This window comes from Aestuarium zhoushanense (assembly GCF_056431045.1).
In genome coordinates, this window is the sequence record NZ_JBWKMA010000023.1 from 698,772 (window position 1) to 754,424 (window position 55,653).

Consider the following 55,653-nt stretch of genomic DNA (forward strand, 5'->3'; position numbering starts at 1 on the left):
TACCAGTATCCACGCCAGTGTATTCAGGGATGATCGAATAGCGGAAAGTCCCCGACAACCTCGGCAAAATCTGAAAAGTGATAGACACGCGGGCTTGATCTTCGAAGGCCGATATCTGGCTCGACAGGTCAGCATCCTGCGCGGACAAAGCGGATGGCATTTCAATGATGCCGATCGTCCCATACATCGAATACTCAGGACGCCAATCCTGCGCCATTGCTGTGGTTGACCCAACAACCGAGGCCATCAGTGCGAGAAATCCGCGCAAAACAGTCATTAAAACTCTCCTAAATTCAGAGTTCTTCTACCTTTCGAAACCTAAAATACAAACATCGCATGAAGTCTTGATGCGAGTAATCTCTTATGGTTGCGAAACTGCATCCATCTTGGGCTTTTCTCGTGAACGAAAATTGCTGGTCCCAAGCCACCTCAAACAGGTCGGCTAGTGCCCGCCCACGTCGAGCTGCGCTGCATAATCAATCGCCGCCAGCGCAGCATGCCGGCCCGTCGCCAGGCATCCTGTGATCAAATACCCGCCCGTTGGGGCTTCCCAATCGAGCATTTCGCCAACACAAAACACGCCCGCGCGGTCCCGCATCATCAAACCATTGTCCATAGCGTCGAACCTCAGCCCACCCGCTACAGAAATTGCTTCATCCATGGGGCGGGGACCATCGTGCCGAATGGGGAGGTTTTTAATCAAAGTCGCCAGATCATCAGGGAATGGACGACCAAATTCATTCAAGAGGGCAATTTTCACTGGATCAAGGCGAAACGTTTTACGTAGGACATTTGAGAGTGACTCTTTGCCTCTCCGAAAGAGCTTTTTTCGTATGCCCTCAACGGTCAGCGATGGCAACAAGTCGATAGTCAATGGTGCGCCATCACGTACCGCAGCCGAGAGCATATAAATCCCACCGCCTTCGATCCCACGAGACGAGATCACGAATTCTCCGCTGGATCTGTGGGCGCCTGCTATAAGCGTACACCCCTTAACAGGCGCCCCGAAATGGGCCGTCATGTGGTCCGACCATGAAACGATAAACCCCATGTTGGCGGGTTTAAACGGCGCGATACTGCCATGGAATTGTTCAGCCCATCGCCCATCAGACCCAAGCCGCGCCCAACTCGCCCCACCAAAGGCGAGGATCACGATGTCTGCCGAAACCGACTGAGAGCCATCGGGCGTATCGAATAACCAATCGTCACCGTCCCAACCTGTCCATCGCCACCGTGTTTGCAACTTAACCTGCTGCGCATCCAATCGCTTTAGCCACGCCCGCAGCAACGGTGACGCCTTCATCACCACCGGAAAGACGCGCCCAGTCGAGCCTATGAATACCTCTTGGCCAAGCCCATTTGCCCACTCAATCACTTGGTCAGGGCCGAAGGCAGACAAAGCTGCAACCATCGAGGCCGGAATGTCACCGTAGGCTTCTAGGAACCCAGCCCCAACTTTGGTCAAGTTCAAACCTGATTTACCCGCCATCAGGAATTTGCGCGCGGGAGACGGCATCGCATCAGCGATCAACACGGAATGCCCAGCAGCCGACAGAACATCTGCCGCCATCAAGCCCGCAGGACCCGCGCCGATCACCAGTGCCTTTGCCAAATGTCTGCTCCGTCCGAAAACACTTAACCGACGGGTAACATGGGGCAGGTCAGGTTCCAACTACTGGTGATTAACCGACAAGACCTTTGATGCCCGCAATATGGCTTGGCTTGGCGGCCAATGCATCTGTAGCGATCTCGCAGACCATGGGCATCAAATCTTCAACCTCGACCAAACGATCGACCAGACCAAAGGACAACGCCTCGTCAGAAGTGATCTTTTGACCGCCCATTAGGATCAGTTTCGCGCGGCTTGGACCGACTAGTGCCGCCATCCGTTTCGGGTCAGACGGCTGCGGCAAAAAACCAAGCTTCATGACAGGATAAAAGAACTTTGCCGTCGGAACCGAAATCCGCAGATCACACGCCAGAGCCATCCCAAAGGCACCGCCAGCCAAAGTGCCGTTGAGCGCGGCAATCGTCATGCACGGCAGTGCGGCAATCGCACCTGAAAGGCGTTCCCAAACAGGACTAGTGGCCAATCCTGCGCGGGCCTCATCCAAGTCGGCACCTGCGCTGAATACCTTGCCTGCGCCCGTGATAACGAACACCTTGGCAGCAGAGGCAGATTCCGCAAATTCCGCCAGTTGGGTCAGCATCTCCTCGGTCAGAGAATTCGCTTTCTCTTGGCGATCAATCGTGGCGATCCAAAGATCACCCTCTTGGTCAAAACGGATCATGCCACACCTATAGCCTTGCGTATTTCAGGATCTCTTAGTTTCACATCCTGCCCGAGATAAACATCGGCCTCTTCGCCGCACATCCAAACCAAAGCCTTGGCCGGCCATTCGGGTGGAATATGGTCGGACCATTCTAGTTCCGCTACGGGACCCAAACCAGACGATTTGATATCACGCTGCATTTGGGTCGCCACTGTACCAGGCGACAAGCCCAACGCGCGGATACCTGCGGCCCGATATTCAAGGTCGATGTGGCGGGTCAACATGTAGGCTCCGGCCTTAGACGCACAGTAGGCTGACCAAACTTCGTACGGGTTATGCGCAGCGCCCGAAGAGATGTTCAAAATGGTCCCGCACCCTTTTGAGATCATGCTGGGCAATACGGCGCGTGCACCATGAAATACGCCTTTGAGGTTCACATCGACAGCAAGGCCCCATTGATCCACGTCGGCCTCGGCAAGCGGTGCCATAGGCGCAATGACGCCCGCATTATTGACCAGAACGTCGATGCTGCCGAACTGCGAAAGCGTGCGATCAATGGCAGACTTCACGGCCTCGAATGACGTAACATCGCAAAGAATGGCCAACGCGGTCTCCCCGATCTCTGTGGCGATCGCTGCAATCCGATCCCCATCGCGCGCCAAGAGAACAACATTCGCGCCTTTTTCCGCAAATTCTTTTGCTGCTGCCTCACCAATGCCTCGGCTGGCACCTGTAATAACGACCGTTTTGCCTGTCATCTTCATGTTTTCTTTCTCCGTCATCTTTATCGCAGCCGACTGAATGGTTACTTTTAGACATAAGTGATCACTGCCATGACACTTTAATGGCAAAATATTTTTCAAGAGTTGTCTGGGAAAGGATACCCACCATGAATACTAGCAAATTTGGCGCAAGCGTTTGCCTTGCCGCACTGTTCACCGCTCCCGCAGCTTTTGCAGATGTTACCGCCCAAGAGGTTTGGGACAATTGGAAGTCCCAAATGGCGATGTACGGCACCGATATGATCACATTCGGTGCGGAAACGATGTCGGGCAACACGCTGACGATCGAAAGCACCACATACGATGCTGATCAGGACGGCATTACGATCAAAGCGGAGATGGGGCCGATTAGCCTGACCGAAAACGGCGATGGCACTGTTTCGGTCATGATTCCTGAACAATACCAGATGTCGATGGGCAACTCCGAAAACTTCGCCGAAAACCACGGGACCATTTCCATCACTGTTGCCAACTTTGATATGGTCGCCAGCGGAACCGCGGACGCGATCAATTACGATGTCTCGGCGGATTCTTATTTGCTTGAACTGGCAGAAGCGTTCGACGGCGGAAAACCAGTGCCGGTTGAGGCAAGCCTCAAGCTCAACGGATTGTCGGGCGTCTATTCCGTCCTCACAGGCGATCTACAGACTGTCGGCTATGATTTGTCGGCGTCCTCTATGGACGTATATTTTGACCAGGACGAAGAGTTCGAAAAGATAAACGTCTCGGGCCAAACGACGGGCATGTCCCTCGCCTCTAGCATGATCATGCCAACTGATTTTGAACAGAAATCGCCTGAGACAATGTTTATCGACGGTGCAGAGATGTCGTTCGATTACACCGCAGGCCCGTCGACATACATCATCAGCGTCACGGATGGTTCTGGCACGCTCAACATGGCAAGCGCGACCGAGTCTGGCCACCTCAGTTTTGGTTTGGATAAGGACGCGATGTCGTTCGCTGCGCTCTCAACAGGTTTGAAATTCCAAGCCATGGGTGGGCAGGTTCCGCTGCCGCTAGATATCACCGCGGACGAGTACGGTGTGAGCTTTGAAATGCCTCTGGCTAAGACCGAAGAACCTGCTCCGTTTGCGGCAGGGATCACCCTTACGGACCTTGGCCTCAACGACATGCTTTGGATGATGGCAGACCCGCAGGGCATCCTGCCCCACGACCCGATCACCTTCCAAGTCGCTGTGACAGGCGCGGCAAAGCTGTTCTTTGACGTAATGGACCCGAAACAAGCCGCCGCGCTTGAGCAAACCGATGTTCCTGGCGAACTACACGCTCTGACCCTTCAGAACCTGAAACTCGCCATTGCTGGCGCAGAGATCACAGGGACGGGTGATTTCACCTTTGATAACACCGATCTGCAAACCTATGACGGCTTCCCACGCCCCGAAGGCAGTCTGTCTTTGGTCGGCAAAGGCATCAATGGGCTCTTGGATAAAGTGGAACAAATGGGTCTGCCCGTCGGTGATCAGATCATGACCGCACGGATGATGTTGGGCATGTTTACTCAGTCCACTGGCGACGATCAGATCGAAACAACCATCGATATGAATGCCCAAGGCAACGTGATGCTGAACGGTCAACGTATCAAGTAAATCAACAGCCCGTCCCAGTGACTTTGGGGCGGGCACACCATGCCGGACTTGCAGGGACAGGCCCTGCGGTCTAGGTCATGGGTGACCAAAGGTGTGCCCATGACAAAATCGCTTTCTGACCTGACCAGCCTACTTCTCGATCTCGCCCGTAAAAGCGGTGCCGATAGCGCCGATGCGTTGGCCGTTGATGGAACCTCGGTTCACATCGACGTACGTGGTGGCGCGTTGGAATCCGCCGAACGATCTGAAGGCGTCGATGTTGGTTTGCGCGTGTTGGTCGGCCAACGGCAGGCCTGCGTATCGACCTCTGACACACGTCCCGATGCGCTTCGCGAATTGGCAGAGCGCGCAGTTGCGATGGCCTGCGTGGCCCCCGAAGATCGATATGCTGGGTTGGCCGATGTCGATCAACTTGCCACGGATATCGATAGCAGCAGACTAGAGCTGTTCGACCCAACGCCTGAGCCTGATCCCGCCATGCTACAGGACGATGCAGCCCGCGCCGAAGCGGCAGCACTGGCCGTCAGCGGCGTAGAGCAAGTGATCGGCGCATCCGCAGGCTACAGCCATCGCCGCGTTCACATCGCTGCAACGAACGGCTTCGCGGCAGGATATGAGCGTTCAGACCGTGGCATTTCCTGTGGCGCACTCGCTGGAACTGGCAGCGGGATGGAACGTGATTACGATCATGACAGCCGCATTTTCCAGTCCGATATGCGCGACGCGGCGGACATTGGCCGCACCGCAGGGGAACGCGCGATTGAGCGCCTCAACCCACGCCGCCCCAAAACAGGCAGCTATCCAATCCTATTGGACGAACGCATCTCTTCATCACTGATCACCCACCTCTTGCAGGCGGTAAACGGCAGCATGATTGCACGTGGTTCGTCATGGGCACGTGAATTGAAAGGGACACAAGTCCTCCCCGAAGGTCTGTCGCTGATCGAGGACCCGCACTGCCCGCGTGCGAGCGCCTCGCGTCTCTTCGACGCCGAAGGACTGCCGACAGCCCGTCGTGCGATTGTAGAGAATGGTATCCTAACCGAATGGACGCTCGACCTCGCCACGGCACGGCAACTCGGACTGGCCAGCAACGCACATGCGGCACGCGGCACATCCTCAACGCCCAGCCCCTCTGTGACGAACGTTGCCTTGACCCAAGGCGACAAGTCTCGCGCCGACCTCATCCGCGATATGGGCACTGGACTGTTGGTGACCTCGTTCATCGGTTCGACGATCAACCCGAACACGGGCGACTATTCCCGCGGGGCAGCTGGTTTCTGGATCGAAAACGGTGAGATCACCTACCCCGTCAATGAGATCACAATCGCGGGCAACCTGATCGATATGCTCAAACGGATCACCCCAGCCAATGATGCTCGCCAACACCTAAGCCGTGTTGTGCCATCGCTCTTGGTCGAAGGGCTGACGCTTGCCGGTGACTGATCTCGACCTCCTGATAGACGCGGCCCGCAAAGCAGGGGAAATCGCAGCGGACTTTTTCAAGTCTGCGCCAAAGGTATGGGACAAACCCGCTGGCCAAGGCCCCGTGACCGAAGCGGACCTAGCTGTCGATACCATGCTGCGGGAATCGTTGACCGCAGCGCGGCCCGATTATGGTTGGCTGTCCGAAGAGACCGATGACACCTCGGATCGCCTATCAACAACCCGCCAGTTTATCGTCGATCCAATCGACGGCACACGAGCGTTTATCGACGGCTCCAAGGACTGGGCTCATTCGCTCGCCATTGTCGAAAACGGACTGGTTTTAGCGGGCGTCGTTTATCTACCGATGAAAGACCAGATGTTTGCTGCGGGGCGTGGCGAGGGCGCAACGCTGAACGGTGAAACCCTGCATGCCGGTGAAACCGCAACGCCGCCAACGATCCTCACGAACACGCCGACGATGGATGTGACCAATTGGAAAGACGCGCAGCCCCCCAAGGTTGACCGCCATTTCAGATCATCACTTGCCTACCGCATGTGCCTCGTCGCCGAGGGTCGTTTCGACGGCATGATTACCCTCCGCCCAAGCTGGGAATGGGACATCGCTGCGGGGGCTTTGATCCTGACCGAGGCAGGCGGCACCGTGACCGACAAAAAAGGCATCCCGCTTCGATTTAACAATCCCCATCCGCAGGTGAACGGAGTGATCGGCGCAGTGCCGACCTTCCACCGAACCCTCGCAGATCAACTGCTCTAACCAAATTCCGCGTTGTCGTCTGCGACTGCCTTTAGCATGTCCGTCAGGATCGCAGGATCGGCAGCGTTTACGCGGCTCCAATTCGGGATGAACGGTGTTTCCATCGGGTTGTCTAGGAACACGCTCCCCGCCTGCATGATATTCGCAGCGAACAGCTCAACCGCAGTCTCTTCGGCGTGCCGATCAAGGTCGAGACCGTTCATTCTCGCGTCGTTGTAGTAGGTATCGATGAGGTCGAGCGCCATTCGGTAATAGGTCGCTTTAATCGACCGAAACACCTCCTCACTCAGCACCGTACCGTCGGCAGCAAGCTTTCGGTATAGGGCTTTGCAAATGTCGACCGACATCCGGCTGAGCCCTTTGTTTGCATCATCAAGGGAAAGATCCTGATGTTTATGGTCATATCGATCGCTGATCTCGACCTGACAAACGGCCTGCGGCGATAGGTTCCGCCAAGCCTCGGACAAGAGGCCGATCTCTAACCCCCAATCCGATGGAATGCGCATGTCTGGCAAGATCGCGGTCCGCATCGCGAACTCTCCTGCCAGCGGGTAACGAAACGACGATAGGAAATCGAGGTAGTCTCGCTGTCCCAAGACCTTCTTGAGCGCCTGCAAAAGAGGCGTAACCAGCAAACGACTGACCCGTCCATTTAACTTTCGATCCGCCACTCGCGGATAGAACCCTTTGGACATTTGATAAGGAAATGCAGGGTTGGCGACGGGATACACAAGCCGCGCCAACATATCTGCCGAATAGGTCACGACATCACAGTCATGGACCGCAACGACTGCAGCCTCTGCTTGGGCCAAAGTGTAACCAATGCAGAACCAAACATTCCGCCCCTTCCCTGGTTCGTTCGGCGACAAGGCCAGCTTTTTCAAACGCTCATCAATCGCCTGCAAACGCGGGCCATCGTTCCAAAGGATGTCGTGGTTCACCTTGAGACACGAAAAGAACTGCCGTGCGTATCGGTATTCCTCTTCGGTCGCACGGTCGAGGCCAATGACGATTTTATTGAGGTATGGCACCTTATTCAGTTCATCAATGATTGCGGGCAGAGCCTCGCCTTCGAGTTCCGAAAACAACGACGGGAGGATAAGGTTGATTTTGCGGTTCATCCCGAACGTAGACAGCTCATTCGTCATCGCTTCGGTGGATGCGGTCCGCAAATTGTGCAGGGTCGCGATGCTTCCGCTCTGGTGAAAATCGGCCAAGGGTCAAACCTCCTGTTGTTTTCTGTTCAGCTCCGGATTCCAAATCTCAACATATTTCAGAACCGCTTCGTTCCAGCCCGCAGGCCCGACGAGTTTCGTGCGAATAATGCGCCCATCCGCCTCTCCTACGAGCGGCGGCAGCGGCGCAGCGTGGGGGTTCTTCACCACCACGCCCAATGACGCTGCCTGCAACATTTCAACATCATTCGGCGCATCACCCAGCGCGATCGTTCGACAAGGTGCAAATCGCGCGGATAGCTCTCTCATCCGATCCGCCTTGGTCGCACCGAACGAAAGTGTCAGGAACCGCCCGCCACGCCGTGCGTGCACTCCATGCTCAGCCAAAACCGCTATAAATTCCGCTTCGGCTTGCTCACTTCCGCGCCACAACCCAGGTTCAGAAAACTGACGAGCATGAGCCAGTCGAGCCCCAGATTTGGACAACCCAGTTTCACGCGAAATGCCCTCTATACCCCAATCGGTGAACCCTTCAAAATCACGGCGCAGAGCACCAGGTATCTGTGAGAGGACCCACATAATCCTGTCATGATAAACGCGATCAGATCCAGCGGTCGCTCCACCCTCAAGAATGCCAGCGCCATTCTCGACGATTGCAGGCATATGGCCGAACCCGATTGCATCCCGAAGCTGTTCAATTTCGGCTGCAGTCTTTGAACTCGCTATGATCAGCGGAATATTCCGCGTTCTCAATCGGTCCAGTGCAGGCGCGGCTGGCGCCCAAGAGTAAGTTTCATGATCCAGAAGAGTTCCATCCAGATCGGTGAACACGGCGATGCAGGGCAATGCGGTCCCCTTTTCTTCACCTACAGGGTTGGCCATCAACGACCAGAAGGCAAGTAAAAATTTCTGCACCGCAGCAAACCCTTGAGTTGCAGTATGTTAGGCGACATCTGTATCGGAACCATGACGGTGGTTCTCTTGACCCTTTGCCGCCAATGCTTAGGGTGGCGCACATCCAACACAGCGGAGTTTCCCCATGGCCAATCGTCTGCATCTCGTCTTTGGTGGCGAACTTGTTGATCCCAGCACCACGACCTTCAAAGACGTCAACAATATCGACATCGTCGGCATGTTCCCTGATTATCAGTCCGCCCATGATGCATGGAAAGCAGCGGCTCAGCGCACCGTTGATGACGCTCATACACGCTATTTCATCGCTCACATCCACAGGCTCCGGGACGAAGGCCTTGCGGCTTCCCCGACTGAAGAGCTGGGGCTGTAATCCCTAAATGGCATCGTCATTGTTCCTAAACCTCTACCTCTTGGCCCGCCCCTGCGGGTCAGGCGAGGTCATAGGCGCAAACGAACCTACCCCCCCTTCCCAGCCCGTCATTTGGGTGCACTGTCGCAACACGGCAGATGCAGATCACATTCGACGGGTCATGCGACAAATGCAGGACGACCTCGAACAGGTCGCATTTGTCGTGACGGGATCGTCTCTAGACACTGACACCTCTCCAGACGGGATGATCACAGTATCAAAAGGACCAGGTCGAAACCTGCGAGATATTTCGCGGTTCATTGATCACTGGAAACCCATCGGACTGGTGTGGATTGGGGGACAAATTGATCCCGCGATCATAACCGCAGCCGACCGATATTCGTTTCCGAAATACCTGATCGCTGCGGACGCAAACGACTTTATCCCTGAAGGACGAAAGTGGTTCTTTGGGATGCGTCGTTATCTTCTTTCGGTTTTCGACGACGTCCTCGCCGCTGATAAATCGAGTGCCGAACGGTTTCGCCGTTGGGGTGTCGCCTCGGACCACGTCGAAGTCATCGGACATTTCGATGATCAAGCGCCCGTTCTGTCATGCAACGATGCAGAACGTGCCGATTTCGCAAGAACCATCGATACGCGCCCGATCTGGCTCGTCGCAAATGCGATCCCCACTGAGATCAACTTGATCATTGAGGCGCACCGCAGTGCATGCCGCAGATCACATCGGCTGCTTTTGATCCTCGTTCCTCAGGATACACGCCAAGCACCCGAACTCGCCGCGAAACTCATCGATGCTGGGTTTGAAACCGTTCTTCGGTCCGAAGGCGACCCGACCGAGACAACCCGTGCGCTGGTCGCCGATCTCGATGGTGAATTAGGTATGTGGTATCGGATTTCGCCGATTACTTACATGGGCGGCACGTTGACCAGGGGAAGTCGCCATCCGTTTGAGGCCGCAGCACTCGGCTCTGTTGTTGTGCACGGACCTACAACGGCACCCTATGCCCGCTTTTATATGCAACTCGACAACGCGGGTGGCGCGGCACCAATTGCAAACGGCGCAGCACTGGCCAAAACAATCGAAGACCTGCTATCCCCTGACCTTACCGCGCAGATTGCCCATGCAGCATGGGATGTCACATCGCGCGGAGCAGAGGTAACAAACCGGATTGCCGCTCTCATTAGCACAATCCTAGACAAGGCCGAAGGATAGGATGCGCGCGCCCAACTATTGGTTTACCCCCGCAGACAAACCTGCGCTCATGGCGCGGATACTGTGGCCTATTGGGGCGCTCTATGGGTTTGTGACTGCGCGCCGCGTGGCTAAGTCGGGGTATCGAGCTTCTGTCCCCGTGATTTGTGTCGGCAACATCAACGTTGGCGGGACTGGCAAAACACCAACGACAATCGCACTGGTCCAACGGCTTATTGCCCTCGGCTATACCCCTCATGTTGTGTCGCGTGGGTATGGCGGCAAAACCATTGGCCCGGCCCAAGTTCAGGAGCGGGACCACAACGCCGAAGATGTAGGCGACGAACCCCTTTTGCTCGCAGCCTTTACCCCCACATGGGTCGCACAGGATCGGGCGGCGGGCGTCAAGGCCGCAGAAGCTGCAGGTGCGGACGTTATTTTGCTCGACGATGGGTTTCAGAACCCGTCGGTCACTAAAGACCTCAGTATCGTCGTCGTCGATGCGGCGCGTGGCTTTGGCAATCGGCGCGTCATGCCCGCTGGTCCCTTACGTGAAACGGTTGATGCAGGTCTAAAGCGCGCACAAATCGTCCTGTCGATTGGAACAAACGGTGTGCCATTGGGCGAAATTCCCGTGCCGCTTGTTCATGGTCGATTGGCACCCTTACAGACGGGAATGCCATGGGCAGGAATGCCAGTTCTCGCCTTCGCGGGGATCGGTAACCCAGACAAGTTCTTTGCCACCCTTCGCGAACTAGGTGCGAATGTCATTCACGGTGAACCGCTGCAAGACCACCAACCACTGACACCTGCCCTCATGCTCCGCCTAGAGGCAGAGGCGCAGTTGCGTGGAGCACAGTTGGTTACGACCGAAAAAGACGCGGTTCGTCTGCCAGACTCGTTCCGCTCAAAAGTGCTGACAGTTCCCGTGAGACTAGAGCTAGAGGATTGGGGACCAATCGACAGCGCCCTATCCGCGATCGGCATCACCAAAAAATAAAGGGCAGCCACCGGCCGCCCTTTGGACTGAAACCATGTTCCAGATTTATTCTGTATAGCCAGCCTCGGTCAGCTTTTCGTCGAGGATTGCTGCAAACTCTTCATAGCTCATGTTCGAATACTTCTGACCTTGGATCAGGAACGACGGCGTTCCTTCGATGTTGTCACGAACGCGGTTCTCTTCGTACCAAGCGACCAAAGCCTGCGCGGTATCGGCATCCTGCATACAAGCGTCCAGCGTCGTATCATCAAGGCCTGCGACCTTACCAATATTGCGTAGGTTTGCAGCGATCTGCGCTGGTTCGCCCTGTGCCCAATCACGTTGGCGTTCGAACATCATCGACACAATCCCGTGGAAGCGCATTTCGCCACCACAGCGCGCAATCATCGAACCCCATAGGCCGTAGCGGTCGAAAAAGACCTCACGGAAGACAAAGCGCACTTTGCCAGTATCGATGTAGTTCGCTTTGATCTGCTGGAACTGGTTGGCGTGGAAGTTCGCACAATGCGGGCAGGTGAAGGACGCATATTCTACGATCTCTACTGGCGCATCAGGATTGCCCAGCACCATATCAGGAATACCAGCGGCGGCCTCTGCCTCTTGGGCAAATGCAGGGAGGGTCATACCGCCAGCCATCATGGCTGCACCGGCGGTGGTGAGGAAAAGTCGTCGTTTCATTACTGCCTCTGTCAGGTTTTCCGTTTGCTTAACACATTGGTTGCCAAAAGCTCTAACGCTTGGCGCAATCCATCGTCACCGACACCCTGCCCGATATCGCGGGCCAGTTCGACCAGTTCAGGGGCGGGTGCGGGTTTCTCGGCTTTGGGTGCATGGCTAAATGCCACCTGCCCATCGCTAAATCCTGTTGGTGCGGTCTGCGTGACCTTCACTCGCGCAATGGCACGGTAGCCATAGCATCCGTTCACTTTTTGCAGGATTTGTTCTTTCTGCATCTCAAGGATCGGCGCCATCGATCCCGTGGTCAAAAGCGTGAGCGTCGCGCCCATTCCGTTCCGCCCGTAAGACACATTCACAGGTCGCGCCATTGAGGCCGTCTGCTGCCCCACGATTTCTTCCCAATGGGTCAAAAGACGCGACACGGCAAAGCCACGCGATTCGCTCGCCTCGCGGATGCGGGTCTGCATCAGGCTTACGGCGCGGGAAAAACCGCGAGTGGTTCCATTGGAGCGTGGCTGTTTCATCTTAGTGACCTATGTTACCGACCGAGGCGGCAGTTGCCAGCGAAACCACTGTTACAGGAGCTAAAGATTGCGTGACGGCCTAAGTGATATGCTTTTGGATTGGTATGACCACCATGCCCGCGTCATGCCATGGCGCACATCGCCCGCAGATCGCAAGGCGGGCGTTATGCCTGATCCCTATCGGGTGTGGCTGTCAGAGGTGATGCTGCAACAAACAACAGTCGCCGCCGTCAAAGACTACTTTCGCCGCTTCACAGAACGCTGGCCCACGGTTGTTGATTTGGCCAATGCCGCCGACGCCGATGTAATGGCTGAATGGGCAGGTCTCGGCTACTACGCCCGCGCACGGAATTTGCTAAAATGCGCCCGCGCGGTGGTGACGGATCATGGGGGAACATTCCCTGACACGCGCGAGGGTCTGCTGACCCTCCCTGGCATTGGCCCATACACCGCAGGTGCAATTTCTTCGATTGCGTTCAACAAGTCTGAGGTCGTCGTGGATGGCAACGTCGAACGTGTGATGTCTCGGCTCTACAACGTCCACACACCGCTACCTTCTGCTAAACCTGAACTTACGGAGCTCGCACGTGACCTGACTCCAAAGGATCGCGCTGGAGACTATGCTCAGGCCGTCATGGACCTCGGCGCAACCATTTGCACACCAAAAAGCCCAGCTTGCGGGATCTGTCCGTGGCGCGATCCGTGTCAGGCTCGCGTCGAAGGGACTGCAGCAGAACTGCCGAAAAAGACTCGAAAACAGCCAAAACCGGTCCGATTTGGCATTGCCTACGTCGCCCGCAAGCCCGACGGCACTTTCCTTTTGGAGACACGACCAGACAAAGGGCTTTTGGGCGGGATGCTCGGCTGGCCCGGATCAGACTGGAACGATGCGCCAAAAGCGGCGCCTCCCATGGAAGCCGATTGGCAAACGCTCAATGTCGAAGCACTGCATACGTTCACCCATTTCCATCTGCGCCTCAGAATCGAAATCGCGCGTGTTCCTACCAAGGCCGAGGCAAAGAATGGGGTGTTCATGACATTGGACCCAAGTGCGCTGCCAACTGTCATGCGCAAGGTCTATGACCTCGCTTGGGGTGCTTTCGGCACTGATTGAAACCCTAAACCGATAGGCGTAACATTCAGCCAACGGTAGAGGATCGATCATATGACGCCCGCACAATCGGTTGGATCATTCACAAAAGCCCTGCCGTTTTGGCTCTCATTAGCTCTCGTCCCGCTGCCTGTTCTTGGCGCAATTTATGGCGGTTGGACCTTGGCACTGACGCCACTACTCGCGTGGCATATCTTTACCGTCGTCGATGCCGTCGCTGGTCTAAACGAAGAAAACCCTGACACCGAAACCCCAACGAAAGACCTGTTTTGGTATCGCTTGATCACTATGATATGGCCGCCCGTGCAGTTCGTGATGATTTTCGGCCTTCTGGCTTACGTCACCTCGACAACCCATCTGCGCGTCGGCGAAAAAATCGCAGTGATGATCGATGTTGGTATTCTGTCGGGCACGATTGGGATCGTGTACTCGCATGAGTTACTGCACCAGAAAAATACGTTCGAACGGTGGCTCGGGGATATTCTTCTGTCCATGGTTCTCTATTCGCATTTCCGAACCGAACACCTGCTGGTTCACCATATCTACGTCGGCACGCCGAAGGATGCGGTGACGGCTCGTTACAACGAAGGGTTCCACCGTTATTTCGCCCGAGTGCTCGTGACATGTCCGCCCTCAGCGTTTGACGCGGAACGCAAGATGCTCGCCCGTCGGAACCTGGCGTGGTGGCATCGGAGCAATCCGTTTTGGCGCTATGCCGTCCTGCAGTTGATCATGCTTTCGATTGCGTTTGCGATTGGCGGGATTGCTGGCCTTGGCCTCTTTGTTGTTCAAGCCTTCATGGCCATCCTCGCCCTCGAACTAACCAACTATGTTGAACATTACGGACTAACGCGTAGGCATTTGGGTGATGGGAAATACGAACATGTCAAACCACATCATTCGTGGAACGCGTCTCATACCGGCACAAACTGGTTGCTGATCAACCTTCAGCGCCATTCGGATCACCACTATAAACCCGACCGACGGTTCCCACTCTTGCAAACCTATGATGAGAACGAAGCGCCACAGTTGCCGTTCGGGTATCCGCTCATGGCAATGGCTGCCCTAGTGCCCCCAGTTTGGCGGCGCTGGATGAACCCCAAGGTTCGCGCTTGGCGTCGGCAGTACTACCCCGACATAACCGATTGGTCGGCTTATAAAACTGCCAGCAATCCAATGCCTCGATAGCAAAAAGCCCCGCCGAACAAACGGCGGGGAGGTATGAGCCTACAACAGCCGAGCAGGGCTGGTGGCTCTGGCGGTAACTCTTGATCAGCTTAGGCTGACATTTCCGAGCGGATCTGCTGGCGCAGGAGATCAATCGGAACAGTCTGCCCGTCCCGTTTAAAGTGCCAGTAGGTCCAGCCATTGCACGACGGCGCGCCTTCGAGATGGGCACCGACCTGATGGATCGACCCCTTCATGTCCCGACCGACAATTGACCCGTCCGCACGCACTTTGGCCGTGTGACGACCGTTGATGCTGAACAGCTCTTCGCCTGGACGCAGCAAACCACGTTCAACCAGAACGCCGAAGGCAACGCGCGGCTCGGCCCGTTTGGACTGCGAAACCTCAAGCGCTTCTTTGTCGAATTTGCGCACGGCTTCGATGCGTTTCTTCGCAACCAAACGGTACGCTTCTTCGCGCTCAATGCCGATAAACTCGCGACCCAGCATCTTGGCGACTGCACCCGTAGTGCCCGTGCCAAAGAAGGGGTCCAGAATCACATCCCCTGGATTTGTCGTGCCGAGCAGAACACGATGGAGGAGCGATTCCGGTTTCTGTGTCGGATGCGCCTTATCGCCTGCATCATCTTTGAGACGCTCATGACCCGTGCAGATCGGAAGCACCCAGTCAGAGCGCATCTGCACACCTTCGTTCAAGGCCTTTAGGGCCTCGTAGTTGAAGGTATATTTGCTGGCCTCTTCTTTAGACGCCCAAATCAGGGTCTCATGTGCGTTGGTCAGACGTTTGCCGCGGAAGTTGGGCATTGGGTTCGACTTGCGCCACACCACGTCATTCAAAATCCAGAACCCTTGGTTCTGAAGTTCGGCACCCATCCGGAACACGTTATGGTAACTGCCGATCACCCAGATCGCACCGTTCGGTTTCAGCAAACGGCGCGCCGCTGCCAACCAATCACGTGTGAACTGGTCATAGGCCGCGAAGGACGAAAACTGGTCCCAGTGATCATCAACGGCATCGACTTTGGAGTTATCGGGGCGATGAAGATCGCCACGAAGTTGGAGATTGTAGGGCGGGTCCGCAAAAATGAGGTCCACGCTATTTGCGGGAAGCGAGTTCATTATCTCAATGCAATCGCCCGCAAGAATACTATTAAGAGGGAGCGCTGCCGCGCCCTTCTCTTCTGCTCTGATCATTTTACTGCCTCGTATAACCGGCGGATTTTTCCGCTCTATGGTTGGCCTTAAGATGAGTCAGAGGGGGGGCGGTGTCAAAAAGTTTTTTGAATCAAGCCTTTAAGTTTTATTCTTGATACAAGATGTTGTGCACGGGTTTAAACGATCGCCTATGATGTGGTGTAACCCCTTTTTTTACGAGTGCTTCGAGGTGTTCTTTCGTCCCGTAGCCCGCATTTCGCTCCCATCCATAGCCCGGAAACTGTTGCGCTAAGTCCACCATAATTTGGTCTCGACACATTTTTGCCGCAATTGAGGCGGCCGCGATCGAGACGGAACGGGCATCCCCCTTCACGATAGCTTCGGCTGGAATCTGGATTTCTTTGGGAATCTTATTGCCGTCGATCAACGCGTAGTCAGCAGGAACAGACAGTCCATCGAGAGCACGACACATCGCCAAATGCGTGGCGTGATAGATGTTGAGGCTATCCACCTCTTCTACAGATGCATGGGCGATGGATACGTCCGCCACGCCCAAAAGCGCTTCCAGCAGCACCGCCCGCTTTTTCGGGGTTAGTTGCTTAGAATCATTCAGGCCGTCGGGCACCTGCGCGGGATCCAGCACGACAGCACAGGCTGTCACAGGACCACACAAAGGTCCGCGACCCACCTCGTCCACACCAGCAATACGAAGATAACCACGATCCATCGCGGCGCGTTCAAATGAAAAATCAGGAGCAATCTTTGTCATGGCTCCAACTAAAACGGGGCGAGGGTAATTGTCCAACCCTCGCCCCATCCACGGCACCTTTGGTGCCTACTGCTCGACCCTATTATCGGCGCTCTGCTCGGAACCCGTATTGGCGGAGGCACGACGCATCCAAGCCATTTCGCGTGTGTCCATTATGACGATAGGTCGTCTGGCAATCGCTGGGGAGTGCGTCGAAGTTCGCGTAGGTCCGACGCAGACAACGGCTGTTATACAACTCTCGTGTTTCGCCATGGCGGTTCAGTTCGATGCTGCATGCTTCGGGCAAAGGCGCGACACGACGGGCGTTATGGCCCCAATTGTCACGGCGATGATCATCATGACCGCGAACACCTTCCCTGCGATTTGTGTAGGTTTGGGGCGGTGTGACCTGAACTTGCGCTCGTCCGTTGTTGTCAGAAAGAGCCGCACCGACGATTGCGATCAAGGCCAATCCTGCGAGTGCCTTTGCGACATCATCATTGCCAGCTTGGGCTGTGGTGGGCACCGAAAGCGCCAGAGAAAGTGCGGTCAGTCCCGCGGTTACTGTCTTGAACATAGTGTGTCCTTTCTTCGTCTGACGCGATGGTGCGCCGTGATGAAAGGACGATGGGATCGTCGCGGTGTGTTGCTCAATATCAGTGCTGAGCCATTGGATAACACACCCTCACACTCATTCGGTTATTGAATAGCGCCGCACCTTCTGGTGTTCTGATCTCATCATGAAACACGCTATATCCTTCATTCTTTTCCTGATGGCGTCGGTTGCGCAGGCGGATTGCTACGCAGACTATAAAGCCAAACAGGATTCCCCATTGCGTCTGCAATACGGGGTCGCTCGCATCGACGGGCCATGCACTGCCACGCAAGCCGAGGCAGAACTCTCACCCCGTCTTGAAACTGCGGGCTGGGTATTATTGAACGTCATGGATGTATTTGACGAAACCGGGCTCGAACAACGACGGGACAGTGCAGGTGAATTCTATCTCCGCTTCTGAGACACGCGCGACAGGCAACAAATTCGTTCTCGGCGGGATCGCCGCTGTGGTGCTGATCCTACTGATCACCGCAGTGGTGATGTTCGCGAACCTGCCCGACGCAAATGCGTTCAACGCACGGGTCGAACAGATCTTTGTTGAGAATGACAGTTTCACTTCACAGGCCGAATTGAAACTTCTTGAAATCCTCGCCCAGTCGGGCACAGCATTTTCCGATACAATCGCATCCTATCAGGTGCTGATTTACGTTCTGCTGGTTTTTGCGACCGCCCTTCTGATCGCAGCGATCACTTTCCTGGTCATGCTTGTTCAGTTCAATCGACGCATGGGACAGATTGAACGCAAAGGGATCGAGGTGAATTCGTTGCTGATCAGCCGCGACCAAAACACCGTCTATCTGAATAACTTTGAATTCAAACTCACCGAAGCTGCGATCGAAACGCTCTCTGTGCTTGCCGAAGCACGCATGGACGACGATGTGCTTTCGGGCGCAGAGATTGAGGCCGTAATTTCAGGCCGAAACGCATCTGACTGTGACGAGGCAGCAGGCGCGACCCGCATCAAACGCCTCCGCGACACCTTGGGCAACCAGATGGTCAGTGAACTACTGGTCAAAAACATCGCGCGGCGCGGCTATATGCTCGCCATCGATAAAGACGTCATACGGATGGTGTGATCGTCAGCTCAAGAAGTAGGGATCGGCACGGCGCCAGTAATGCATCAGGTCACGCCCTTTGACGGGCGATATGCCCATGGCCTCTGCTGCCAGAACGTCACCCGCGACCAAGGCCGCCATTTTGTAGGCAATCTGAGGGCCGCGTGCTGCGCGACCATCCTTAAACACGTCTTCGATTTGTGCAGCGGCCGAGGTGAGGGCAAAACATAACATCAGCGCTTTTTGCTCGGGCCACCGTTGCGCAATGTGCCGCACGACGCCTCTGATCCGCTCTGGATCACCAGCCGCCAATTCGCCGATGGCGAACTCAATCATATGATCTAACTCTGAACCGTTCATACCCACCTAGCCCCCAAGGCTTTACCATTTCTTAACGATTCTCAGCTCAATCAACTAGTTACAATTCAGAAACTTACTGTATCCGCAGGAAATTCGGATCAACCCGACGCCAGAAATGCAGAAGGTCCTCGGCAACAGAAGGGATCTGCCCCATCGACTGGACGGCATGTACATCCGCCGAAATCAAAGCGGATAGACGATAGCCCAATGGGATCACAGGATCAGAGGCAGCCGCCTCGCCAAAACTGTCTTCAATCGCTTCAGTTGCAGAGGTGACCGCATATACAAGCGCCAAAGCGGGTTGATCTGGCCAACGTTCGGCCATTTTGCGCACCATGGCACGTTTGCGATCCTCGTTCCCCGACAGGAGTTCCTCCATCGCAAATTCAATCATTTCATCTAGTGGCGCCGCTCTCGTCATTGCCCCGTGTCCTCGTCAAAATTTGCCCCACGCGACGACTCTATTCAATCTTTCCGCGAATGTCCTGCATTTGTTAATATTTTGATTAATTCCTAAAATACAGAGACTTTGCTGCTTCATAGTGGAGCAAAATCACCAAAGCACCCGTACACATTTGTATCGTTTAGGTTGTGTAAAAAATGGGAATTTGGTGACCCCGACAGGACTTGAACCTGTAACCTGCCCCTTAGGAGGGGGCTGCTCTATCCAGTTGAGCCACGGGGCCATCGCTACCTTGAATGCCTCCCTTTGTTTCGGGCGTCAATCGTTCGGGCTTGGACTGGCGATGAATGTGTGGATAAATGCAGACTAATAATACTGTTACAGGACGAATGCCGTGAAAGCTCCTAGCAAACGCCCCCTTACACTTCGCGACGTGTCCGAGGCATCTGGCGTCAGCGAAATGACCGTCAGTCGCGTTTTACGCAATAAGGGGGACGTGAGCGATGCGACCCGCAAACGGGTACAGGATGCTGCAAAGTCTCTCGGATACGTTCCGAACAAAATCGCAGGCGCACTGGCGTCACAACGTGTGAACCTAGTGGCGGTAATCATCCCCAGCCTTGGGAACATGGTTTTCCCCGAAGTGCTGTCTGGCGTTTCAGAGATTTTGGCCGACACCGACCTGCAACCTGTTGTGGGCGTGACGGACTACCTTCCCGAAAAAGAAGAGAAGGTCCTGTTTGAGATGCTGTCGTGGCGTCCATCGGGCGTGATCATCGCAGGCCTTGAGCATTCTGATGCGTCGCGCGCAATGCTTCGTCAGGCTGGCTGCCCAGTGGTAGAGATCATGGATGTCGACGGCCACCCTGTTGATGCCTGCGTCGGTATTTCCCATCGCCGCGCCGGTCGGAAAATGGCGGAATCGATCCTCCAGAACGGCTATCGCAAGATCGGCTTTATCGGGACGAAGATGCCGCTCGACCACCGCGCCCGTAAGCGGTTCGAAGGCTTTACCCAGACGCTCGCCAAGGCTGGGATCGAAATCTCGGATCAGGAATTTTATTCGGGCGGATCAGCGCTGGCTAAAGGGCGCGAACTGACTGAAAAGATGCTCAAGCGCAGCCCCGACCTCGACTTCATGTATTTTTCCAACGACATGATCGGTGCTGGTGGTCTGCTCTACCTCATCGAGCAAGGCTATGACATTCCGGGTCGCATCGGCATTGCGGGCTTTAACGGCGTTGAATTGCTGGATGGTCTGCCGCGGAAATTGGCATCCATGGACGCCTGCCGCCGCGAGATTGGCCGCCGTGCGGCGCAAATCCTCGCCGACCGCGTGACCAACCCAGACGCCGACGAAGGGCTCGTCGTTGAGCTAACGCCAAAGCTGCAGCCTGGCGACACGCTCAACCGCTCGTAATTTGATCGATTGCAAAGAGAATCAGCGCAAAAATTTTGCGCTGATTTCTTTTTCAGCCCCAGACAGTGCATTCACAGGGTTGGGGCTGCCTATTTTTTAAACAAAAGTCCATTTCGCATGCGCAACCAATCATGGTTCCAATTGTGCGCCCCATGCTCGCTTCTAAGATCGAGCCTATGGAAAAGCCCAATATTTTTGACGAAATGACAGGTGTAAACGGGGACGATATTCGCGCCCCATACACGGATTTCAACGCATGGTTCGATGGCGAAGATCCAGCCCGACTGCGTAAAAAACAGAGGGAGGCGGAAGACCTCTTTCGCCTCACCGGCATCACCTTCAACGTCTATGGGCGCGCTGCCGCATCAGAACGACTGATCCCTTTTGACATCGTACCGCGCGTTATTTCAGGACGCGAGTGGGCCCGACTATCGCGCGGGATCGAACAACGCGTTCGTGCAATAAACGCCTTTCTTTACGACATCTACCATCGCCAAGAAATCGTGCGTGCTGGACGTCTTCCTGCCGAAATGATCGCGAAGAACGCGGCCTTCTTGCCGCAAATGATGGGCGTCAGTCCCGCGGGTGGTGTATACACGCATATTGTCGGCATCGACCTCGTCCGCACGGGACCTGACGAATTCTACGTCCTCGAAGACAACGCACGTACACCGTCTGGCGTGAGCTACATGCTCGAAAATCGCGAAACGATGTTGCAAATGTTTCCAGAGCTGTTTGCACGCAATCGGGTTTTGCCTGTCTCGAATTACCCAAAGATGTTGCGCCGCTCCCTAGCCGCTTGCGCACCAGCCGCGACCTCCGACAAACCGACGGTCGCTGTTCTGACACCGGGCATCTACAATTCGGCCTACTACGAACACAGCTTCCTCGCCGACAAAATGGGCGTTGAGTTGGTTGAAGGCCACGACCTGCGAGTCGTCGATGGTCGCGTGGCGATGCGAACGACCGAAGGGTACAAAGCGATCGATGTTCTGTATAGACGCGTCGATGATGACTACCTCGATCCACTAAATTTCAACCCTGACAGCCAGCTCGGCGTTCCAGGTATCATGGATGTCTACAAGGCAGGCGGCATAACAATCGCCAACGCACCTGGAACAGGGATCGCCGACGATAAGGCAATTTATAGCTACATGCCTGACATCGTCGAATTCTACACTGGCGAAAAGGCAATCCTTCAGAACGTCCCGACATGGCGCTGCAGCGAGCCTGATAGCCTCGCCTATGTCCTCGACAACTTGTCAGAATTGGTCGTCAAAGAAGTTCACGGCTCTGGCGGCTACGGGATGCTCATTGGACCGACCGCGACGAAGAAGGACATTGAGGCGTTCCGCCGTAAGCTCAAGGCGCGGCCATCGAACTATATCGCTCAGCCGACTCTATCGCTCTCAACCGTGCCTATTTTTACGCGCTCTGGCCTAGCACCACGTCACGTCGATCTTCGGCCGTTTGTTTTGGTCAGCCCTGACAGGATCGACATCACACCGGGGGGACTGACACGCGTCGCCCTCAAGAAAGGAAGCCTCGTCGTGAACTCTTCGCAAGGTGGCGGCACCAAAGATACTTGGGTTCTGGAGGAGTAAAAAATGCTGGGAAAAACTGCCGGCGGCCTCTTCTGGATGTTCCGCTATCTCGAACGATCTGAAAACACGGCACGCCTGATCGAAGCGGGACTACGCATCGCCCTGACCCGCAGCGGATCGACGGACGAAGAATGGATCAGCGTCATGCAGACCGCTGCCGTTCTTGATGGATACAATGCGGCTTACGACGGTGTCGTCACCCGTGATCAGGTTATCGACTGGATGCTTCGCGACCGCGACAACCCGTCGAGTGTCCTGAATGCCGTCGAATACGCTCGCAACAACGCGAAAACCGTTCGCACAGCCCTGACCCGTGAAGTTTGGGAGGCCGTGAATGAATGCTGGATGTCGCTCAAATCCGCACTCGCCCGCAAAGTCGCGGAACGTGACCTGCCGCATGTCCTTCAGTTGATCCGACAACGCAGCGCTTATGTGCGCGGTGCGCTTCACGGGACGATGCTGCGGAACGACATATACAACTTCGCCCGCATCGGCACGTTTTCAGAGCGGGCAGACAACACGGCGCGCATCCTCGATGTGAAGTACTACGTTCTGTTGCCATCCGCGATGGCAGTTGGGTCGTCGCTCGATAACGTCCAATGGCAAACGATCCTGCGGTCCGTTTCTGCCGAAGGCGGTTTTCAGATGGCCTATGGCCAAGACCCACGTCCTCGCGAAATCGCGCAATTCCTCATCCTAGATCGTCGGATGCCCCGAAGCCTCGCGTTTTGCATAGAGAAAATACGGGCGAACCTTGGCTACCTGATGTCGGACTATCAGACGCGATTGCCCTGTCACGATCTGGCCGAAAAGCTCGCACTCCAAACCATGCAGTCCAGCATTGACGAGATTTTCGACACTGGCCTGCACGAATACATCCAACTTTTCCTCAAGGACAACGCACTACTCGGCCAGCAAATCGAAGTTGATTATCGTTTCACACAATGACCCAGACGCTCTCAATTCAGCACACAACGACCTATCACTACGACGAGCCAGTGCCCTACGCGCTACTCCAGCTTCGGTTGCGGCCAAAAGATCACCACGGGCAGACCGTGCGCAAATGGGTTGTCGATGTCCAAGGAGGAAAGATCGAGGTCGAATACGATGATCAGAATTGCAACCACGTGACCTTGATCAGCTTTGACGCGGATGTGACTGAGGTCAAAGTTACCAGCAGCGGTCAGGTCGATATCAAAGAGACGAATGGTATTACGGGTCAGCATCAGGGCTTCGCGCCTCTGTGGCTCTTTGAACAGCAAACACCCCTCACCAAAGCAGGATCAGCCTGTCGGAAAATACTCGGGCAAGTTTCCGGCGAAGTGGGCACGTTGGCGTGGCTACACGACTTATCAAACGTGATCCGCGCCAAGGTTGCCTACGAAATCGGTGCATCCAACGTTGGTTATTCCGCCGAGGACGCAGCCCAAGCAGGGCACGGCGTGTGCCAAGACCACTCGCATATCTTTATTGCCTGTTGCCGCGCTATGAACCTGCCGAGCCGCTACATCTCGGGCTATCTGATGATGGACGATCGCACGCATCAGGACGCGACACATGCTTGGGCCGAGGCCTATGTCAAAGGCCTCGGATGGGTTGGCTTCGACATCTCGAATGGTATTTCGCCTGATCGTCGGTATGTTCGTGTCGCGTCAGGGCTGGACTATGCGGACGCTGCCCCTGTATCGGGAACGCGATTTGGCACCGCTTCCGAAAGCATGGCGGTCCAGTTGCAAGTGCAGCAGTAACGGACGAGTAAGATGACCTATTGTGTCGGGATGCAGTTGAACAACGGTCTGATTTTCATGTCGGACACGCGGACCAATGCGGGTGTCGACAACATTTCGACCTTCCGCAAAATGTTCACCTTCGAAGTTCCTGGGGAACGTTGCATCACCTTGATGACGGCCGGAAACCTCGCCACCACTCAAGCCGTGATCTCAATGCTCGAAGAGCGAACGAAGGCACCGGACAATCGGTCGCCCTCCATCCTCGAAGCGCCTTCGATGTTTCAAGTCGCCCGTTTGATCGGGGACACATTGCGCGAAGTGATCGCGCGCAATGCCGACGCGGGGCAACGCGCAGACTCGACCTTCAATGCCACGGTATTGGTCGGCGGACAGATCAAAGGCAGCCCTCCGAGGATGTTTTTGATCTACCCCGAAGGCAACTTTATCGAAGCGAGCGATGACACACCGTTTTTCCAGATTGGCGAGACGAAATATGGCCGACCGATCCTTGTTCGGGCTTACGATCCCGACATGAGCTGGGAACGGGCGGTTAAGCTGCTGCTTGTCAGTTTTGACTCGACCATCAAGGCAAACCTTTCAGTGGGTCTCCCGCTCGATCTCCAGATCTATACAACCGATAGCTATCAGCGGGGCCTTTCGAAGCGGATCACGGCAGAAGATCCGTCTTTTAGATCAATCACAGACGGCTGGGGCGATGCCCTAAAAGCCGCATTCGACAGCCTTCCTGAAATCTCACTTTGATATTTTTTATCGTTTGATGGAGCGAAATGCTCAGATGTGTGTTACAATTCCAAAAACGCGTCCAGAAATTTACGGTGATTACCCATATTAACCACCATCTACGTCTTCTGAGCACGCGTAAAACACTGCGCGTTTGCGGTATCAGCACCAGACGCAATATCGAAGGTACGTAATCGGCCATGTCTAGTCTCAAAGCAATCTCGCAACTGCGCGTTCTTCTTCGGGATATGGAACGCTCACTCGGGCTAAGCGAACTCACTGACGTTGAGCGTGACTTGCTCTCTGCAGCGGCCGAAGTTTCGATGTCCACAGGGACCCTAAAAACCGCAGACCTTATGGCTCACAAGCTGACGTCGTCAGTCCCCCGCGCGTCTTTTTTCCGTGCGCTCCGCGTGTTGGACATGAAGGGCTATTTGGTGTCCGATGCTGACCTCGGAAAAGGCTGGTATCGTTTGAACCCAGAACTCAAATAGTGACTCTCCGAGTCGGATTATATCGGAAGCGGTAAGACGTATGAGAAATGAGGTCCTGAGAACGGTCGTCGTTTCCGCCTGCTTCCTGGTTGCCTTTTGGATTTCGATTTTTGTTCTGGGCCCGATCCAGACCTATTTTCTGGGTAATCTTCCCAACTACTTGAGCCTCTTATTTCTACCGCACGGCGTCCGCCTACTGACGGCATGGCTCTATCGCGAAAAGTCGATCCTCTACATTTTTCCAGGCGCTTTGCTGTCGCACATGTCGTCCCAAGGAATCGGGTCGATCACAGAATCCTCTGTTTTGACAACGCTCGTCGGATCAGTCGTCGGAATCGGAGGGATACTCGCCGTCGAGGCCGTAAGCGGCACGAAAATCACCTCCCTCAAGTCAATGTCCCAGTGGAAATTGCTCCTCGTCGCAGGAGGAATCGCATCATTGGCCAATTCGATTCTCAATTGTTTGGTCTATGGGACCGACGTGATTCAGGGGATTGGTTATTTGATCGGCGATATTTCCGGTCAATTCTTCCTGATGGTGATTTTGGTATTCGTGTTTCGAATCGAACGCCGAATGGCGTGAAAAGCTCGGAAACCCAGAAAAACCTGTAAAATTAGGTTAAAGAAACAAAAAAGGCGCCCGGAAGGCGCCTTTTTTCGTTCTCTTTAGAGAAAGTGGTGAGCCGTGCAGGATTCGAACCTGCGACCCACTGATTAAAAGTCAGTTGCTCTACCAACTGAGCTAACGGCCCACTGTGGGTTTATACCAATAAAATAAAGCCATATTGCACTTTACTTACATCGCTATGCCCCGCTAACTTGCGGTAACTTCCACCGTTTTGTCTCGCTGGGTGTCTCGCTGAAAATGGCTTCTCATACTTTCGAATGCAAGATTGATCGCACTCAAATCGAGCGGTTTACCAAGGAGCAGAAGCTCTCTGGCGATCGGATTACACTCGCAGACACGATATGCAGTGGCTTGAAGCTTGTGATTAACAAAGAAAGTGCCAGCTGGACCTATGCTTACCGCAAGCGCGGTTACATTGATGGTGGCAAGAGACACCCCCAGCGCACCATGAAACTCGGTGACCCTGTGACCATGACGCCGTCTGAGGCGCGCTTGGCGGCTGAGCAAATCAAAGCGCAAGTTCGGAATGGCGAAGACCCAGCGTTAGTTGTTCGGAAAGAAAAGGCTGCAAAGCGAGCTGAGGAGGCGCGGCTCAAGTCCTGTATCGAGTGGCTGGACCGTTATAATGAGACGCAGATGGCCAACGGTCGAACGAAGCACCAGCGCGACGAAGTTCGTCACGTGAGGTTTGCCCTCGACGAAATGGGAATGGCGGATGCCTTTCCTGCTGAACTTACGTCACGACATATTCGTGGTTTGGGAGAGATGCGACCGGAACAACCTGCGACGGCTCGTCATCGCTTTGGGGCTTTATCTCGGTTTCTGGATTACTTGCTAGACGAGGAGGTCATTCCTCTCAATCCAGCGAATTCGGTGTCGAGGAAGCGTCGGCCGAAGCCAGCTGCACCTAGATCTAGGTTCTTCACGCCCGACGAACTGAAGCAATTATGGCATGCTAATGGCTTGAAGCCAGAGTATCTTCGATATCTCCGCTTCATGATATCTACGCCGCTACGAGCGAATGAAGGGGCGGCATTACGACACGACCAACTGATCCTCGATCGAGACGAAATTCGCTTCTCCAATGAGGAGACGAAGAACGATGAGTATTTTGTGATGCCCCTCTCGGGCATGTCTAAAGACCTACTCTTGGCAGGACCAACTGGCGGTCATTCCAAAGTGTTTCAGCTTTCATCCGTGCCAGACGGTGACATGACTGCGTGGAGTTTCTTTAACAAGAAAGTCCGGGCCGCATCAGGAGTTCAGGACTTTTGTATGCACCACCTTCGTCGAACCTTCGCGACCTTGATGGCGGAACATTCTGATGTCTCCGAAGGCCTGATTGATAGTTTGCTGAACCATAAACAAAGTGCGACCCGAACCGGTGTTATGAAGCACTATCAACACTCCAAGCAGCTTGAGCAGCGTCGGGAGGTTATGGCGAAGTGGCACGGGCTATTAGCGGGTTGGGTATGACGGAGGATAGCGAGAGGCCCAATCGGCAACATGGGGGTCGACGAGCGGGCGCAGGACGTCCCAAGATCTTAAATGACGATATGATATTGGCTGTAGGATGGGCTTGCGAAACACTTCAGCGCAAGGCCTATGACCGTCAACTTGCAGCAGCCAAACAGTCGATATTTTCAGATGCGACTAACCTTTCCGAGTTCTTTGGTGAGATTGCTTCAATTCCGATACAAGAACGATCCGATTATCTTCTAAGCCAAGAATTTGAGGAGCATAGATCTTCTATTGATGAAGAGCTTCGAGTGATTGGGCAGCCAGCAGGCGTAGATGGAAAGCCGTCGAGAATTATAACCTTTAAGCTGAAGCGCATATACGGCGTGAATGAGGGTATCTACGTCGTCGTAGGGGAACTCTTTGGTCTGACTCGTAACCAAGTGAAAAAGTGTTGGAGAGAATACAGAAAGCTAAACTTCTGGAATATATAGGAAACTTGATTTTTATCCAATCAAGTCTGGAGGGGGATATGGCTAGGTTATTTTGATTCGCAGATCTCGCAATAAGGAGCGAAACGATGCGAAGACCAACTTGGCTACCTGACCAACCCCTGCCGCAATATGCTGACAAGCAGACGGCAGCAGCGATCATCACTCACTTCTACTTCCCGATCAGCCCGCGCACGCTTGAGCGTTGGCCGCTGATTGTGCGCCGCCCGAACAAGGCTGCGATCTATGCGGTTGACGAGCTTTTGGCCGTAGCAAAGCAAAAGTTTGATGATGCTAGCGTGTATAAACAGGAGGTCTGCTAATGTTAGACCTTCATACAAATGCTGCCCCATCAGATAACTGTAATGGGGATACTTCCGAACTGACCACATCATGCCATGAACGTGATGCCGCCTACGTGGACGTCATTGTCCATGTATCGCCTCGCATTCGGATCATCCTCGACCGTAAGGGCATCCAATATGTCGTTCAGCGCATGTTTGCTGAGACGGCACATGGAGAGGTGTGGCGTGGCTTTAGCTATCACGTGACCCAGCAGAGCCTCTTCAAGCTCTGTGTGAAGCGCCAGTGGCTCTGTGACGCTGATGTGCGTGGGGTAATCACCGGACTGCCGGACACGGCCGCCCAATTCGCCACTCAGCGTCCTTTCGGAACTGAGTAATGCAAAACCGCGCGCCCGAAAGCACGCGGTTAGGGGTTACTGCTTATCTATTTGCGATGGATCCACAGTGGCAACTCCATAGCACGTGTAAGGGCGCGCTCCAATAGTGGAGCATAAACATGCATCCGACACTAAACTTTGTCCTCATCGAGGGCCAGAAAGACACGCGCCGTGATAGCGGCCGTGATTACGGCACGATCAGCTATGCTGAGATAGTGCAAATGGCCAAAGCCCCACTGGCTTTGGAGAAGAGTAAGGCACATGCCTTTATTCCCTCGGCTTATAGCGGACCAGATGCACGCTCACATGCCGTGCAGCGCGAAGTTGGGCAATTCCACGCCCTCGTTCTGGATGTCGATGACGGAATAGTCACGCTTGATGAGCTGGATCAGGCCATCGTGAGTGTTCTTGGTGAGTGCCGGCGCATCATCTATTCGACCAGCAGCGCAACGGCAGAGGCGCCTAAGTGGCGCGCTGTAGCGCCAGTCCGGAAGCCCATGTCCGGTTCAGACTATGGCTGGCTGCAGCAGGCTCTTTTCGAGGGCTTGGATGCGCATGGCATCTGCTGCGACTATGCCTTGGCACGTGCAGGACAGCTCTCGAACCTGCCCAATGTGCCGCCAGAGCGTCGAGACGCGAATGGAACGCCATTTTTCTATGACTTCCGCGTGTCTCAAGCCGATGTCTTGGAGGTGCCGCCATCTGGCCTTACGACGCGTGCCTCCCAGCTCGCTCAGCAAGCAAAAGCCGCTGAGGAGCTGGCGCGTAACGTATCCGCTGAGAAAGCTGCGGAAAGGCTGCGCAAGCGCGAGTTTGATGGCCTGTTGACGCCGATCGAGCAGTTCAAGCAGGACCATGACCTCGTGGGGTTGATGCTTGAATGTGGTTGGCTGCACCGTGGTGGCAACTCTTACGCCTCGCCATTCTCGCAGAGCAAAGGCCCTTCAGTTCAGGTCTTCGGTGATCGTGCTGTGAGCTACACCAGTAGCGACATAGGGCAGCTTGGGAAGACGACGGCGAATGGATGGACCACCTATGATGCATGGGACGTCTATGTGCGCTGCATCCACGGCGGTAATGAACGTGCCGCACTGGAGGACTACTGTGAGGCGTCGGGCTATAACCAAGTGCGCCTTCACTCAATCATCAAAAAGTGGGGGCTGTGATGACTGAGATTAAACGGATCCAACATCCGGATGTTGATACGTCACAGCCACTTGTGGAGTTAGGGAGTGGCACCTTCGCGTCCTCTCTCGACGGCCTGAAGCTCATCGTCGTCAACGATCGCATCTCTGATGCTTTCATGAATGTGGTGACAGTCCTAGCCTGTTTGGAGGACTGGTATGGCGTCTTCGCCTATGATGAGCTGTCCGAGCAGATCATGATTCTACGCCCCTTTCCAAAGAGCCGAGGGAACCCAAACCAGTTCAAGCCAAGGCAGTTGCGCGATGATGACGTCAACCGAGTGCGTGGATGGTTCAATGCCCATTTAAAGTGGTTGAAGGTCACAAAGGGCGATGTGCAAGATGCCATCCAGCTTGCGGCGCGCGAAAACATCATCTCACCCGTGCGCCACTACCTCGAAGGTCTGCCTCCTATGTCAGCTGAAGAGGCGCGAGCGTTACTGAAAGAGGTGCTGAACGATCACTTCGGTCTGCGTCGGTTTGGTGAACATCCGGAAACGCTGATCTATGCGGAACTGGTCTTTCGTAAGTTCCTGATATCGGCCGTTGCTCGTATGATGGAGCCAGGGTGTAAAGCTGACCACGTCTTGATACTCGAAGGTCCTCAGGGGGCAGGGAAGTCGACTGCCGTGCGAGTTCTGTTTGGAGAAGCTTACTTCGCTGATAGCTTGCCTCGTTTGGACTCAAAGGACTCTGCGGACTTTGTGCGTGGTAAGTGGGGTATCGAGCTTTCGGAGTTGGCTTCAGTTTCAAAAGTGGAGATTGAACACGTCAAAGCCTTCATCACGCGTCCCGAAGACAAGTTCCGTCCACCCTATGGGCGATGTGAGATAACCTACCAGCGTCGCTGTGTGTTTATCGGCACGACCAATCGCACGGACTATCTGCGTGATGAGACAGGCAATCGTCGCTTCTGGCCGATCAAGATCGAGAAGGCTGACATTCTGGCCATCGACCGTGATCGTGACAGGATATGGGCGGCGGCGATGACGCTTTATCTCGCTGGTGAGCAGTGGTGGCTGACCGAAGAGGAAGCTCAACTTGCGAAACAACAGCAGATGCAGCGCACGGTCGTTGACCCGTTGTTCGAAGAGGTTGCAACATGGCTCACCAATACGGGTAAGACCGAGACTTGCATGCGTGAGGTCATGGAGAAGGTGTTAGGTGCAACTGAAACGTATCAGCAGAGTACCCTGCCGCGCCAATTGCAGCATTCCATCCGTGGGGCGCTAAACGCAGCTGGTTTTGAAAGCACGGGCAAGCAGTTTACGTCTGGTGACTACAAGGGCCACACGATCTTCGCGCGTGTGCAGGAGCCACCCTTCTAACCCCCCCAACGTCAAGCAAAAGAGGGGAGCCGCCGTGGTAGAGTGAAAGGCCTACTGTGGCGGCTTTTTTCCAATTCAGGTCGAGTAGTAGAGTAAGTAGAGCTGATACATGGCAACATTCTGAAGATATCTAAGTCACTGTATTTGTTTACATATTCAGGGTTAATTGGAGTGGGATGTTATCCGTATTGCCGGCGGCTACAAAGTTATGTGAGATTTGCTCTACTCACTCGACTACTCGACAGAGGTCCGCGGAAATAGTCACACAGACGCGCCGGCTCGTGTCGGTCTTTCAGTCGACTTTGCACGGTGTTGGTTACTGTAAATGCCGTAGATCAACCTTGATTGCATTGGCTACAATATCGACACGATCCTTGAGCGTGTTGGGGAATAGATGTGCGTATCGCTCTGTCATTGATATGTGGTGATGGCCGAGAAGTTGTTGAACTTCATAGATGCTGGCCCCATGATTGATGAGAAGGCTGGCGTATGTGTGCCTCAAATCATGCATCCGAACTTGAGGTAGGGCCGCGGCAATTCGAGCGCGATCAAACGCTATGTGAAAACTCGTGTAGGGCTTGCCCGTCCGTGGGTTTGGAAAAATCCAACTGTCTGGGCTGATATCTTGTCCCAATTCCGTGGTTGTCTGTTTGACTTGTTCCAGAACGACTAACGTATCGTCACTGAGCATCACTTTTCTGCTTCGCCCACTCTTGCTAACGGCAACAAATAATTCTCGGTTCCGTAAGTCCACATCACGCCATTTTGCTAACCTCCATTCGCTCTTTCGAGCGCCAGTCAGGAGGAGGGTAACCGCGAATAGATACAAGTAGGGGTGATTGCTTCGCTTGCATTCTCCAAGGAGTCGGCTGATTTCAGCTTTGGACAAGAAGCGTTGGACATGATCGCCTACGGGCAATTTCTTGATTGCGATGCCATGGAACGGATTGCGGTCTAGATAATTCCAATGAACAGCAACATTCAACATACGGTTCAGCATAGAGGAATGCTTATTCACGGTCGCTGGCTTGTAGCCCTCGTTGATCTGCATCAGCTTCCATTGATCGATATCTTCACTCGTGATGTCAGCTAATTTTTGGTCGCCTAGGACAGGTCGGATATGTTTGTTGAAGACATACAAGTCGAGCTGGCTGCGGCGCTTAGTGGCTTTGGCAAAGGCAAAATATTTAGTGTCAAAGAAAGTGCTTAAGTCGGTGTGCGATCGATCTAATGCTTTGTTTTTATTTGATTTTAAATCTGTGTGCATTCAGATTTGCCCTTGATCCGATTCTCGCTGAACTCGGGGGCGTATAGGCGATTGATGCAAAAAAGGAAGTTTTTTGTCTCACAGCGGACGCAGAACATTCATCACCAAGCTGGCAAACAGCGGAGTAAATGTGCGTGTGTTGGCTGCTTTGGCTGGGCATCGCAGCATCGTAACAACGCAGCGATACATCGACGTAAACGAAGTGCAGTTGGCACGTGCAGTGGAGCTGGTTTAGTTCAGCATCCCACCCAAGCTACGCACATCAGTTGCCATGCCTTCAAGTACACTGCCTGTGCCATCGAGGAAGCCTTTAGCTGTGCCACAGCTGCTGAGCAGTAGCACTGCAGTCAATAGTAGGGCGATCTTATGCATCACTGCCTCGTCGAGTGTTGGTTGGAGCAAAGTTAGAATCAGCTATGCCAAAAGAAAAGAGCGGCCCCGAAGGACCGCTCTCTCATTCAAACTGACTGGGTCAGATTAGAATGCGAAGGACAGTTCAACAGTTGTGCCGACTGCGTAACCCTGAGCGCCGATATCGTCGTCGCCAGTGAGTTCGTCATTGTTGGTGTCGTCAGCGTACGAAACGAGCAGCGATGCGCCACCGCCGAGGTCGTACGAAGCACCAACGTAGGTGTCATCGGTATCGCTGTTCTTACCGACATAACCGGCATAAACAGTCAGGCCGTTGCCAGCGTCGAACGAACCCTCGAGTTTGGTAACGTCGGTACCCTGTTCGTCAGCGTATGCTGCGGTAAGAGCCATACCGTTTGCTGCGTAGGCGAAGGTGATACCCATGTTATCTTTCGCGTCAACTGCAGTGCTGTCGTCTTCAGATACGTAGTATGCAGAGACAGTTACGTCGCCCATCGGGTAAGAAACCGAGATACCAGTCGAGTCGAAGTCGGTGGCTGTACCCGATGTAGTTTCCGAAGCGTAAGCTACTTTGATGTCTGCGCCAGCTGCAGCGAATGCAACCGATACACCCATTGTCTCAGCGTTGTAGAAATCGCCGTTGGTGGAAGCAGGGTTCGCAGTGGTAGTTGTGAAATCAGTTGCTTTTGCTTCTTCCTGATAAGCAACTACAACAGTCGCTGCGCCAACAGTTGCTTTAGCACCGAAGGACATCTGAGCGATGTCATCAGCAGCTACAGCGCCTTTGTTGTTGTAGGTGACGCCGGAGACAGCCATGTCTACACCGCCGAACGAGAAGGTACCTTTGAGTACGCCTTCGCCGTCTTGGATCGAGAAGCTGTCAGCTTCCATATCGCCAGCAGCCGACCACATCGACTTTGCGGCGAACTCGGTGTCGCCGTATACGAGCGAAGCAGCGTCCGAAGAAAGAGTTACAGTAACACCGCGCGAAGCATTGTCTTCGGCGTCAACTTCATCGACGTCAGCCGAAGCGGAAACGGTGATGCCGTTGTCCAGAGTAGCGGACAGAGCAACGTCAACGTTCAGGTCAGAGTAGAAACCGTTGTGATCGCCGAAAGTAGCGTTGTTCGCCAGACGACCGTTGTCGTCGTTGTAGCCCAGAGTTGCCGAGCCGGAGAAGGAAACTTCAGCAGCAGCTGCGCCAGCGAAAGCTGTCAGTGCGACGGAAGCGAGAAGGATAGCGGAATGGTAGCTGGAGTATTTTTCACTATCTAAATCAAGAACTTGGTCGTCCTTGTGTGCAGCTGACATTAGCGTTGTAGCAAGGAGATATTCGATATGCGACCGATTTCGAAGTTATTCGGCAAGGACAAGAAGAGCGTCGCTGTGAGCGAAGCTGCAGAGCCAGCTGTAACGCTCGCAGACTTCTTTGATGCAAAGTACTATGCGTTTGCAAAGGCTACCAAGCGTCGTAGTCAGCTGGACTACTATGTGTTCAACAAACACATCCGCTCATCACTGGGTCAAAAGCCCCTGAGGGAGATTACCAGTGAGGACTTGGATAGCTGGGTGCTGCATCAGATTGATGCTGGCTACAAACCCGCAACGGTAAATAAGCACTCATCGATGCTGAACCGTATCCTAAACATCGCTGTGCATTGGGGATACTTGGACAAGAACGTGTTCAAGGGCGCAGCGATTAGAAAGTTGCCCGTTGGAGACTACGTGCAGCGGTTCCTAACTGAAGCTGAGATACGACGCTTGCTCAGTGCCTGTAAGCGCAGCAGTCACCCGTATCTGCATCTATTCGTAAAGCTGTTGTTGTTGACGGGTGCGCGGAAGAGCGAACTTAGACTTGCTCGGTGGACTGATATTGATGAGCGCAAGAAAGAACTGTTTGTCGCTGTCAGTAAAAGTGGACGCAGCAGAACAGTTATGTTGAGTGACAAGGCGCTGTCAGTATTGCAGCAAGTCAAAGCGCGATCAGAAGTTTTGGGTGTGCCGACAACACGTGACAGTTGGATCTTTGCCAATCCCCGTACTCGAGCCCCATATACAAGCCTGCATAATGCCTTTGTAGAAGCACGAGAAAGTGCTGCTTTGCCGTCAGTGCGTATGCATGATCTTCGTCATACATATGCAAGCCTACTGATCAACAATGGCGCCAGTATCTACGAAGTGCAGCGACTGTTGGGGCATTATCATATTTCGATGACGGAACGGTATGCTCAGCTGTTCCCTAATACCTTGCAGGATCGCGTAGATATTATTGCAGGCGCTATCGACTTGGATCGTATTTGATCCCTGCATCACTATGCCAGTTAGCCCCAACTGCAAGCAGATATTGAACAGCTATAAATCGCAACAAATACGCCAAAATCGCACAGATGATCCTGTGTTCTGTTGCTGAGTAAACGCCTCAGTCCAGCCCCGTGCGTAAGAACTTGAGTAGCTCTGCATTGGGATTGGATGATGCAGATACAGACTGTGTCGTCTCATAGTCAGCGGGATCATATTCTTCAGTCCAGCGATCAATGCGACGTATGCTCTCATAAGGCTGTGCCATTAGGGCTTCATGATCAACTTCATAAGTGTCAGCGATTATGCCATCACGCCAGCCAGTCAACGCCATGCGTTCATGCTCTGTCAGCTCACCCAAACGCTCAGCGATTTTCTCACCTAACTGCTCAAGCCGTCTATCCAGCTTGCCACGTGTACTGGCTCTTGCAGTTGCCATGCGTGCCGCAACGGATCTGTAGGTACTCAACAACTGGACCGCTTGGTCATACAGCGGCCCAGTGTCAACTTGCTCATACATTCGTACAACACGCCGTATTACTTTTTTCTGCGGCGCTCTTCTTCTTCAGCCCAAGTCTCATCGGTGCTGTCTTTGATGATAGCGTGGAAGTTCTGCAGTGCACCACGCACACCTTCGAGACTATTGTCGGCATAGGTAATAAAGCCCTCTACCACTTTGCCGCCGTAGCGAGCACTTAGACGGCGCTTGCCATCAACGCTTTGTGGCGCCCACCAGTACTGCGTTGTGTCGCCATTTAGCTCACTTACATCCTTGTAAGTATCAATCGTGGATAACATACGTTCTACTTGCACCAGTAGCTTCGAGCGTGGCCCAGCACTTGGGCTTTGCATTGGTGTTACATTATGTTTCTTCATCAGTTCTGCGAGTGTCGGCATTGTATCCTCCATTTAGTGCCATAATGATACTTAGAGCCGCACTGAAGTTGGGCAAGTTTATTTCTCTGTAGCGATTTCTGGTTCAGTAAATGGGCGAGGAGTAGGCTTTGGCGGATTGGGGCTTTGTGTCGAAGGAGCGGCTGGCTTAGGCACGGGCATAGTGGGCGGCTTAGGAGCGCGAGGACGAGGCTGTGCTTTGGGTTTGCCAGTGTCGCGCAGCTTCGTCAGCACATCTCCCATCGCATCATGCATAAGAGCCAATGCAGACAGCTTGGTGCTATAAGCCTCTTCGTTTGCTATGCGTCGCACCACGTTCAACGCACGCTGTATATCTGACAGCGCACTCACAGCTTGCGCCTTGCTGGGGCTGCTAAATCACCACCCCAAATAGCTAAGTACTCCACCAGCAGATTTTGCAGCACTGCTCTCATTGATGCAGTACCCCATTTCGGCTGCGCCACTTGCGCTCTGCTTGGGTTTCAATCGCTTTGATGCACTGCGTGTGCAGTTTGCCAAACACCCCAGCCCAATGCACATGATGACTTTGTGTGCTCTGAGACAAATGTCCTTCATGCCACTTGAGCTTGCTGGCACAGACACTGAGTGCATCAGCACTGGGCGCTGTGCCCGTAAATCGTAATGTACGCATATAACACGCACTCTTCCCCAGCCATTGCTCGCAGAACTCGCGTTCACTGCTTACAGCATTACAGCTCTTCAACTGATCACGTATCTGTTCCAGTAATCTAACAGTCATCCATACCACCTCCTTGTTGATGTATTTATCAATCAACACATGATGGCAGTTATTCGTGCTCAGCTGTTTCAACACATCCGCTATAGCGTCTGTGTATCACCTTCACACATCGCGCTTCGTATGCACTTCGCTTGCTGTGCTTGGTGATCATTTAGACATCTATTGATGATCTATTATCTAAATCCCTTTCGCCGAGCAGTTAGATCAACGCCCCTTTGGGCATCGATCTAAACACGCACGCCTTTCGCGTCGCTATGTCAGGCTGTATCGCTGAACCATTACAGGAAGAGCAGGTTTTGCTATCATCTCTATTACCAGCGCATCATACGCACACATGAGACCCATACAGCTGAGCTATCTCATGTGATAACGGGTCTCTCATCGAGGCTGTCATCCGTTTCACTTGCTGACTGTGCTGCACATACATGAGCACACATCATTCACCACACTATTACGACAATCAAAGCTGCTGGCTGGCTGAACATTTATGCCTTTGCAACTTGAAGCATCCCACCGACAAGGATGGGGTAGTTGATTGAAGCGTACAACGAGCAGTACGTTTACTCACCGTCTCACATCAGAACGGATTTGCGGCACTATTACAGTCGGCGTGCTAACCTTCATCTCGTTTGTAGTTGTGCCTGTAGTGTTGCCTGCCAAATCTAAATCAGTGCCTACCCTTGTTTGTGCGCCTATGTGTTGCCTTACATAGTTATTTATCAACTTCGCTAGACAACCGATTTTTTTCTGGTTCGATACTGCTGTTCAGTTTTGCGGCATTTATTGACACCCAACCTCTCATAAAATCGTGTTTTGCTGAGAGAACACGCTAAGTGTTTGAAGTTATTGAGCCCTGCAGTGGTGCCATCTTCGGTCGTCCAACCAGGCTCTCAGAGCTTATGCTGTCTGTACTGCCAGAGATGAGAGAATGGAGCAGAAGATGGCGCAAGCACGTACACTGAGCGAAGACGAGATCAAGATGGTATTGAACTACTGTCGAGCACGGAGACACTGCGTACGTGATCGCACGATCCTACAGCTGAGCTTCCTTGCAGGCCTCCGTGTGATCGAGATTGCAGGGCTCAAGATAGCAGATGTGTACGAGGACTCAGGCAAAGTACGCGACAGCTTCGTACTCGCAGCAGAGCAAACCAAGGGCGGATTTGAGCGCAGAGTGTTTGTAGGACGCAAGCTCAACAAGGCGCTCGCTGACTATTACCCAGTCATTCGCAAGCGCAAACCAGACACGCCGCTGTTTCAAACACAGATAGGCGGTGCTTTCTCAGCCAACACCATGTGTCAGCTGTTTCTAAACATCTACAGTGCAGCTGGGCTAAAAGGGGCAAGCAGTCACAGCGGACGCAGAACATTCATCACCAAACTGGCAAACAGCGGAGTAAATGTGCGTGTGTTGGCTGCTTTGGCTGGGCATCGCAGCATCGTAACAACGCAGCGATACATCGACGTAAACGAAGTGCAGTTGGCACGTGCAGTGGAGCTGGTTTAGTTCAGCATCCCACCCAAGCTACGCACATCAGTTGCCATGCCTTCCAGCACACTGCCTGTGCCATCGAGGAAGCCTTTGGCTGTGCCACAGCTGCTGAGCAGTAGCACTGCAGTCAAGAGTAGGGCGATCTTATGCATTACTGCCTCGTCGAAGTGTTGGTTGGAGCAAAGTTAGAGTCAGCTTTGCCAAAAGAAAAGAGCGACGCCTAAGCGCCGCTCTCTCATTCAAACTGACAGGGTCAGATTAGAATGCGAAGGACAGCTCGATGGTGGTGCCGTCTTGGTAGTCAGGGGTACCAACTTCGTCAGCTTTGATCGCACCTTTGGTGTCTGCATTTGCGTAAGCAACGAGCAGCGAAGCGCCGCCGCCGAGGCTGTACGATGCAGCAACGTACGAGTCGGTGCCGTCATCTGCTGCAGTTGCGTTACCGTCTTCGTCGTACATACCAGCAAGCAGGCTCAGACCGTTGCCCATATCGTAGGTTACGTCGAGCGAAGTTTTGGTTACGCTCTGGTCATCTTGGTAGTCCAGAGTAACAGCAACGTCACCAGCAGCGTATGCTACTGCGATACCGTAGTTCTCGTCGCCATTGTGACCGGAAAGGTTTGCAGCCGACGGGTTTTCGTCAACGTAGTAAGCAGTAACAGTTACGTCACCTACTGGGTATGCAACTTTGATACCAGTCGACGAGTTAGTGCCGTTAGCACCAGTATCTTCTTCAGCGTATGCAACAGTCACGTCAGCGCCAGCAACTGCCATCGCAGCGGATACACCCCAAACAGCGTTAGCGTTGTAGTCGCCCGCAGCTGCGCCGAGAACAGTGGTGTTAGCTTTTTCTTGAGTAGCTGCAGTGATGGTCACGCCACCCAAAGTGGTACGCAAGCTTGCCGAAGTCTGCTCTTGAACCGAGTTGGTTTGGTCCGACTGTACTACGATAGTCGAAGCCGACAGCTCTACGCCGCCGTAGTTGATGTCAGCGCGCAGTACTGCGTCAGCGTTAGCTGCGTCAGTGTAGTCAGAGGTAAAGCCGTCGGACTCCATGTCGCCAGCAGCTGCCCAGTATTTCGAGCCTGCAACGCCAGTGTCACCGAAGTAGATCGACGCGTTTTCTGAAGTCAGCGACAGGACATAGTCGTCAGCGTTCAGGTTGGTGTTGCCGTTAGTAGCATTGCCGTTGTCGTCTTGGATGTCGAAGTTGACTTTCGCGCCAACAGCGATGCCGTTGTCGAGGTCTTGCGACAGAGATGCCGACATGGTTGCCGACCAGTAGAAGCCGTCGTTGTCGTCAGTAGCGGTACCAGAGCGTGCAGTGATTGCAGCGGTAGCGTCAGTGTCGTTGTAGCCCAGAGTTGCCGAGCCCGAGAAGGAAACTTCAGCAGCAGCTGCGCCAGCGAAAGCTGTCAGTGCGACGGAAGCGAGAAGGATCTTTTTCATGGTTTACCCTCGTGTTTTTGCATTCACATGAATGCCAGTGAACCTAGCATTGGGAGGATATGTGCGCCCAAAGCCCCCACCACTCAAGTCATTTGCCCCGTTCATTCGGTGCCTTGATCAAAAATGATGCACGAAGGACACACCCGTTTATCGCGGAAATGGCGGGTGACAGGGGGGCTTGATCGTCCTATGTCCTGCTGAGCCGCCTTAAAACAAAAGACGATCAGGAGCGCGTTATGGGTTTGTCGGACATCAAAGACCACATTGCAAAAGCTGAGGCCGAAAGTGGTCGCGCAGAGGGAAGCGTCACTTTGATCGCTGTCTCAAAAGTACAGCCTAATACCAAAGTGGAGTCTGTTTTGCGCGAAGGGCAGCGAGTCTTTGGCGAAAATAAGGTTCAAGAGGCGCAGGGAAAGTGGCCAGCGTTTCGGGAACAGTTCGAAGGAATCGATTTGCACCTGATTGGGCCGTTGCAAACCAATAAGGCTCGGGCGGCGATGGAGTTGGTGAATGCGATTCACTCGGTTGATCGTCCGAAGCTGGCACATGCGATTGCACGTATTGCTCAAGAGATCGGGTCCTGTCCTGATTTGTTCATCCAAGTGAACACGGGCGAGGAGCCGCAGAAGGCTGGAATTTTACCTGCAGATGTCGATTCCTTTGTTGCTGAATGTCGTGCGCTCGATCTGCCGATCAAAGGTTTGATGTGCATCCCGCCTGCGGATGAAGAAGCGTCGATGCACTTTGCGCTGTTGCGTAAGTTTGCAGAACGGAACGGCCTTGAGGGGCTTTCCATGGGTATGAGTTCTGATTTTGAAAAGGCGATTGCCTTTGGTGCGACGCATGTTCGCGTCGGCTCGGCGATCTTTGGTGAGCGCGACTACGGCTAAGGGCTATAGTATATAGACTCGGCTTTGGTAGTTGATGCGGGGTGCGATCCAATGCAGGTCGCGCCGCGAGAGAGCCACACAGCCTTCGGTCGGATAAACGGGGCGGCGCCATTGATGGATGAAAATGGCAGATCCGCGTCCTTTGACGGCGTAGGGCCAGTTCCAATCTAGAATCAGAACAAGGTCGTAGAGCGGATCAGCGCGCCGTAGTTTTTCGTGGCTATGTGGGTAGGGTGCGCGAACCATGAGGTTGTAGTCCTCATGGTTGGGATCGTCGGACCAGAGATCAGTGTGACCTATCGGCACGGCCCAGTCGGTCGGTTTTGCGATCCGATCCGGGCGATAGAGCATGCCGACAATGCAGTGTTGCCCACGTGGGGTCGCGCCATCACCTTCGCGTTTGTTGTCAGTGACACCGCCGCGCCCAATGTTACAGGCGAAATGGCGGTTCATGAAACGCAACCCAGTTGGGCCGACGACCAGATCGAGCGGTGTCACAGGAGGTGTCCTGATTTCGATGCCTTCGTTGCAAGGTAGTGGTGGTTGTGGCGGTTCTCGCCGACCTTGAGGGCGACGCGTTCCACGACTTCAATCCCGCTATCGTTCATGCGTGCAACTTTCGCAGGGTTGTTGGTGAGCAATCGAACCGAGCTGAACCCCATGCGGCGCAAAATCTCTGCTCCGATGCGAAAATCACGTTCGTCGTCTTCGAACCCTAAGCGGTGATTTGCTTCGACGGTGTCAAAGCCCTGATCTTGAAGTGAATAGGCACGCATTTTGTTGGCGAGGCCAATGCCGCGTCCTTCTTGATTGAGATACAAGAGCACGCCCGCGCCTTCTTGACCCATCTGAGACAACGCGCCACGCAATTGCGGACCGCAATCGCATTTTAGGCTGCCGAGAACGTCGCCCGTAAAACAAGCGGAATGAAGGCGCGCCAAAACGGGCTTGTCCCGCGGGGGCTGGCCGATCTCTACGGCATAGTGTTCCTCGGCGCCGTCGTGAGGGCGGAAGATGTGCAAACGACCTGCTTCTGAAACATCGAGCGGCATACGGGCAGCGATAATTGGGTCGAGTGGCGACAAATCGGTGGCAAGAGTGGCGGAATCGGGGACGACTGTAAGGTTGTGGGCCTGCGCAAAGCTCGTTGGATTGGGGAGGTCCACCATGACCGCTGCTGGCAACAAGCGAGCGGCTTTGGTCAGGGCAATAGCAGCACGGGCAGGTTCTGCAGAACCCTCACGACGTGCGTGGAGCGGGCCTTTCATGGGGTGCCGTAGGTCATCAGCTGGATCCGCGATGCCACGAACCCATGTCAGCGCAGCATCAACAGGTAGCGCGATACGTGTCAGATCGCCGTCGTAGGCTGCGACCTTGAGTGTCGAAGCGCGGTGAGATGTGATCGCAATACTGGCGGCACCCATTGCCCTCACCTCGGCCAAACGGGCGGCGTTTAATGTTTCTGCCGCTAGAACGAGAGCGCCGCTTTCCAGCACAACAGGAACACCCATGCGTAAATCTGCACGGGCACGCGCTAGCCGTTCTGTAATATCGGGTGCAAATCCCATCGTCGAAACCTTTGCTTTGTCTGACTTAACTAGGGTGATTTGAAGGGAATTGAAACATTTCCCTTCTCTACGACACGACCGCGTGAATTTTTGTCGGAATCCTTGCCCTAAAGCGTACCAAGTCACAGATGTTCAATCAGACGTGAATGGAGGCCAAAAACGCTATGGCACAACTCAAACGCATTTTGCTTGTCGATGACGATGATGACCTGCGCGAAGCGCTAGGCGAACAATTAATTATGACCGAAGACTTTGACGTCTTTGAGGCTGGCAACGGCCACGACGCGATCGGTCGCGTCAAAGAGGGGATCTACGACCTCGTGATTCTTGACGTAGGTTTGCCTGACACCGATGGGCGAGAGCTCTGTAAGGTGATGCGCAAGCAAGGGGTCAAATGTCCGATCCTTATGTTGACGGGGCATGACACCGACAGCGACACGATTTTGGGTCTGGACGCTGGGGCGAACGACTACATCACTAAGCCGTTCAAATTCCCAGTGCTGCTGGCTCGTATCCGTGCGCAGCTTCGCACCCATGAACAGTCCGAAGACGCTATGTTCCAAATCGGGCCATATACGTTCAAGCCAGCGCAGAAACTGCTGCTGACCGAGGACGACAAAAAGGTCCGTCTGACGGAAAAAGAAACCAACATCCTCAAGTATCTTTATCGGTCGACAGACGGTGTTGTGCCGCGCGATGTGCTGCTTCACGAGGTTTGGGGGTATAACGCGGGTGTCACGACCCACACGCTTGAGACGCACATCTATCGTCTGCGTCAGAAGATCGAACCCGATCCATCCAATGCTCGCCTTCTGGTCACAGAAAGCGGTGGATATCGGTTGGTCGCCTGATTTGAGTATAAAATACGACCAAAATGTCGTATAGGTTGAATCGTTCCCTTGATGGCAGGGTTACGCCGTCATCCTCCCTGTTGGACTTGCCCCCGCATCTCGCGGGGGCTTTTTTCTGCGTGATACTGGTGGTCGTGGGCGCGTGATCGCGCTACACATCTGTCCGAAATATGGAGACGGATATGACTTTTACGCTGGCCACTTGGAACATCAACTCTGTCCGCTTGCGCGAAGCTCTCGTGTCTCGGCTCATGACTGAAGATATGCCAGATGTGCTCTGCTTGCAGGAATGCAAAAGCCCTGTCGAGAAAATCCCGTTCGAAGCGTTTCAGGCGCTTGGCTACAACTACATGATCGCACGTGGCCAGAAGGGCTATAACGGCGTGGCGATCCTATCGAAGATGCCCATTGTCGAAACCGATGCCCAAGATTTCGCATCGCTCAATCATGCGCGGCACATCGCAGGTCGGCTTGAGAACGGCGTGACGATCCAGAACTTCTACATCCCTGCGGGCGGTGATGAACCTGATCGTGAAAAGAACGAAAAGTTTGGTCAAAAACTCGACTACCTGACCGAGATGCGGGATTACTTTCACCATACCAAGCCAGAAAAGACGGTGATCGTTGGTGATTTCAACATTGCCCCGCGCGAAGATGACGTATGGGATCATAAGAAGCTGTTGAAGATCGTCAGCCACACTCCGATTGAGGTTGAGCACCTTGCACAAGTGCAGGAGTCAGCGAATTGGGTCGATATCACACGACAGGATATTCCTGAGGGGCTGCTCTATAGTTGGTGGTCCTATCGTGCGAAGGATTGGGACGAAGCCGACAAAGGTCGCCGTTTGGACCATATCTGGGCAACACCCGATATTTCGAGTGCCGCACATTCCAGCCGGATCAGACGCGATGTCCGTGGATGGGAACAACCCAGTGACCACGCGCCAGTTTTCGCGACCTTCGACATTTAAAACATTTCAATAACGGGATGTAACTTGTCTTCCCGTTACAGGCTGCTCATATAAGGGCAAACAGAATTCTAGGAGGGCATGATGCTCGAACTTGGCGGACAAAAAACGACTGGCGATCTGGTCATTGATACAACCGACGCAACCTTTGTGCAGGATGTTATTGAAGCGTCCAAAGAGGTTCCGGTCATCGTAGACTTCTGGGCGCCTTGGTGCGGCCCTTGTAAGACGCTTGGACCTGCGCTTGAGGCTGCGGTGAACAAGGCTGGCGGCGCCGTGAAAATGGTCAAAGTCAACGTAGATGAAAACCAGGGCTACGCTGGCCAGTTGCGCGTTCAGTCCATCCCGACCGTTTATGCGTTTTTCCAAGGGCAACCTGTTGATGGGTTCCAAGGTGCCATCCCACCGAGCCAAATTGAAGAGTTCGTTTCGAAACTAGCTTCTTTGGGTGGTGCGGAGGGCTTAGAGGCTGCGCTGGAAGAAGCTGAAAACATGCTCACCGAAGGCAACGCTGCCGACGCGGCTGAAGTGTTCGGTGCGATTATTGGTGAAGAAGCTGAAAACGCAGCGGCTTTTGGTGGTCTGGCGCGGTGTTATGTTGCGATGGGCGACCTTGATCAGGCTGAGGCCGTGTTGAACGGCGTTCCCGTATCAATTTCCAAAGCGGCCCCAATCGAGGCAGCGTTTGCACAAATTGCATTGGCCCGTCAGGCGGAAAAGGCAGGTCCTGTAGATGATCTGCGTGCTGCAGTTGCTGCAGACCCGGATAACATGCAGCTTCGCTTGGACCTCGCGCAAGCATTGCATGCGGCAGGCCAAGTCGCCGAAGCAGTAGATGAACTCTTGGAAATGTTCCGTCGTGATCGTGAATGGAATGATGGCGCTGCCAAAGCCCAGATGTTCCAAATCTTTGATGCGTTGAAACCAAATGATCCGATTGTTCTGAACGGTCGTCGTCGTTTGTCGTCGATGATATTTGCCTGACGGACGGAGCGTCCTACCTTGCGGGTCATGAGGACATCATCCGATCTGCCGCTTTCTATTCCGGTATTCCCGCTTCCGGGAGCTTTGTTGCTGCCACGCGCAAAGCTCCCGTTGCACATCTTTGAACCTCGATATCTTGCAATGATCGAGGATGTGATGAAGACGCCTGAGCGGCTGTTAGGAATGATCCAACCAAATGGCGGGCGAGGGTTGCATCGCATCGGTTGCGCTGGGCGTCTAACCGCGTTCTCCGAAACCGAAGATGGTCGCTATATGATCACCCTTACTGGCATTTCGCGGTTTCGTTTGGCCGAAGAGGTCGAAGGCTTCACACCTTATCGCAAGTTTAATGTCTCGTGGGATGGTTTTGGCAGGGATCTTGGTCCCGTAGAGCACGACCCAGACATGGATCGAGACGTGTTATTGTCGTTATTGGAGCGGTTTTTCGATGACAAAGGTTTGTCGACCGATTGGGACGGAATTCGAGATGCCGAAGACGAGCTCTTGATCAATTCGCTTTCGATGTTATGCCCCTTTGAGCCCGAGGATCGACAAGCGTTGTTAGAAGCGCCAGAGTTGGCACAACGGCGAGAAACTTTGATCACCTTGATCAGCTACGCTTTGCATGGCGGTGGTGAAGAGAGGCTACAATGAGCGAAATGACTTTTGATCCGAAGATGATCGAAGCCTTGGTCTGTCCTCAAACGCAAACCCGTTTGGACTATGATGTGGCGCGTCAGGAACTGATTTCGGTCGCTGCGAAGTTGGCCTATCCGATCCGAAATGGCATTCCTGTCATGCTGGTTGATGAAGCTCGCGCGATCGACTGAGGCGTAAGGGGCTCTTCCCCTCTTGGCCTACGGCCAATTCACCCCGGGATATTTCAAGCACAAAGGCAGGGCGGGGTTGCTCTGACCAGGGGCTTGTGATTCTTTAGGCAAAACGAGCAGCCAGAAATTGATCTTATGACCGCAGCCACGCTTTTGCGCGACGTATTCGGATTCGACGGGTTCCGTCCGGGTCAAGAAGAGATTGTTGAGGCGGTGTCTCTGGGGCAAAACACGCTTGCCATTATGCCGACAGGCGGCGGTAAGTCGTTGTGCTTCCAACTTCCAGCCTTGGTGCGCGAGGGTGTAACCGTCGTTATTTCGCCACTTATTGCCTTGATGCGTGATCAGGTGCGAGGGCTACGTGAAGCTGGGGTTGAGGCTGGCGCGCTGACCTCTGGCAATACTCAAGAAGAAACCGATGCCGTTTGGCAGGCGCTGGAAGAGGGGCGTCTCAAGCTCTTGTATATGGCGCCAGAGCGGTTGGCCGCGGGCGGTGTACCGCAAATGTTGCGTCGCATTGGCGTGAGCATGATTGCGGTCGATGAAGCGCATTGTGTCAGCCAGTGGGGCCACGATTTTCGCCCAGACTATTTACGGATTGGCGAATTGCGGCGGGCGTTGGACGTGCCACTTGCGGCTTTTACCGCGACGGCTGACGCGGAGACTCAAGCGGAAATCGTTGAAAAGCTGTTTGATGGCGTTCCCCCCGTTACGTTCCTGCGTGGATTTGATCGTCCGAATATCCACCTCGCCTTTGCCGTGAAGGATCAGCCGCGCCAGCAGATATTGTCGTTCGCGGCGGCGCGAAAAGGGCAGTCTGGGATTGTCTATTGCGGCACGCGAGCCAAAACGGAAACCATCGCTCAAGCGTTGCGAGAGGCGGGACATGCCGCCTGTCATTATCACGGCGGGATGGAGGCGGAAGACCGTCGCGTTGTTGAGGGGCGCTTCCAACAAGAAGACGGACTGATCGTGGTTGCGACGGTCGCTTTTGGTATGGGTATCGACAAGCCAGACATCCGTTGGGTTGCCCATGCAGACCTGCCGAAATCGATTGAGTCTTACTACCAAGAGATCGGTCGCGCAGGTCGTGACGGAGCACCGGCTGAGACACTCACGCTCTTTGGACCCGATGACATTCGTTACCGTCGTCAGCAAATCGATGAGGGTCTTGCGCCGCCGGAACGTCGTATGGCTGATCACGCGCGTCTCAATGCGCTTTTGGGATTGTGCGAGGCGCTTGAATGCCGTCGCAAAACCCTGCTCGGCTATTTTGGCGAAGAGGCGACGGCCTGCGGTCATTGCGATCTTTGCGACAAGCCTGCCGATGTGTTCGATGGAACAACGCCTGTGCGGATGGCGCTGTCTGCGGCTTTGCGGACAGGGGAAAGCTATGGATCCGGGCATCTGATCGAGATCTTGTTGGGCTCTGATCTGGATAAGATCAAACAGCGCGGACACGATCAGTTGCCGACCTATGGTGTCGGCAAAGAATATAGTCGCCGTGAATGGCAGGCGATTTTTCGGCAGATGATGGGGCATGATTTGTTGCGTCCTGATCCTGAACGGCATGGTGGTTTGCGCATGACCGAAAAAGCGCGACCCATTCTACGTGGTGAGGATACGATCCAGCTGCGGCGCGATACGATTAAGGCCGCGAAGACTGGCAATAAGATCAAAATGCTGGTGAGCGAGGACGACGCGCCGCTGTTGTCCGCACTCAAGGCGAAACGCCGTGCACTGGCGGAGGCGGCGGGTGTGCCTGCGTATATCATCTACAACGACAGCACTCTGATCGAAATGGCGCAGAAGCGCCCGATGAGCTTAGACGAGATGGCAAAGATCAGCGGTGTAGGAGCAAAGAAACTGCAGAGCTACGGTGATGCGTTTCTTTCGGTGATTGCAGGTGAGGTGGCACAACTTCACCCCGCGCGTCGCAAGATGGCGGGGCGCAGTGAAGGTTCGGTTTATGATCGACTACTCGAAGTTCAGGCCGACCTCAGTCGAGGCGAAGATGGCACTGGTAAACCGATGACCTGCTCAGCTTCTCTGTTGGCGAAAGTCGCGCAAATGCGCCCTCGGGATATGGCGACGATGGAGCGTGTGCTCGGCGCGAAATATGCCGAACGGTTCGGGGATGCATTCTTGGGCGTTTTGTCAGAAGCATCCTGATAATCATGTGCATTTGAGCAGGGGATTAACTGCGTTTGGCCCTTTAGTTTTGAGAGGTGAGTGCTAGGTTCCCCTTTGCAAGAAGGAGCCATAAATGCTGATCGTCGTTTCCCCCGCAAAATCTTTGGATATGTCACCTGCTTCGGCCGAAATGACCGACCTGATGTTCCCTGATGATGCGATGCGATTGGCCAAGGCTGCGCGGAACCTCACACTTTCGGACCTGAAAGGTCTGATGTCGATTTCGGATAATCTAGCGAAATTGAACCGCGATCGGTTCAAGGCTTATAGCGCCGATCCAGAGCCCGAGAATGTAAAACCAGCGGTTTTTGCGTTCGATGGGGACACCTACAAAGGGTTGGAAGCAAAAACCCTTGATCCAGACGCACTGCGTTGGGCACAGGACCACTTGCGGATACTTTCGGGGATGTATGGGTTGCTGCGTCCGTTGGATGGCATGCAGCCTTATCGGTTAGAGATGGGGAGCAAGCTCAAGACCCGTCGCGGCAAGGATTTGTATGACTATTGGGGCACACAAATTTCCAAGCGCCTAAACGCTGAGGCGGAGGCCATTGGGACGGATATCTTAGTCAATTGTGCCTCACAGGAATATTTCCATGCGGCGGACAATAAGGCCCTAAAGCTGCGCGTTGTGACGCCACAGTTCTATGAGGTCAAAGGCGGCAAGCCAAAGATCGTGAGCTTTTTCGCTAAACGGGCGCGGGGTGCAATGGCGCGGTATATCATCGAAAACCGCATCACTGAAGTGGAGGACCTCAAGGGTTTCCACACGGGTGGATATGCCTTTGATCCAGATATGTCGCAGGATAACACCTTGGTGTTCTCCCGCGACTATCCTGAGGAATGATCAGAGGCGCTCAATCACTAGTGCGATGCCTTGGCCACCACCGATACACATGGTGATGAGGCCATAGCGGCCGCCGATACGGTCGAGTTCAAACATCGTTTTGACGGTCAGGATGGCACCCGTCGCGCCGACAGGATGGCCAAGTGCAATAGCGCCGCCATTCGGGTTCACCTTGGCCGCATCAAAGCCAAGCTCACGAGAAACCGCGATAGCTTGCGCCGCGAAGGCCTCGTTCGATTCAATCACGTCGAAGTCGCCGATTGAAAGGCCAGTGCGTTCACACAAGGAGCGAACGGCTGGGATCGGGCCAATACCCATGACCTCTGGCGCGACGCCAGAATGGGCGTAGCCTGCGATGCGGAATTTCGGCGTGAGGCCTGCTTTTTCTGCCGCATCAGCGCGCGCAAGAATAACTGCCGCAGCCCCATCGTTAATGCCACTTGCGTTGCCAGCGGTGACAGAGCCGTCTTTTTGGAACACTGGGCGTAGGCCAGCGAGGGCTTCTACGGTGGTCGGTTTGGCGTGTTCATCGCGGGTAAAGGCGACCATCTCGCGTTTTACCTTCACCTCAACGGGCACGATTTGGCTGTCGAAATACCCTGCCTCCATCGCGGCCAATGCGCGGCGTTGGCTTTCTGCGGCAAAGGAGTCTTGGTCCTCGCGGCTGATGTTATAATCCCGCGCAACGTTTTCAGCGGTGACGCCCATGTGACCTGTGCCGAACGGGCAAGTCAGTGCGCCGACCATCATGTCGAGGCCGCGAATGTCTCCCATTTTTGCACCCCACCGTGCATCGGGGAGGATGTAGGGCGAGCGGCTCATGCAGTCCGCGCCACCAGCCAATGCGAAATCCGCATCGCCGAGCATCAACGACTGCGTGGCCGATACAATCGCCTGAACGCCCGACCCACACAGGCGGTTCACGTTCATGGCGGGAGTTGTCTCAGGAACGCCAGCCTGCATTGCGGCAACCCGTGACAGATACATATCACGCGGTTCGGTGTTGATGATGTGGCCAAAGACCGTCGTGCCGATCTGATCTCCAGTGACGCCCGAACGCTCCAAAGCTGCTTTGGCTGCGATTGCGCCAAGGTCGATTGGAGCCGTGCCTGCGAGGCTACCGCCGAATGTGCCAATTGCGGTCCGTGCGCCGCCTAAAATTACGATATCAGTCATAGAGGTCCTCCCGTTGGACGAAGGTTACTCATGGTCACGTGGGAAAACAGTGAAACGTTCCGTCACTTCGGGAAATCAATGATGGTGGTGCGGTGGGATGTCCGGTTGCCAGTTGAGAGGCCAAATGTCAGTCTCGTTGGATCGGTAATCGAACTGCGAACGAGTCATCCATCATGAACGATCAAATCCCTCTGACCCGCGACCTCGTTTTGATCGGCGGTGGGCATACGCACGCCCTCGTTCTGCGGATGTGGGGAATGAACCCATTGCCTGGCGTTCGTGTGACGGTGATTAACCCTGCGCCCACGGCAACATATTCTGGAATGCTGCCAGGGTTTGTGGCGGGACACTATTCCAAAGATGAACTCGATATTGATCTGATCAAACTGGCACGATTTGCGGGTGCTCGGGTCATCGTGGACAAGGCTATTGGGATTGATTTGCGTAGACGGACCATCAGCCTCAAGGGGCGTGGTCCGATACCATATGACATAGCGTCTATCGATATCGGGATCACATCCGAGATGCCTGATCTGCCGGGATTTGCTGAACATGGTATTCCGGCAAAACCGCTCGATACATTTGCGGCGCGTTGGGATGTCTATCGCAAAGAGGCCAAGAAGCCTCGTGTTGCGGTTTTGGGTGGTGGCGTTGCAGGTGCTGAACTTTCTATGGCGATGGCGCATGCGCTGCGAGGCAAATCGGCCGAGGTTCGTCTGATTGATCGCGGCACAGCGCTGTCCGAATTTAGCGATACGGCTCGGTCTCAACTGCTGAAATCGCTAAAAGAGGCGCGTGTCGAACTGATCGAGAACGCGGATGTCGTTGAGGTGACGGCGGATTCTGTGGTCCTCAAGGATGGCACGCGTATTCCGTCTACTTTTACCAATGGTGCGACAGGCGCACGCCCGCATGGTTGGATCGCTGAGACGGGATTGAACCTTTATCAAGGGTTCATCAGCGTCGGGCCAACCTTGCAGTCGAGCGATAGTCACGTTTTCGCGGCGGGCGATTGTGCCTATCTCACCCATGCGCCACGCCCAAAGGCGGGTGTTTTTGCTGTTCGTGAAGCGCCAGTTCTGTTCCATAACCTTCGGGCCGCTCTGTCGGGTGGAACCTTCAAAGGATATCAACCGCAGAAAGATTACCTCAAGCTCATCTCACTCGGGCAGAAATCCGCTCTGGCCGAAAAGCTCGGAACGGCTGTTCGGGGGCCGCTGTTGTGGTTGTGGAAAAACCGCATCGATACGACGTTCATGGAGAAATTCCATAACTTGCCCGCAATGGCGCGGCCAAAGTTACCTGCACTGGTCGCTGACGGTGTCCGCGCGGTCTTGGGCGATGTCCCGATGTGTGCAGGATGCGGGTCCAAGGTAGGACGAAGTGCATTGCGTGCAGCCCTTGCCGACTTGCCCAGCAGTGACCGCGATGACGTTCGCTATGTGAAAGGTGATGATGCAGCAGTGATTGAGGTCGGCGGTGAGACCCTCGTTATGACCACCGATCATCTCAGAGCCTTTACCCATGATCCCGATCTCATGACGCGCATCGCTGCGACCCATGCGCTGGGCGATATTTGGGCAATGGGGGCTGAACCTCAGGCTGCTACGATGTCTGTGATCTTGCCGCGCATGTCGTCAGAGCTTCAGCAACGCACAATGGTAGAGATTACCTCGGCTGCGGCGGATGTGATGGGGCGGGTAGGTGCGGTCATCGCGGGGGGACATACCTCAGTCGGATCAGAATTCACCATCGGCTTTACCATCACAGGCCGCACGACAGGAGACGTGCGCACGATTGAGGGTGCAAAAGAGGGCGACGTTCTCATCCTCACAAAACCATTGGGTACGGGTGTTCTCTTGGCCGCCGAAATGCGTGGGCTCGCAAAGGGGCGCGATGTATTGGCGGCCTATCAGCGTATGGCTGAACCACAGGCTGTCGCGAGCCGTATCCTAGCGTCCGAAGCGCGAGCGATGACGGATGTCACAGGCTTTGGTCTGGCAGGGCATTTGTCAGGTATTTGCGAAGCATCAGGCGTTGGCGCAGAAATCACCTTGGCGAACCTGCCAGTGCTGCGTGGCGTCGAAGAACTGATCGCCACGGGTGTGAAATCCACGCTTTGGGAGGAAAATCGCGAGGGGGCTGGCGGCGTCTTTGGGGCGCAAGGGCCGCGGTTCGATCTGTTGTTCGATCCGCAAACCTCGGGCGGTTTGCTGGCTGCGGTGCGTGCCGATCTTGCTGACGAAATGGTGCGGAAATTGAAGCTCTGTGGTTATGGCGCTTCGGCTATTGGCCGGATCACCGACACACCAGCAATCAAAGTGATTTGACGATATCTGCCACGCGCTCTGCCAAGTTCGCCTGTCCGATGTCGTCTAGGGTGTCGCTGTGAAGCGAGCCAAGAACGGTCGGTGCATGCACCGATCGGGATTTTGTATAGGACGGATCATAGTGATCGACGATCAAAGCCTTTGCGAGCGCGGTAAAGTCACCGTCCCGTAGCAGGGTTTCCCAGTGATCGACGGTCGCATGGCTGCGATGTTGTCGAAGCGGCTGCAATAGAGCGGTTAAGCGGTCGGTGTCTGCGATGACATCGGCGTAGGCACCCTGTAAATACCGCGCCCGTTCTTCGACAGGGGCTTCGATATCAATACGAGGTGCATCGCACATAGCGGCCCATACTGTCGGCGGCACATTCAAGCGTCCGATTTTGCTGCTTTCGGCTTCGATGACGACTGGGTGGTTTGGGTCCAGTGTCGATAGTTTGCAAGCCAATCGGGACTCAAAGGTTTTCTGATCAGGCTGACCACCCGCAACACCGCCCAACATAGAGCCGCGATGCTGCGCCATCCCCTCGAGGTCGAGTGTCTGGATGCCGTGCGCAGATAAACGGTTCAGAATATCGGTCTTTGCTGTTCCTGTATTCCCATCCAAGAGCACAAAGCGGTGCGGGACTTGGGTCTCATACATGTCGTTGTATACGAAGCGACGGTAGGTCTTGTACCCACCCGCGATGGTATCCGCCCGCCATCCGATCTGTTTGAGGATGATGGCTACGGACCCTGAACGTTGTCCGCCGCGCCAGCAATATACCAACGGCTTCCATCCGCCATCCTTGTCCGAAAGGGCGGTTTCAAGGTGATGCGCCACATTACGGGCAACAATTGCCGCGCCGATTTTGCGGGCTTTGAATGGGCTTTCTTGTTTGTAGATCGTCCCGACGATTGCCCGTTCTTCGTTCGACATCGCGGGCAGACTGATCGCACCTGCAATGTGATCCTCGTCGTATTCGGCAGGGGAGCGCACGTCGATCACGGTGTCAAAACCGTGTGCCATTAGGTCAGTAAGGGACGAAAATTCAACGGGCATTTCAGGTCTTTCAGACCGACGATAGTAGCGGAACGCGCCCCTGATCGGTCAAAGTAAAACAAGTGGTCCCATCAAATACCGCAGGAACGAGCGGACGGCCATAGCCAGCGCCGCCATCGAGATCGACCCGATTGCCAAGATGAGTTGGCGTATCCAGTGCGGTGTGACCGTGAACGATCAGTTTCTCGAATGGACCTTCGTGATCCAGGAAACCAACGCGGATCCAGATCAGGTCGTCCTCAATCTGGTCCTCCATCGCAATGTTGGGGCGAATGCCTGCGTGAACAAAGATCAACGCGTCCGTTTCGAACCAGAGCGGGCGACTTTCCAAGAATGCGAGGTGTTCGGGGGGGACGGCTGCTTGGGCACGTTTGAGTGTGTCGGTGCCGCCAACGTCGACTCCATAAGACCGTAGGGTTTCTGTCCCACCGAGGGCAGGATCGAACCAACCTTTGCCAGACTTAATCTGGGAGTCGTGCTCGGTGCCATCCGCGAGATAACGACAGAACATTCGGTCATGGTTGCCGCGCAGAACTGTCCAGTTCCGACCTTCGGCAATGCCATTCAGCAGTCGCTCGACGACGGCGCGGCTATTGGGACCACGGTCCGTATAATCCCCGAGAAAGACGATATGAGCGTCTGCACCACCATCAATTTCAATAAGGCGAAGTGCGTTTTCGAGTTGGTCGATTTGGCCGTGAATATCGCCAATAGCATAGGTCATTTTTTGTTCCGAAAAGGTCATTCGCTCTACCTATCGCGCAACTTTGTAAAGTCAGGGCATCAAAATGAAAAAGGGGCGGAAAACCGCCCCTTTTTAGGAATGTCGTGTGGATTAGGCCACGTCAAATACCAGCGGTTTAACCTGCTTGAATTTACCTGTTTCAGACAGGGCCTTCAGTGTCTCAGCGTTCAATGCTTCGTCGACGTAGAGAAGCGCGATTGCCTCACCGCCAGCGCCAGCGCGACCAAGGGTAAAGTTCGCGATGTTGACGCCATTGTTGCCAAGCGTCGAACCCAGCGTACCGATGATACCAGGAACGTCTTCGTTGGTGGTGTAGAGCATGTGTTGACCAACTTCGGCGTCCACGTTGATGCCTTTGATCTGGATAAAGCGCGGCTTGCCATCAGAGAACACCGTGCCAGCAACCGAACGCTCGTAACCATCGGTGACAACGGTCACTTTGATGTAGCCTTCGAACGCGCCTGACTGATCCTGAGTGGTGGTCGAGAGTTTGATACCGCGTTCTTTTGCGATCACAGGTGCGGACACCATGTTCACGTCAGGGTTCGCTTTCTTCATGATGCCTGCAATCACGCCGCAATCGAGCGCTTTGAGGTTCATGTCGGAAACGACACCGTCATACATCACGTTGATCGCTTTGATCGGTTCGTCGGTCATCTGACCGATAAAGTTACCGAGGTGACCAGCCAACTTGATCCACGGGCCCATGACTTTTGCTTCTTCGGCGGTCACGGACGGCATATTGAGCGCGTTGGTAACAGCGCCAGTCAGCAGGTAGTCAGATATCTGTTCCGCAACCTGAAGTGCCACGTTTTCCTGAGCTTCCGAAGTAGCTGCGCCCAAGTGCGGGGTGCAGACAACGTTCGGCAGGTTGAACAGCGGGTTTTCTTTCGCAGGCTCGACCGAGAACACGTCGAACGCAGCACCAGCAACATGGCCCGATTTCAGCATGTCAGCGAGAGCTTCCTCGTCAACCAGACCACCGCGAGCACAGTTCACAATGCGAACGCCCGGTTTGGTTTTCGCGAGGTTTTCGCGCGACAGGATGTTACGGGTCGAGTCGGTCAGCGGAACGTGCAGGGTGATGAAGTCAGCACGTGCAAGCAGCTCGTCGAGCTCCAGTTTCTCAACGCCGATTTTCGCAGCGCGTTCTTCGGACAGGAACGGATCGTATGCGACGACCTTCATTTTGAGGCCCTGAGCGCGATCGATCACGATCGAACCAATGTTGCCTGCGCCAATAACGCCAAGTGTTTTGCCGGTCAGCTCAACACCCATGAATTTCGACTTTTCCCATTTGCCAGCATGGGTGGATGCAGACGCTTCGGGGATTTGACGTGCGACAGCGAACATCATCGCGATAGCGTGCTCAGCTGTGGTGATCATGTTGCCGAACGGCGTGTTCATCACGATGATACCTTTTTTCGAGGCAGTCGGGATGTCCACGTTATCGACGCCGATACCAGCGCGAGCGACGACTTTGAGGTTGGTCGCAGCGGCGATGATTTTCTCGGTTACTTTGGTCGCAGAGCGGATCGCGAGACCATCGTAATTGCCGATGATCGCTTCGAGCGCTTCTTTGTCTT

The 55,653-nt window shown here is 54.4% G+C and carries 59 protein-coding genes, 2 tRNA genes and 1 pseudogene (2 of these 62 running past the window's edge); 34 read left to right on the top strand and 28 right to left on the bottom strand.

Annotated features, from left to right (window positions below):
- The 4 genes from AC07ED_RS15150 to AC07ED_RS15165 form a co-directional block, all read right to left on the bottom strand.
- Window positions 1–277 carry the 5' end (the start) of a YjbH domain-containing protein gene (locus tag AC07ED_RS15150; RefSeq protein ID WP_105236085.1) on the bottom strand. The gene continues 1,841 nt to the left of window position 1, outside the view, so only the first 277 of its 2,118 coding nucleotides appear in the window; it begins with the start codon at window positions 275–277; the stop codon falls past the left edge of the window.
- A gap of 165 nt (window positions 278–442) precedes the next feature.
- Entirely contained in the window at window positions 443–1,612 is a 1,170-nt protein-coding gene (locus tag AC07ED_RS15155) for a TIGR03862 family flavoprotein (protein WP_105236084.1), read from the bottom strand.
- A 70-nt stretch (window positions 1,613–1,682) separates the two neighbouring features.
- The gene (locus AC07ED_RS15160; RefSeq protein WP_105236083.1) at window positions 1,683–2,291 is read right to left on the bottom strand and encodes an enoyl-CoA hydratase/isomerase family protein; all 609 of its coding nucleotides are present in this window, start codon (window positions 2,289–2,291) and stop codon (window positions 1,683–1,685) included.
- Complete coding sequence (locus AC07ED_RS15165; RefSeq protein ID WP_105236425.1) at window positions 2,288–3,037, bottom strand: SDR family oxidoreductase; 750 nt, start codon at window positions 3,035–3,037, stop codon at window positions 2,288–2,290. The genes AC07ED_RS15160 and AC07ED_RS15165 overlap by 4 nt, the downstream gene beginning before the upstream one ends.
- Before the next feature lie 125 nt (window positions 3,038–3,162).
- Here AC07ED_RS15165 and AC07ED_RS15170 point away from each other — a divergent pair, with 125 nt between their 5' ends.
- The 3 genes from AC07ED_RS15170 (at window position 3,163) to AC07ED_RS15180 (ending at window position 6,865) form a co-directional block, all read left to right on the top strand.
- The gene (locus AC07ED_RS15170; RefSeq protein WP_158664565.1) at window positions 3,163–4,662 is read left to right on the top strand and encodes a DUF2125 domain-containing protein; all 1,500 of its coding nucleotides are present in this window, start codon (window positions 3,163–3,165) and stop codon (window positions 4,660–4,662) included.
- Window positions 4,663–4,761: 99 nt separating this feature from the next.
- Entirely contained in the window at window positions 4,762–6,108 is a 1,347-nt protein-coding gene (locus AC07ED_RS15175) for a TldD/PmbA family protein (RefSeq protein ID WP_105236081.1), read from the top strand.
- A complete protein-coding gene (locus tag AC07ED_RS15180; RefSeq protein ID WP_105236080.1) occupies window positions 6,095–6,865 on the top strand; it encodes a 3'(2'),5'-bisphosphate nucleotidase CysQ in 771 nt (256 codons plus the stop codon). The genes AC07ED_RS15175 and AC07ED_RS15180 overlap by 14 nt, the downstream gene beginning before the upstream one ends.
- Here the strand turns inward: AC07ED_RS15180 and AC07ED_RS15185 are convergent.
- A complete protein-coding gene (locus AC07ED_RS15185) occupies window positions 6,862–8,082 on the bottom strand; it encodes a glycosyltransferase family protein (protein ID WP_105236079.1) in 1,221 nt (406 codons plus the stop codon). The two genes, AC07ED_RS15180 and AC07ED_RS15185, sit on opposite strands and share 4 nt — an antisense overlap.
- Before the next feature lie 3 nt (window positions 8,083–8,085).
- Entirely contained in the window at window positions 8,086–8,922 is an 837-nt protein-coding gene (locus AC07ED_RS15190; protein ID WP_105236424.1) for an HAD-IIB family hydrolase, read from the bottom strand.
- Window positions 8,923–9,079: 157 nt separating this feature from the next.
- Here AC07ED_RS15190 and AC07ED_RS15195 point away from each other — a divergent pair, with 157 nt between their 5' ends.
- The 3 genes from AC07ED_RS15195 to lpxK are packed head-to-tail and all read left to right on the top strand — an operon-like array spanning window position 9,080 to window position 11,517.
- Entirely contained in the window at window positions 9,080–9,325 is a 246-nt protein-coding gene (locus tag AC07ED_RS15195) for a DUF4170 domain-containing protein (RefSeq protein WP_067547455.1), read from the top strand.
- 7 nt (window positions 9,326–9,332) lie between these two features.
- A complete protein-coding gene (locus AC07ED_RS15200; protein ID WP_105236078.1) occupies window positions 9,333–10,538 on the top strand; it encodes a 3-deoxy-D-manno-octulosonic acid transferase in 1,206 nt (401 codons plus the stop codon).
- A 1-nt stretch (window position 10,539) separates the two neighbouring features.
- Window positions 10,540–11,517, top strand: coding sequence for a tetraacyldisaccharide 4'-kinase (gene lpxK / locus AC07ED_RS15205; RefSeq protein ID WP_105236077.1), 978 nt, complete (start codon window positions 10,540–10,542; stop codon window positions 11,515–11,517).
- 45 nt (window positions 11,518–11,562) lie between these two features.
- On the opposite strand, the gene AC07ED_RS15210 is transcribed toward lpxK, so the two are convergent.
- Window positions 11,563–12,195 (bottom strand): DsbA family protein, encoded by a 633-nt coding sequence (locus AC07ED_RS15210; RefSeq protein ID WP_105236076.1) that lies wholly within the window; start codon window positions 12,193–12,195, stop codon window positions 11,563–11,565.
- An 11-nt stretch (window positions 12,196–12,206) separates the two neighbouring features.
- Window positions 12,207–12,719, bottom strand: coding sequence for a DUF721 domain-containing protein (locus tag AC07ED_RS15215; protein WP_105236075.1), 513 nt, complete (start codon window positions 12,717–12,719; stop codon window positions 12,207–12,209).
- Window positions 12,720–12,807: 88 nt separating this feature from the next.
- Between AC07ED_RS15215 and mutY the strand changes: the two genes are divergently transcribed.
- Together mutY and AC07ED_RS15225 are read left to right on the top strand one after the other, a co-directional pair.
- Window positions 12,808–13,833, top strand: a complete 1,026-nt coding sequence (gene mutY, locus AC07ED_RS15220; protein WP_105236074.1) for an A/G-specific adenine glycosylase — start codon at window positions 12,808–12,810, stop codon at window positions 13,831–13,833.
- Window positions 13,834–13,884: 51 nt separating this feature from the next.
- A complete protein-coding gene (locus AC07ED_RS15225; protein WP_105236073.1) occupies window positions 13,885–15,018 on the top strand; it encodes an alkane 1-monooxygenase in 1,134 nt (377 codons plus the stop codon).
- Between the two features lie 89 nt (window positions 15,019–15,107).
- On the opposite strand, the gene AC07ED_RS15230 is transcribed toward AC07ED_RS15225, so the two are convergent.
- The 3 genes from AC07ED_RS15230 to AC07ED_RS15240 form a co-directional block, all read right to left on the bottom strand.
- The gene (locus tag AC07ED_RS15230) at window positions 15,108–16,211 is read right to left on the bottom strand and encodes a site-specific DNA-methyltransferase (RefSeq protein WP_067547477.1); all 1,104 of its coding nucleotides are present in this window, start codon (window positions 16,209–16,211) and stop codon (window positions 15,108–15,110) included.
- Between the two features lie 106 nt (window positions 16,212–16,317).
- Entirely contained in the window at window positions 16,318–16,941 is a 624-nt protein-coding gene (locus tag AC07ED_RS15235; RefSeq protein ID WP_105236423.1) for a ribonuclease HII, read from the bottom strand.
- An 82-nt stretch (window positions 16,942–17,023) separates the two neighbouring features.
- A complete protein-coding gene (locus AC07ED_RS15240; protein WP_105236072.1) occupies window positions 17,024–17,497 on the bottom strand; it encodes a hypothetical protein in 474 nt (157 codons plus the stop codon).
- Between the two features lie 371 nt (window positions 17,498–17,868).
- On the opposite strand from AC07ED_RS15240, the gene AC07ED_RS15245 reads away from it, so the two are divergent.
- Window positions 17,869–18,612 (top strand): winged helix-turn-helix domain-containing protein, encoded by a 744-nt coding sequence (locus AC07ED_RS15245; protein WP_438986398.1) that lies wholly within the window; start codon window positions 17,869–17,871, stop codon window positions 18,610–18,612.
- Between the two features lie 3 nt (window positions 18,613–18,615).
- On the opposite strand, the gene AC07ED_RS15250 is transcribed toward AC07ED_RS15245, so the two are convergent.
- The 3 genes from AC07ED_RS15250 to AC07ED_RS15260 all read right to left on the bottom strand — a co-directional run bounded on the left by AC07ED_RS15250 (window position 18,616) and on the right by AC07ED_RS15260 (window position 19,637).
- On the bottom strand, window positions 18,616–18,927 hold the full coding sequence (locus tag AC07ED_RS15250; protein ID WP_158664564.1) for a hypothetical protein: 312 nt from the start codon (window positions 18,925–18,927) through the stop codon (window positions 18,616–18,618).
- A gap of 97 nt (window positions 18,928–19,024) precedes the next feature.
- The gene (locus tag AC07ED_RS15255; RefSeq protein ID WP_105236068.1) at window positions 19,025–19,372 is read right to left on the bottom strand and encodes a hypothetical protein; all 348 of its coding nucleotides are present in this window, start codon (window positions 19,370–19,372) and stop codon (window positions 19,025–19,027) included.
- Between the two features lie 188 nt (window positions 19,373–19,560).
- Window positions 19,561–19,637: transfer RNA gene (locus AC07ED_RS15260), tRNA-Arg, on the bottom strand.
- 111 nt (window positions 19,638–19,748) lie between these two features.
- Here AC07ED_RS15260 and AC07ED_RS15265 point away from each other — a divergent pair.
- The 7 genes from AC07ED_RS15265 (at window position 19,749) to AC07ED_RS15295 (ending at window position 25,926) form a co-directional block, all read left to right on the top strand.
- Window positions 19,749–20,774 (top strand): LacI family DNA-binding transcriptional regulator, encoded by a 1,026-nt coding sequence (locus tag AC07ED_RS15265; RefSeq protein ID WP_067552753.1) that lies wholly within the window; start codon window positions 19,749–19,751, stop codon window positions 20,772–20,774.
- Window positions 20,775–20,950: 176 nt separating this feature from the next.
- Complete coding sequence (locus tag AC07ED_RS15270) at window positions 20,951–22,378, top strand: circularly permuted type 2 ATP-grasp protein (RefSeq protein ID WP_105236067.1); 1,428 nt, start codon at window positions 20,951–20,953, stop codon at window positions 22,376–22,378.
- A 3-nt stretch (window positions 22,379–22,381) separates the two neighbouring features.
- Complete coding sequence (locus tag AC07ED_RS15275; RefSeq protein WP_105236066.1) at window positions 22,382–23,326, top strand: alpha-E domain-containing protein; 945 nt, start codon at window positions 22,382–22,384, stop codon at window positions 23,324–23,326.
- Complete coding sequence (locus AC07ED_RS15280) at window positions 23,323–24,126, top strand: transglutaminase family protein (protein ID WP_105236065.1); 804 nt, start codon at window positions 23,323–23,325, stop codon at window positions 24,124–24,126. Before AC07ED_RS15275 ends, AC07ED_RS15280 begins: the two co-directional genes overlap by 4 nt.
- A gap of 12 nt (window positions 24,127–24,138) precedes the next feature.
- Window positions 24,139–24,870, top strand: a complete 732-nt coding sequence (locus AC07ED_RS15285; protein WP_105236064.1) for a proteasome-type protease — start codon at window positions 24,139–24,141, stop codon at window positions 24,868–24,870.
- Window positions 24,871–25,049: 179 nt separating this feature from the next.
- Window positions 25,050–25,343 (top strand): hypothetical protein, encoded by a 294-nt coding sequence (locus AC07ED_RS15290; RefSeq protein WP_105236063.1) that lies wholly within the window; start codon window positions 25,050–25,052, stop codon window positions 25,341–25,343.
- A gap of 160 nt (window positions 25,344–25,503) precedes the next feature.
- On the top strand, window positions 25,504–25,926 hold the full coding sequence (locus AC07ED_RS15295; RefSeq protein WP_158664563.1) for a hypothetical protein: 423 nt from the start codon (window positions 25,504–25,506) through the stop codon (window positions 25,924–25,926).
- A gap of 93 nt (window positions 25,927–26,019) precedes the next feature.
- Here AC07ED_RS15295 and AC07ED_RS15300 read toward each other — a convergent pair.
- Window positions 26,020–26,095: transfer RNA gene (locus AC07ED_RS15300), tRNA-Lys, on the bottom strand.
- A 113-nt stretch (window positions 26,096–26,208) separates the two neighbouring features.
- Between AC07ED_RS15300 and AC07ED_RS15305 the strand changes: the two genes are divergently transcribed.
- The 6 genes from AC07ED_RS15305 (at window position 26,209) to AC07ED_RS15330 (ending at window position 31,114) form a co-directional block, all read left to right on the top strand.
- A complete protein-coding gene (locus tag AC07ED_RS15305; protein WP_105236061.1) occupies window positions 26,209–27,447 on the top strand; it encodes a tyrosine-type recombinase/integrase in 1,239 nt (412 codons plus the stop codon).
- A complete protein-coding gene (locus tag AC07ED_RS15310; RefSeq protein ID WP_105236060.1) occupies window positions 27,444–27,923 on the top strand; it encodes a hypothetical protein in 480 nt (159 codons plus the stop codon). Before AC07ED_RS15305 ends, AC07ED_RS15310 begins: the two co-directional genes overlap by 4 nt.
- An 86-nt stretch (window positions 27,924–28,009) precedes the next feature.
- Window positions 28,010–28,243, top strand: a complete 234-nt coding sequence (locus AC07ED_RS15315; RefSeq protein WP_105236059.1) for a hypothetical protein — start codon at window positions 28,010–28,012, stop codon at window positions 28,241–28,243.
- Entirely contained in the window at window positions 28,243–28,602 is a 360-nt protein-coding gene (locus AC07ED_RS15320) for a hypothetical protein (protein ID WP_105236058.1), read from the top strand. Before AC07ED_RS15315 ends, AC07ED_RS15320 begins: the two co-directional genes overlap by 1 nt.
- 119 nt (window positions 28,603–28,721) lie before the next feature.
- Entirely contained in the window at window positions 28,722–29,768 is a 1,047-nt protein-coding gene (locus AC07ED_RS15325) for a hypothetical protein (protein WP_105236057.1), read from the top strand.
- Window positions 29,768–31,114 (top strand): virulence-associated E family protein, encoded by a 1,347-nt coding sequence (locus AC07ED_RS15330; protein ID WP_105236056.1) that lies wholly within the window; start codon window positions 29,768–29,770, stop codon window positions 31,112–31,114. Before AC07ED_RS15325 ends, AC07ED_RS15330 begins: the two co-directional genes overlap by 1 nt.
- A gap of 316 nt (window positions 31,115–31,430) precedes the next feature.
- Here AC07ED_RS15330 and AC07ED_RS15335 read toward each other — a convergent pair whose 3' ends face one another.
- On the bottom strand, window positions 31,431–32,381 hold the full coding sequence (locus AC07ED_RS15335) for a tyrosine-type recombinase/integrase (RefSeq protein WP_105236055.1): 951 nt from the start codon (window positions 32,379–32,381) through the stop codon (window positions 31,431–31,433).
- Window positions 32,382–32,457: 76 nt separating this feature from the next.
- Here AC07ED_RS15335 and AC07ED_RS15340 point away from each other — a divergent pair.
- Window positions 32,458–32,616: pseudogene (locus tag AC07ED_RS15340) on the top strand (tyrosine-type recombinase/integrase); the annotation flags it as partial.
- Window positions 32,617–32,858: 242 nt separating this feature from the next.
- Here the strand turns inward: AC07ED_RS15340 and AC07ED_RS15345 are convergent.
- Window positions 32,859–34,064: a porin gene (locus AC07ED_RS15345; RefSeq protein ID WP_105236053.1), complete on the bottom strand. Its 1,206-nt coding sequence runs from the start codon at window positions 34,062–34,064 to the stop codon at window positions 32,859–32,861.
- Window positions 34,065–34,091: 27 nt separating this feature from the next.
- Between AC07ED_RS15345 and AC07ED_RS15350 the strand changes: the two genes are divergently transcribed.
- On the top strand, window positions 34,092–35,054 hold the full coding sequence (locus AC07ED_RS15350; protein WP_067547420.1) for a tyrosine-type recombinase/integrase: 963 nt from the start codon (window positions 34,092–34,094) through the stop codon (window positions 35,052–35,054).
- 118 nt (window positions 35,055–35,172) lie between these two features.
- On the opposite strand, the gene AC07ED_RS15355 is transcribed toward AC07ED_RS15350, so the two are convergent.
- The 3 genes from AC07ED_RS15355 to AC07ED_RS15365 form a co-directional block, all read right to left on the bottom strand.
- Window positions 35,173–35,520 carry a hypothetical protein gene (locus tag AC07ED_RS15355; RefSeq protein WP_478242399.1) on the bottom strand — a complete coding sequence of 116 codons (348 nt, stop codon included), beginning with the start codon at window positions 35,518–35,520 and terminating at the stop codon, window positions 35,173–35,175.
- A 68-nt stretch (window positions 35,521–35,588) separates the two neighbouring features.
- Entirely contained in the window at window positions 35,589–35,948 is a 360-nt protein-coding gene (locus AC07ED_RS15360) for a hypothetical protein (RefSeq protein ID WP_105236051.1), read from the bottom strand.
- A 427-nt stretch (window positions 35,949–36,375) separates the two neighbouring features.
- On the bottom strand, window positions 36,376–36,741 hold the full coding sequence (locus AC07ED_RS15365) for a DUF6626 family protein (protein WP_158664561.1): 366 nt from the start codon (window positions 36,739–36,741) through the stop codon (window positions 36,376–36,378).
- 892 nt (window positions 36,742–37,633) lie between these two features.
- Here AC07ED_RS15365 and AC07ED_RS15370 point away from each other — a divergent pair.
- A complete protein-coding gene (locus AC07ED_RS15370; protein ID WP_232230437.1) occupies window positions 37,634–38,212 on the top strand; it encodes a tyrosine-type recombinase/integrase in 579 nt (192 codons plus the stop codon).
- Here the strand turns inward: AC07ED_RS15370 and AC07ED_RS15375 are convergent.
- A complete protein-coding gene (locus tag AC07ED_RS15375) occupies window positions 38,209–38,349 on the bottom strand; it encodes a hypothetical protein (protein ID WP_158664560.1) in 141 nt (46 codons plus the stop codon). The two genes, AC07ED_RS15370 and AC07ED_RS15375, sit on opposite strands and share 4 nt — an antisense overlap.
- A 106-nt stretch (window positions 38,350–38,455) precedes the next feature.
- On the bottom strand, window positions 38,456–39,646 hold the full coding sequence (locus AC07ED_RS15380) for a porin (RefSeq protein ID WP_105236050.1): 1,191 nt from the start codon (window positions 39,644–39,646) through the stop codon (window positions 38,456–38,458).
- Between the two features lie 236 nt (window positions 39,647–39,882).
- Here AC07ED_RS15380 and AC07ED_RS15385 point away from each other — a divergent pair, with 236 nt between their 5' ends.
- Window positions 39,883–40,536 carry a YggS family pyridoxal phosphate-dependent enzyme gene (locus AC07ED_RS15385; protein ID WP_105236049.1) on the top strand — a complete coding sequence of 218 codons (654 nt, stop codon included), beginning with the start codon at window positions 39,883–39,885 and terminating at the stop codon, window positions 40,534–40,536.
- Between the two features lie 3 nt (window positions 40,537–40,539).
- Here the strand turns inward: AC07ED_RS15385 and AC07ED_RS15390 are convergent, their stop codons facing one another.
- Both AC07ED_RS15390 and ribA read right to left on the bottom strand, forming a co-directional pair.
- Window positions 40,540–41,034: a L,D-transpeptidase family protein gene (locus AC07ED_RS15390; protein ID WP_105236048.1), complete on the bottom strand. Its 495-nt coding sequence runs from the start codon at window positions 41,032–41,034 to the stop codon at window positions 40,540–40,542.
- Window positions 41,031–42,104: a GTP cyclohydrolase II gene (gene ribA / locus AC07ED_RS15395; RefSeq protein ID WP_105236047.1), complete on the bottom strand. Its 1,074-nt coding sequence runs from the start codon at window positions 42,102–42,104 to the stop codon at window positions 41,031–41,033. The genes AC07ED_RS15390 and ribA overlap by 4 nt, the downstream gene beginning before the upstream one ends.
- A gap of 164 nt (window positions 42,105–42,268) precedes the next feature.
- Here ribA and AC07ED_RS15400 point away from each other — a divergent pair, with 164 nt between their 5' ends.
- The 7 genes from AC07ED_RS15400 to yaaA all read left to right on the top strand — a co-directional run bounded on the left by AC07ED_RS15400 (window position 42,269) and on the right by yaaA (window position 48,777).
- Window positions 42,269–42,955: a response regulator transcription factor gene (locus AC07ED_RS15400; RefSeq protein WP_067547397.1), complete on the top strand. Its 687-nt coding sequence runs from the start codon at window positions 42,269–42,271 to the stop codon at window positions 42,953–42,955.
- 182 nt (window positions 42,956–43,137) lie between these two features.
- On the top strand, window positions 43,138–43,926 hold the full coding sequence (locus tag AC07ED_RS15405) for an exodeoxyribonuclease III (protein ID WP_105236046.1): 789 nt from the start codon (window positions 43,138–43,140) through the stop codon (window positions 43,924–43,926).
- Window positions 43,927–44,007: 81 nt separating this feature from the next.
- On the top strand, window positions 44,008–44,907 hold the full coding sequence (locus tag AC07ED_RS15410; protein ID WP_105236422.1) for a thioredoxin family protein: 900 nt from the start codon (window positions 44,008–44,010) through the stop codon (window positions 44,905–44,907).
- Between the two features lie 27 nt (window positions 44,908–44,934).
- Window positions 44,935–45,561: an LON peptidase substrate-binding domain-containing protein gene (locus tag AC07ED_RS15415; RefSeq protein WP_105236045.1), complete on the top strand. Its 627-nt coding sequence runs from the start codon at window positions 44,935–44,937 to the stop codon at window positions 45,559–45,561.
- Window positions 45,558–45,737, top strand: a complete 180-nt coding sequence (locus AC07ED_RS15420; protein WP_105236044.1) for a Trm112 family protein — start codon at window positions 45,558–45,560, stop codon at window positions 45,735–45,737. The genes AC07ED_RS15415 and AC07ED_RS15420 overlap by 4 nt, the downstream gene beginning before the upstream one ends.
- Before the next feature lie 135 nt (window positions 45,738–45,872).
- Window positions 45,873–47,909: a DNA helicase RecQ gene (gene recQ, locus AC07ED_RS15425; RefSeq protein ID WP_105236043.1), complete on the top strand. Its 2,037-nt coding sequence runs from the start codon at window positions 45,873–45,875 to the stop codon at window positions 47,907–47,909.
- A gap of 94 nt (window positions 47,910–48,003) precedes the next feature.
- Window positions 48,004–48,777, top strand: coding sequence for a peroxide stress protein YaaA (yaaA, locus tag AC07ED_RS15430; RefSeq protein WP_105236042.1), 774 nt, complete (start codon window positions 48,004–48,006; stop codon window positions 48,775–48,777).
- Here the strand turns inward: yaaA and AC07ED_RS15435 are convergent, their stop codons facing one another.
- The gene (locus AC07ED_RS15435; protein WP_105236041.1) at window positions 48,778–49,953 is read right to left on the bottom strand and encodes an acetyl-CoA C-acyltransferase family protein; all 1,176 of its coding nucleotides are present in this window, start codon (window positions 49,951–49,953) and stop codon (window positions 48,778–48,780) included.
- A 173-nt stretch (window positions 49,954–50,126) separates the two neighbouring features.
- Here AC07ED_RS15435 and selD point away from each other — a divergent pair, with 173 nt between their 5' ends.
- The gene (gene selD / locus AC07ED_RS15440; protein ID WP_105236040.1) at window positions 50,127–52,283 is read left to right on the top strand and encodes a selenide, water dikinase SelD; all 2,157 of its coding nucleotides are present in this window, start codon (window positions 50,127–50,129) and stop codon (window positions 52,281–52,283) included.
- On the opposite strand, the gene mnmH is transcribed toward selD, so the two are convergent.
- From mnmH to serA, 3 genes are all read right to left on the bottom strand, one after another.
- A complete protein-coding gene (gene mnmH / locus AC07ED_RS15445) occupies window positions 52,270–53,289 on the bottom strand; it encodes a tRNA 2-selenouridine(34) synthase MnmH (RefSeq protein ID WP_478242404.1) in 1,020 nt (339 codons plus the stop codon). The two genes, selD and mnmH, sit on opposite strands and share 14 nt — an antisense overlap.
- Before the next feature lie 43 nt (window positions 53,290–53,332).
- On the bottom strand, window positions 53,333–54,046 hold the full coding sequence (locus tag AC07ED_RS15450; RefSeq protein WP_105236421.1) for a metallophosphoesterase family protein: 714 nt from the start codon (window positions 54,044–54,046) through the stop codon (window positions 53,333–53,335).
- Window positions 54,047–54,157: 111 nt separating this feature from the next.
- Window positions 54,158–55,653, bottom strand: the 3' portion of a protein-coding gene (gene serA / locus AC07ED_RS15455; protein WP_105236038.1) for a phosphoglycerate dehydrogenase. The gene runs 100 nt beyond the window's last position; the window shows 1,496 of its 1,596 coding nt (coding positions 101–1,596); the start codon falls outside the window, past its right edge — the gene reads right to left on this strand; the stop codon is at window positions 54,158–54,160.

Bases quoted from the DNA above. Each gene is read 5' to 3' on its own strand.
- AC07ED_RS15410 (WP_105236422.1), top strand. From the start codon at position 44,008: ATGCTCGAACTTGGCGGACAAAAAACGACTGGCGATCTGGTCATTGAT.
- AC07ED_RS15405 (WP_105236046.1), top strand. From the start codon at position 43,138: ATGACTTTTACGCTGGCCACTTGGAACATCAACTCTGTCCGCTTGCGC.
- AC07ED_RS15210 (WP_105236076.1), bottom strand. From the start codon at position 12,195: ATGAAACGACGACTTTTCCTCACCACCGCCGGTGCAGCCATGATGGCT.
- AC07ED_RS15275 (WP_105236066.1), top strand. From the start codon at position 22,382: ATGCTGGGAAAAACTGCCGGCGGCCTCTTCTGGATGTTCCGCTATCTC.
- AC07ED_RS15170 (WP_158664565.1), top strand. From the start codon at position 3,163: ATGAATACTAGCAAATTTGGCGCAAGCGTTTGCCTTGCCGCACTGTTC.
- AC07ED_RS15345 (WP_105236053.1), bottom strand. From the start codon at position 34,064: ATGTCAGCTGCACACAAGGACGACCAAGTTCTTGATTTAGATAGTGAA.
- AC07ED_RS15270 (WP_105236067.1), top strand. From the start codon at position 20,951: ATGGAAAAGCCCAATATTTTTGACGAAATGACAGGTGTAAACGGGGAC.
- AC07ED_RS15385 (WP_105236049.1), top strand. From the start codon at position 39,883: ATGGGTTTGTCGGACATCAAAGACCACATTGCAAAAGCTGAGGCCGAA.
- AC07ED_RS15285 (WP_105236064.1), top strand. From the start codon at position 24,139: ATGACCTATTGTGTCGGGATGCAGTTGAACAACGGTCTGATTTTCATG.
- AC07ED_RS15330 (WP_105236056.1), top strand. From the start codon at position 29,768: ATGACTGAGATTAAACGGATCCAACATCCGGATGTTGATACGTCACAG.
- AC07ED_RS15335 (WP_105236055.1), bottom strand. From the start codon at position 32,381: ATGCACACAGATTTAAAATCAAATAAAAACAAAGCATTAGATCGATCG.
- AC07ED_RS15415 (WP_105236045.1), top strand. From the start codon at position 44,935: ATGAGGACATCATCCGATCTGCCGCTTTCTATTCCGGTATTCCCGCTT.
- AC07ED_RS15360 (WP_105236051.1), bottom strand. From the start codon at position 35,948: ATGCCGACACTCGCAGAACTGATGAAGAAACATAATGTAACACCAATG.
- ribA (WP_105236047.1), bottom strand. From the start codon at position 42,104: ATGGGATTTGCACCCGATATTACAGAACGGCTAGCGCGTGCCCGTGCA.
- recQ (WP_105236043.1), top strand. From the start codon at position 45,873: ATGACCGCAGCCACGCTTTTGCGCGACGTATTCGGATTCGACGGGTTC.
- AC07ED_RS15195 (WP_067547455.1), top strand. From the start codon at position 9,080: ATGGCCAATCGTCTGCATCTCGTCTTTGGTGGCGAACTTGTTGATCCC.
- AC07ED_RS15160 (WP_105236083.1), bottom strand. From the start codon at position 2,291: ATGATCCGTTTTGACCAAGAGGGTGATCTTTGGATCGCCACGATTGAT.
- AC07ED_RS15305 (WP_105236061.1), top strand. From the start codon at position 26,209: ATGGCTTCTCATACTTTCGAATGCAAGATTGATCGCACTCAAATCGAG.
- AC07ED_RS15280 (WP_105236065.1), top strand. From the start codon at position 23,323: ATGACCCAGACGCTCTCAATTCAGCACACAACGACCTATCACTACGAC.
- AC07ED_RS15200 (WP_105236078.1), top strand. From the start codon at position 9,333: ATGGCATCGTCATTGTTCCTAAACCTCTACCTCTTGGCCCGCCCCTGC.
- AC07ED_RS15230 (WP_067547477.1), bottom strand. From the start codon at position 16,211: ATGATCAGAGCAGAAGAGAAGGGCGCGGCAGCGCTCCCTCTTAATAGT.
- AC07ED_RS15420 (WP_105236044.1), top strand. From the start codon at position 45,558: ATGAGCGAAATGACTTTTGATCCGAAGATGATCGAAGCCTTGGTCTGT.
- AC07ED_RS15215 (WP_105236075.1), bottom strand. From the start codon at position 12,719: ATGAAACAGCCACGCTCCAATGGAACCACTCGCGGTTTTTCCCGCGCC.
- AC07ED_RS15350 (WP_067547420.1), top strand. From the start codon at position 34,092: ATGCGACCGATTTCGAAGTTATTCGGCAAGGACAAGAAGAGCGTCGCT.
- AC07ED_RS15400 (WP_067547397.1), top strand. From the start codon at position 42,269: ATGGCACAACTCAAACGCATTTTGCTTGTCGATGACGATGATGACCTG.
- AC07ED_RS15240 (WP_105236072.1), bottom strand. From the start codon at position 17,497: ATGTTCAAGACAGTAACCGCGGGACTGACCGCACTTTCTCTGGCGCTT.
- mutY (WP_105236074.1), top strand. From the start codon at position 12,808: ATGCTTTTGGATTGGTATGACCACCATGCCCGCGTCATGCCATGGCGC.
- AC07ED_RS15325 (WP_105236057.1), top strand. From the start codon at position 28,722: ATGCATCCGACACTAAACTTTGTCCTCATCGAGGGCCAGAAAGACACG.
- AC07ED_RS15290 (WP_105236063.1), top strand. From the start codon at position 25,050: ATGTCTAGTCTCAAAGCAATCTCGCAACTGCGCGTTCTTCTTCGGGAT.
- yaaA (WP_105236042.1), top strand. From the start codon at position 48,004: ATGCTGATCGTCGTTTCCCCCGCAAAATCTTTGGATATGTCACCTGCT.
- AC07ED_RS15435 (WP_105236041.1), bottom strand. From the start codon at position 49,953: ATGACTGATATCGTAATTTTAGGCGGCGCACGGACCGCAATTGGCACA.
- AC07ED_RS15310 (WP_105236060.1), top strand. From the start codon at position 27,444: ATGACGGAGGATAGCGAGAGGCCCAATCGGCAACATGGGGGTCGACGA.
- selD (WP_105236040.1), top strand. From the start codon at position 50,127: ATGAACGATCAAATCCCTCTGACCCGCGACCTCGTTTTGATCGGCGGT.
- AC07ED_RS15245 (WP_438986398.1), top strand. From the start codon at position 17,869: ATGTATTTGACGAAACCGGGCTCGAACAACGACGGGACAGTGCAGGTG.
- AC07ED_RS15225 (WP_105236073.1), top strand. From the start codon at position 13,885: ATGACGCCCGCACAATCGGTTGGATCATTCACAAAAGCCCTGCCGTTT.
- AC07ED_RS15175 (WP_105236081.1), top strand. From the start codon at position 4,762: ATGACAAAATCGCTTTCTGACCTGACCAGCCTACTTCTCGATCTCGCC.
- AC07ED_RS15375 (WP_158664560.1), bottom strand. From the start codon at position 38,349: ATGCATAAGATCGCCCTACTCTTGACTGCAGTGCTACTGCTCAGCAGC.
- AC07ED_RS15165 (WP_105236425.1), bottom strand. From the start codon at position 3,037: ATGAAGATGACAGGCAAAACGGTCGTTATTACAGGTGCCAGCCGAGGC.
- AC07ED_RS15255 (WP_105236068.1), bottom strand. From the start codon at position 19,372: ATGACGAGAGCGGCGCCACTAGATGAAATGATTGAATTTGCGATGGAG.
- AC07ED_RS15235 (WP_105236423.1), bottom strand. From the start codon at position 16,941: ATGACAAAGATTGCTCCTGATTTTTCATTTGAACGCGCCGCGATGGAT.
- AC07ED_RS15370 (WP_232230437.1), top strand. From the start codon at position 37,634: ATGGAGCAGAAGATGGCGCAAGCACGTACACTGAGCGAAGACGAGATC.
- AC07ED_RS15190 (WP_105236424.1), bottom strand. From the start codon at position 8,922: ATGGCCAACCCTGTAGGTGAAGAAAAGGGGACCGCATTGCCCTGCATC.
- lpxK (WP_105236077.1), top strand. From the start codon at position 10,540: ATGCGCGCGCCCAACTATTGGTTTACCCCCGCAGACAAACCTGCGCTC.
- AC07ED_RS15315 (WP_105236059.1), top strand. From the start codon at position 28,010: ATGCGAAGACCAACTTGGCTACCTGACCAACCCCTGCCGCAATATGCT.
- AC07ED_RS15380 (WP_105236050.1), bottom strand. From the start codon at position 39,646: ATGAAAAAGATCCTTCTCGCTTCCGTCGCACTGACAGCTTTCGCTGGC.
- AC07ED_RS15450 (WP_105236421.1), bottom strand. From the start codon at position 54,046: ATGACCTATGCTATTGGCGATATTCACGGCCAAATCGACCAACTCGAA.
- mnmH (WP_478242404.1), bottom strand. From the start codon at position 53,289: ATGGCACACGGTTTTGACACCGTGATCGACGTGCGCTCCCCTGCCGAA.
- AC07ED_RS15320 (WP_105236058.1), top strand. From the start codon at position 28,243: ATGTTAGACCTTCATACAAATGCTGCCCCATCAGATAACTGTAATGGG.
- AC07ED_RS15250 (WP_158664564.1), bottom strand. From the start codon at position 18,927: ATGATTGAGTTCGCCATCGGCGAATTGGCGGCTGGTGATCCAGAGCGG.